Below are 55,901 nucleotides of genomic sequence, written 5' to 3'. Positions count from 1 at the left end.
CCGGACTCACCGTCCCGGACCTGGTCGGCGCAGACTTCGAGGAGGCCAGGGAGGAGCTGCGGGACCTGGGCCTGGGCTGGCAGCTCGTCTTCGGCAGCGGCGACAGTTCCAGCGTACGAAGCACCGACCCGGCTCCGGGGACACCGGTGCGGCGTGGTGTCACGGTCAAGATCAATGTGGCCGGGGCCGCCCCACCGAACGAGGTGCCCGACCTGACCGGTGAGACGTGCAACGAGGCGAGGGACGAACTCGTCGACGACGGGTTCTCTCCCCGCTATCCCAACGGACGCTCCGGCACGGTCACGTCGCAGCAACCGCCGGGCGGCACGGTCGGCAGGTGGAACGACGTGGTCCAGATCTGGTGCGGCACGCCGCCGAGTGCGGATGCGAGCACTCCGGCGCCGTGACGCGCACCCGACACGCTGGTGCCGACCGATGACCGGCGAAACCGCTAGGTTGACCGTCGAGGGGCCTGGTGCCCGCCCGGTCGGCGGAAAGGACGTGCCGTGAGCGACGACCGCCAGGAGCCGACCGACGGGCAACCGGACGACCGGACCCGTCCGATCCCGCCGTCCGGAGACAACCCGGACGAGACCGCGCCGCTGGACCGGGCCGCCGGCGAGCCGGCGGACGCGACCGCGCCGCGTGCGCCGGACGAGACGGCGCAGATGGGGCGCGCTCCCGACGAGACCGCACCGATGGATCGCGCGACCGCAGAGCCGGCGGGACCGCCGGACGAGACCGCGCCGATGGGGCGTACGCCGGACGCGACCGCGCCGCTGGACCGGGCCGTCGCCGAGCCGGCGGACGCGACCGCGCCGCTGCCGCCGAGCCAGCGTTCCGGGTCGGTGGCCTGGTCGGGGCGCGCGGAGGTGCCGTCGGTTCGGCCGGGTGTGGACCGCGAGCTGGCCGGCGGCGACTGGTACACCGACGAGCAGCCGGGCCGACCGTGGTGGCTGCCGATCCTCTGGGGCGTCCTGCTGCTGCTCCTGCTCGGCCTGATCGGGGGTGGGTTCTGGCTGGCCGGCCAGGGGCTGAACGACGACGGCCCGGCACCGGAGTCGCCCTCACCGACCACCCAGGCCCCGCCGACCACGGCGTCACCGTCGCCGACCACCGAGTCCCCGTCACCGGCACCGACGACGAGCGCCGCGCCGGCCGAGGTACCGGTACCGCCGCTGGTGGGTCTGCCGGAAGCCGCGGCACGGGCCGCGCTGGACGGGCTCGACCTCGACTATCGGGTGGAGTACCGCCCGTCGGACCAGCCGGAGGGGACCGTCATCGCCACCGACCCGCAGGCCGGTGAGTCGGTGGAGGTGGGCGATGAGGTTCGGCTGGTGGTCGCCGCGGCCAGTCCGAGTCCCGAACCGAGCACGGGCGAGCCGACCACCACCGAGCAAACCGTCACGGCGAGCCCCACGGAGTGACCGCCAGAGTCACCACATCCGGCGTCTGGTGCCGACCAGTCCGAGACCGGCGAGGGAGATCGCCAGTCCGAACACCCCGGACCAGAACAGCGAGCGGCTGAGTTCCTCCCGGGTGTGACCACCCGTGGCCCTGGCTGGCGCTTTCTGGTCAGCCGGGTACGAGGGCTGACCGGAGACGCCGTCGGACTCCGCCGGGTCGTCGGCCGTCTGGTCGAAGAAGCCGTCGCGGGCGAAGGCGTCCCAGACGTCGTCGGTGGTGACGTCCGGCTCGACCGGCTCGCTCTCCACGACAGTGATCTCCGGGGCCGGTACGGGCTCGGCCAGCCGGGTGGACGACAGTGCCGGATCCCGGCCCAGCACCACCAGGGTGGTGACGGCACCGAGAAGCGCCAGGAGTCCGAAGGTGTGGGCGATGCGGGACCGGCGTGGCTCCCGCGCGGACAAGTTGACCATGGCCATCCCAGGTTCGGGGTCCGGGAGGCGCGGGGTGGAAACATGCCGGGGTGGGCATACCGATTCTATGTCGGCGGCATGCCCCCCGAATCCTTTTCACCTGACGTCGGTGATGCTCAGTGCACCCGAACCGGCGTCCGTACGGCCGGCCGGCGGGCCGAGCGTACGGTGTGTGGACGCGGCTGCGGGGCCGCCTGGACCTGCCGCAGCCCGGCCCGCTGGACGAAGATCGACCGACGGTTGACCGCGTCCCCCGCCGCGTTCAACTCGTAGCCTTCGAGCCAGAGCCAACCGTCGTAGGTGGGCCGGTCGAGCACCCGGATCACCCGGAACAGGATGGGCCTGAGGAACTGGACACTCGCCGCGCGTGTCACGTGCAGTACGTCACCGGAGCGGGGAAGCACATGGGCTCCTGAAATGGTCGGCCGGCGGGGAAGGGGCCGGCTGGAGGATGGGGGTTTGCTGGCTCCAGCGACGAGGTCGTGTCTCGGGGACCGGAGCCGGTGTCGTGGTCGGTCAGCGTGGAGCGGCTGGTGGCGAAGCTCCTCCCCGGCGACCCACCTCTCCACGAGGTTGATCACTCGTGGAGACGGATCGGAGACGGTAAGTAACCCGGGTCATACGGACAGAGTGCATGAGGAGTGTGCTTCATGCAAGTTGCACGTCGACTTTTGCCGATACGTGAGCGGCTCGCGCGAAACGGCGCTTGAACGGGCTGCCACCCGGGCGGCACACTGAGAGCCGGTTTCGCCCGCCGCGGCCGGCCGAGGACCGGGACACTCCACGCCGCGAACGCTCGCCGGAAGAATCGCGCCGTGGGCGGGCGGTCAGGCGGCGCGTCGAAGCGGAGAGGTGGCACGGTGAGCGAGCGGCGCAGCCCGACCATCCGGCGGCGCCGGCTTGGCGCAGAACTGCGCCGGCAGCGCGAGGCCGCCGGAATCACCATAGAGGCCGTGGCGGAGCAGTTGGAATGCTCGGCTTCCAAGATTTCGCGTATCGAGACAGGTCACACCACCGCGACTCCCCGGGACGTGCGGGACATGCTCCGGATCTACGGAGTGGTCGGTGCCGAGAGCGACGAGCTGGTGCAGATCGCCCGTGAGGCGCGGCAGAAGGGCTGGTGGCATCCCTACAGCACGGTGCTGGTCGGGGCGTACGTGGGCCTGGAGGCGGCGGCCAGTTCGATTCGCGCGTACGAGCAACAGGTGGTGCCGGGTCTGCTGGAGACCGAGGACTACGCCAGCGCGATGATCCGTGCCGCCCGCCCCGACTTCAGTCCGGAACAGGTACAGCAACGGGTGCGTGTCCGACTCGGCCGTCAGTCGTTGTTGACCCAGGATGATCCGGTCGATCTGTGGGTGGTGCTCGATGAAGCGGTGTTGAGCCGTCCGGTGGGCGGGGACAAGGTCATGCGTGACCAGCTCAACCGGTTGGTGGAGGTGGCACAGCTGCCGAACGTGACGCTTCAGGTCCTGCCGTTCGAGGTCGGGGCGCACGCCGGCATGGACGGCACCTTCACGATCCTCAGCTTCCCCGAACCCGGTGATCCGGATGTCGTGTACGCGGAGAACGCCACGGGTGGGCTCTTCCTGGAGAAGAGCGACGAACTACAGAAGTACAGCTTCATCTTCGATCACATTCGAGCAGCGGCCAAGCGTCCGGAGGAGTCCGTCGAGTACATCGCGAGACTGGCAGAGGAGCCGTTGTGGAAGTGGCGACGCAAGGATTCTCCGTGAACCTGGCGCAGGCGACATGGTTCAAGAGCTCGAAGAGCGGGCCGAACTGTGACAACTGCGTCGAGGTGGCGTACGTGACCGGGGCGGTCGGCGTCCGGGACTCGAAGGACAAGGCCGGACCGGCCCTGGTCTTCGCACCGGGTGACTGGCACGCTTTCGTCGCCAGTACCAGGGACGGCGCGTTCCCCCGGGCCTGACGCCCGGGGGCGGTGACGACGAATCCCCGCTCGGCCCGTGGCCGAGCGGGGATTCGCTGTTGTGACCCGGCCCAGGGGCGGGCATCGGGCGTCGAACAGCGTCTGCGGTGCGGCCCGCAGACGCGTGCTCCGCCGGCTGCCGTCGCCACATCCTGCCCGTGTCGTTGTACCTCTCGGTACGCGCTGGTCGACATCCCCCCGGCAGGGCGGGTAACCGAGCGAGGCAGGCGAGACGGATGACGAGTATCGGGTCGGAGAACCTCACCAACGGACCGGGAAAGCCGGAACGGTTCGGCGGCAAGTATCGCGGGGCCCGGCGGGACACCGTGCTGACCGAGGTGGTGTCGGCGGAAACCGAGCACGCCAGCCGGGAGACCCCGGCGGCGACGGAGTCGCCGTCGCCGCTCACCCTGCCGTCGCTGGATCCGAATCCGCTGACCGAGCCGTCCTTTCCGGCCGGTGGCTGGTCGACGGTCGACGACGCTTCCCTCGTGGACCATCCGCTGCTGCGTGGCCTGTTGATGGAGCTGCCACCGAAGGGCAGCGTGCCGCCACCCGGCTGGCTCGACCGCTGGTTCGAGGCGACCAGGGCGATCCTGGAACTGCTATACGTGCAGGGCACCGGCGGTCGGGTGCGGTGACGACACCCGCTCGGGCATGGCCCGCTCGGCGAACCGGTTGTGCCGCAACGCGTGGCGTACGCCGATCGAAGCGACGGCCAGTGCCGCGATGGTGATCGCCGGCCCGGTTGCCGAGGGCCCGAGATACTGGCCGGCGCCGCTCGCCACGATTACGGCCGGCAGCAGCGCCAAACCTGTCACCTGCAACGGCAGCCCGATCAACGGGTGGGCAGCGGCGGCCCGTAGTCCGTGCGGGGCCGGTGTGCCGGCGGCGACGGCCAGCGCGCCGGCCCCGGCCCACAACCGGCGCAACCGGCGCACCGTGCAGCCGGCCACCAGCAGGGCGGGTACGGCGGCGAGCGTCAGCCCGTCGGCGGCCCGGTCCGCCAGGGTCGGTCCGACGGTGACCAGCCCGGCGATCGGCAGAGCCATCGTCAGACCGAGCGCGGTCAACGTCAGCGCGAGCAGCCGGCCCGAGTGCTGGCGCAGCTCGCGAGCGTGCTTCAGGCGGGGCAACCCGTCCGCGAGGTAGCCGACGGTCCACCAGACGGCCGCAACCGGAAGCAGGAGGGCGAGATGGCTCTGCATGTCCATCAGCCTTGCCCGAATTCGGGCTCGTCGAATCCGGGCCCACCCCCCGTTCGTCCCGTACTCGTCCCCGTAGGGGAACCATCTCTTCAGTGTTATGGGGGATCCGACATGTTTAACTGTCCGCACACATCCGACTACCCTCACCGTGATCGGCATTCATCGATCAATCTGCCACGAGCAGATGGACGCTCGATGCCGGTCGGAGGGAGGTAGGAAGATGGTTCTTCCACAGAGATCGCTGCTTGTCGGGCTGGCCACGCTGGCCATGATGGCGGCGGCCACGCCGGCCATGGCGGCCGAGTCGGTCGGCACCGTCCGAAGCGCCGGCGGCGCAACCGCCGTCAAGGACAGCTACATCGTCGTGTTCAAGGACAGCGAAGTCAGTCGTACGGCCGTCGGCTCCTCCGTGGACCGGCTGCTACGCCGGCACGGCGGTGCCACGGCCCGGACCTACAGCGCGGCCGTCCGGGGCGCCGAGGTGCGGGTCAGCGCGCGGGCCGCGGCGCGGATCGCGGCAGACCCCGCTGTCGCGTACGTCGAACAGAACCACGTCGTGTCTCTCGCGGGTACCCAGACGAACCCCCCGTCCTGGGGCCTGGACCGGATCGACCAGCGGAACCTGCCGCTCAACAGCTCGTACACCTATCCCAACACCGCCACGAACGTGACCTCGTACGTCATCGACACCGGCATCCGGACCACCCACTCCGACTTCGGCGGCCGGGCGACCTGGGGCACCAACACGGTCGACTCCAACAACACCGACTGCAACGGCCACGGCACGCACGTGGCGGGTACGGTCGGTGGCTCGGCGTACGGCGTGGCCAAGGCGACCCGCCTGGTGGCGGTCAAGGTGCTCAACTGCTCCGGCAGCGGCACTAACGCCGGTGTCATCGCCGGTATCGACTGGGTCACCGCCAACGCGGTGAAGCCGGCCGTGGCCAACATGAGCCTCGGCGGCGGGGCGAACACCTCGGTCGACAACGCGGTCATCAACTCCATCAACTCCGGTGTCACGTACGCGGTGGCCGCCGGCAACGGCAACGCTTTCGGCCAGCGGCAGAACGCCTGCAACTACTCGCCGGCCCGGGCCGCAGCGGCGATCACCGTCGGTGCCACCCAGAGCAACGACGCCGCCGCCAGCTTCTCCAACTACGGCACCTGCGTGGACATCCTCGCCCCGGGGGTGAGCATCACCTCCGCCTGGCACACCAGCAACACCGCGACGAACACCATCAGCGGCACCTCGATGGCCTCGCCCCACGTGGCCGGCGCGGCGGCGCTGGTCCTCTCGGCCAACCCGTCCTGGACGCCCCAGCAGGTCCGGGACTACCTGGTCAACAACGCCACCCCGAACGTGGTCTCGAACGTGGGCAGCGGCACCCCCAACCGGTTGCTCTACGTGGTCAACGGTGACACCCCGCCGCCGGCCAACGACTTCTCGGTCTCGGTGGCGCCGACCTCCGGTTCGGTCACGGCGGGTAGCTCGGCGAGCGCCACCGTGTCCACGGCGACCACAAACGGCTCCGCCCAGTCGGTCAGCCTCTCGGCCAGCGGCCTGCCGTCCGGGGCGACCGCCTCGTTCAGCCCGGCCACCGTCACCTCCGGCGGATCGTCCACGCTGACCATCAGCACCTCGGCCAGCACGCCGGCCGGCACGTACCCCGTGACCGTCACCGGCACCGCGGCCTCCGGCACCAGGAGCGCGACGTACTCGCTGACGGTCACCGGTGGCAGCGGCGGCGGCTGCTCCGGGACCAACGGCAGCGACGTGTCGATCCCGGACTCGGGCTCGGCGGTGACCAGCTCGATCACCATCTCCGGCTGCAACCGGAACGCCTCGTCGAGCTCGACCGTCGCGGTGAACATCGTGCACACCTACCGCGGCGACCTGGTCATCGACCTGCTCGCCCCGGACGGTTCGTCCTACCGGCTGAAGAACAGCAGCATCTTCGACGGCACGGACAACGTGAACACCACCTACACGGTGAACCTGTCCAGCGAGGCGGCGAACGGCACCTGGCGTCTCCAGGTCCGCGACGTCTACGGCGGTGACACCGGCTACATCAACACCTGGACGCTGACTCTCTGACGTCCGGTACGGCAACGGGCCCCGGCGTAGCGCCGGGGCCCGTTGCCGTACCGGTTCAGACCGCGAACGTGGTCGGCCGTTCGGTGGCCGGAGCGGGCGGCCGGGCCTTCCACAGCCCGGTCTTCTGCGCGAACAGGCGACCCAGGTACGCGGGGTTCAGGATCACGTAGCGCCGCCACAGGCGCTTGGGTTCCAGGCCGAGGCGCCAGAACCACTCCAACCCGGCACGCTGCATCCACGGCGGCGGCTGGCGCAACAACCCGGCGTGGTAGTCGAAGGCCGCGCCGACCGCCATCAGCGGCATGTCCAGCAGCGGGCGCATCGCGTACGCGAAAGTCTCCTGCCGGGGGCAGCCGAGCCCGACCAGGACCAGCCGGGCACCGCTGGCCTTGATCCGGTCGGCGATCTCGACGTCCTCGCCCGGCTGTACGCCGCGGAACTTGGACGCCTCAACTCCGGCGATCTTGAGTGCCGGGAACATCCGCTCCAGCGCCGGGATCAGCCGGGTGAGGGTCTCCTCGGTCGAGCCGTACAGGTAGACCGGCAGCCCTTCGTCGGCGAAGCGGGACAGCACGTGCAGAGTCAGCGTCGGCCCGTAGACCCGATCGGTGAGCTGGGCGCCGTGCAGCAGGTTCAGCGCCCAGCGAACCGGCTGACCGTCCGGGGTCACCACGTCGAAGGAGTTGAGCCGGGCGTTGTGCGCCCGGTCCAGCACTCCGGTCATCACGCCGTGCACGGCCAGCGCGGTAAGCGCCAGCGGCCGGCGTTCCTGCGCGGCGGCCACCACCTGCTCGGTGGCCTCGGCGTAGTCGGTCGCATCGACCAGGACACCGAGCACGTTCTTCTTGGTCATGCTCCCGGCACCCACTTGTCCACGTTGGCCTCGTAGATCTCTCGCATGATCATTGGTACGTCGTACACCTGCTTCCAGTCCGGGTAGTCGGCCTGGAAAGCCTCGTTGGAGCCGATCCACCACTTGTGGTCGCCGATCCGGTTGGCCTCGACGTACTCGGTGATCATCTCTTGGCCGGTGATCTGCTCGGCCAGCAGGAACGCCTCCCGGTTGGAGGTGTTCGAGTGCCGGCCGCCGCCGAGGTTGTAGACGGCGGCCGAGCGGGGATTGCGGAAGAAGGCTTCGAACGCGGAGACCACGTCCGAACTGTGGATGGCGTCGCGGACCTGCTTGCCCTGGTAGCCGAAGATCTTGTAGGTGCGGCGCTCCATGTTCGCCCGCATCACGTAGCCGAGGAAGCCGTGCAACTCGGTCGCCGAGTGCGCCGGACCGGTGAGCGTCCCGCCCCGGAAGCAGGCCGTCTTCATGCCGAAGTAGCGCCCGTACTCCTGCACCATGACGTCCGCCGCCACCTTGGAGGCACCGAAGATCGAGTGCAGGCACGCGTCGATCGACATGTCCTCCCGGATGCCCTGCTCGTACGGGTGACCCGGCTCGATCTCCCAGCGGGTCTCCAGCTCCATGAGGGGCAGGCTGTTCGGCCGGTCGCCGTAGACCTTGTTGGTGGAGCAGTGGATGACCGGGGCGTCGATGCAGTGTTCCCGGACGTTCTGCAGGACGTTGAGCGTGCCGGCGGCGTTGACGTCGAAGTCGGTGAACGGGTCACGCACCGCCCAGTCGTGGGAGGGCTGCGCGGCGGTGTGGATCACCACGGCCACGTCCCGGCCGTACCGGCCGAACAGCGCGCCGAGCGCCGCCCGGTCCCGGATGTCGATGCTGTGGTGGGAGTACGCCTCACCAAGCTCGTCGGTCAGCCGGCGGACATTCCAGGCGGTGGACGCCTCCTCGCCGAAGAATTCCTGCCGCATGTCGTTGTCGATGCCGACGACGTCGAGACCGAGGCCGGCGAAATGCCGGACCGCCTCGGAGCCGATCAGCCCGCCCGACCCGGTCACGAATGCGACAGTCACACGCCACTCCTGGTGCGTCGGAGCCAGAAACCATCGGAGCATAGCGTGACGTCCGGCACGCCCGGATACGGAGCGAGGGCCCCGCACTCGCGGAGCCCTCAGCTGTGGTGGGGAAGGGGGGAGTTGAACCCCCACGTCCTTTCGGACACACGGACCTGAACCGTGCGCGTCTGCCATTCCGCCACTTCCCCGTGGCCTGACCTCAGTCAACGTCGCCTGAGCCGGACACCGCCGATGGCCGGCGGGCCTCGGCCATGCTACGTGACCTTGGTCTGCTGCCGCGAATGGCTTTCGCTGCTCGCAGCGGTTACCGTTCGTGGCGGACGAAAGAGTAGCACGACAATCAGAAGCCGTCCGAACGGGCCGCGGCCTGCCGGCCGAGCGGCGTGTGAGCTGCGTGCGCTCTGGACGGATACCATCATGTCCTCGGGACCCGAGGAGGAGCCGGTGAGCGTGCTGCAACGCTTCGAGAAGCGTCTGGAAGGCCTGGTCGAAGGGGCTTTCGCCAAGGTCTTCAAAGGGGTGGTCCACCCCGTGGAGATCCTCAACGCCATGCAGCGGGAGGCCGAGGCACACAAGGCCATCCTGGCTGGTGGGCGCACGTTGGTGCCCAACCGCTACGTGATCGATCTCTCCCCGTACGACCACAGTCGGCTGGCGCCGTACGCCGCCGCGCTGGCCCAGGAGCTGGCCCAGTCGCAGGCGGAGTTCATCGGCGAGCAGGCCTGGACGGTCTACGGGGACGTGATCGTCGAGATCGAGCGCGGTGAAGGACTGGACACCGGTATGTTCCGGGTCACCGCGGAGGTCTACACCGGTGGCGAGGTCGCCCCGGTTTCGGCGCCCGGCTATGACGCCGGTCCGCCCGGATACGACGCCGGCCCGCCCGGCTACCCGTCCTACGACCAGGGTGGTGGCTACGGCCCGCCGCCGGGTCACGGTGGTGGGCGCAACATCCGGCTGGTCTCCGGCGACGGCCGCACCTACCCGCTACAGATGGGCTCGACCGTGATCGGTCGTGGCGACCAGGCCAACCTGCGCCTGCCGGACGTCGGCATCTCCCGGCGACACGCCCGGCTGGACTTCGACGGTGGGCAGGTCGTGCTGACCGATCTCGGCTCGACCAACGGCACCATGGTCAACGGCCAGCGGGTCTCCGCCGTGGCGTTGAACCCCGGTGACATGATCCAGCTCGGTACGACCACTCTGACCTTCCGCGTGGACGGCTGATCCGCCTTGCCGGAACTCGTTATCACCGTTGCCCGGTTCGGATTCCTCGTCCTGCTGTGGATCTTCGTGTTCACGGTTGTCGGCGTCATCCGCCGGGACCTCTTCGCGGGGGCCCGCTCGGGTCGACTGGTAGCCGCGCCCCGGACGGTGGGCGCGTCGACGGGGCAGGCGTCGGCGAAGCCGGCGAAGGTGAAGCGGGGGCGGGCGGCGCACCAGTTGGTGGTGACCGCAGGTCAGCTGGCCGGAACGCGGATCACGTTGGGTGAGGCGCAGATAACTATCGGTCGTGCCGAGGACTCCACCCTCGTCATCACCGACGACTACGCGTCCGCGCGACACGCCCGGCTCGTGCCGCGCGACGGGCAATGGTTCGTCGAGGACCTGGGTTCGACTAACGGGACGTACCTGGATCGCGCTAAGGTCACCGGACCGACCCCCGTCCCCCTCGGCGTGCCGATCCGGATCGGCCGCACCTCTCTCGAATTACGGCCATGACTCTGACCCTGCGCTATGCGGCCCACAGCGACCGCGGTCTGATCCGAGACGGTAATCAAGACTCCGTCTACGCCGGGCCGCGGCTACTCGCCGTTGCCGACGGCATGGGCGGTATGGCCGCCGGTGACGTCGCCAGCAACATCGTCATCGGTGCCATGGCGCCACTGGACGAGGACGTCCCCGGCGACGCCCTGGTCGACGCGCTCCGCTCCGCGGTGGGCACCGCCAACCAGCAACTCCGCGAGACGGTGGAGGCCAATCCCCAGTTGGAGGGGATGGGCACCACGCTCACCGCGACCCTGTTCTCCGGCAGCAAGCTGGGCATGGTCCACATCGGCGACTCGCGCGCCTACCTGCTGCGCGGCGGAGAGTTCGCGCAGATCACCAAGGACGACACCTACGTACAGATGCTCGTCGACGAAGGCCGGATCAGCCCGGAGGAGGCGAGCAGCCACCCCCAGCGCTCGTTGCTCACCCGGGCGCTGGACGGCCGCGACATCGATCCGGAGTACTCGGTCCGGCAGGTGTTGCCCGGCGACCGGTACCTGATCTGTTCCGACGGGCTCTCCGGTGTGGTCAGCGCGGAGACCATCGCCGAGACCATGCGGGAGTACGCCGACCCGCAGCAGTGCGTCGAACGGCTCGTCCAACTCGCCCTGCGCGGTGGCGGTCCGGACAACATCACCGTGATCATCGCCGACGCCACCGATCGGGACATCGTCGAGGCGGCGCCGATCGTCGGCGGTGCGGCGGCCCGGGACCGGGGGATGGCCACCTCGGCGGACGTCTCCACTCCGGCCGCTCGTGCCTCGGCGCTCTCCGCGCCCCGGCCGGCGACGCCTGACGAGTCGGCCAACAACGACGACGAACCCGAGGCCCGCCGACGTCCGCTGCGTGCGCTCGCGATGACGACCGCACTGCTGGTGATCGTCGGCGGTGGGGTGTTCGCCGGTTGGAGCTACACCCAGCGCCAGTACTACGTGGGCGCAACCGAGAACGGCCAGGTGGCCGTGTTCCGTGGCATCCAGGGCCAGATCGCCGGCATGGATCTCTCCAGCGTGCACTCCGAGAGCAGCGCCCAGTTGGACGACCTCACCCTGGCCGCGCAGGAGCAGGTCAAGCAGGGCATTCCGGCCAAGAGTGAGCCGGACGCGGAACGACGGCTGGCCGAGCTGACGATGGACAGCCCGACAAACGTGAACCTGAAGCCGATCTGTCCGCCGACACCGAGCCCCACGCCCTCGCTTGCGGGTTCGCCGTCCCCGACGCCGAGCGCGCCGGCGGGATCGCCGAGTGTCGCGGCCGGCTCACCGAGTCAGGTCGGCAGCATCTCGGCGTCACCCCCGGCCGGAGCCACGGTCACGCCGACCGGTGCCTCCGCCGCCGCACCCGACAGCACCCCCGACGCGCCCCCCGTCGACACCTTCACGCCCACGGTCGATCCGGCGGCCTGCCGGTCGCCCGAGTAGGCGCCGGCTCCCACCCGAGGACGATCGTGACCGCAGCGGCCACCCCGGCATCCTCGCCCGCGACCACGGGCGAGCGACCCGGCGTACGCATGGCGCGGTCCCGCCGCAACGCCGAGCTGTCGCTGCTCCTGCTGGCGATGGCGCTGGTCGCCGCGTACGGCGCGATGGTCGAGGCGAACGTGCTCGACACGGTCACGCCAGGCTTCTGGGTGCCGGCCGCCACGCTCACCGCGGTGTTCCTCGGCATGCATCTGGTGATCCGGTTCCTGGCGCCCTTCGCCGATCCGGCGCTGCTACCGGCGGTGGCCCTGCTCAACGGGTTGGGAGTCGGCTTCCTCCGCCGGCTCGACCTGGCCAATGCGGCCCCTGAGGAACGAGCCGACCTGGCCATCTTCGCCGGCATCGGCGGCCGGCAGCTCGCCTGGACGCTGATCTCGGTGATGCTCGCCGCCGGGCTGCTGGCGTTGATGCGCGACCACCGGTCGATCTCCAGGTACGCGTACACCCTGGGTCTGGCGGGCATCGTGCTGGTCATGCTGCCGGCGGTGCTGCCGGCCAGCATCTCCGAGATCAACGGTGCGAAGCTCTGGGTACGCATCGGCAGCTTCTCGATCCAGCCCGGCGAGTTCGCCAAGCTGGCCCTGCTGGTCTTCTTCGCCTACTACCTGGTGCGCAAGCGCGAGGTGCTGTCGCTGGCGAGTCACCGGTTTCTCGGCATCGACTTCCCGCGGGGGCGCGACCTCGGCCCGGTGCTCGTCGTCTGGGTGATCAGCCTGCTGGTCCTCGTCTTCGAGAAGGACCTGGGCACCTCGCTGCTCTACTTCGGCATGTTCGTGGCCACTGTCTACATCGCCACCGAGCGGGTCAGCTGGCTGCTCATCGGCCTGGTCCTCTTCTTCGGCGGCGCCTACCTCGCGTACGTGCTCGGCGAGGCGGTGGGCGGTCCGTTCGCGAACTTCTACCTGCGGGCACAGATCTGGCTCGACCCCTTCGCCCAGCCGTACGACGACGGCTACCAGCTGGTGCAGGGGCTGCTAGCGCTCGGCTCCGGCGGGCTGTTCGGTGCCGGTCCGGGCGGCGGTCAGCCGCTGCTGCTACCGGAGGTACGCAACGACTTCATCTTCGCCGGCATCGGTGAGGAGATCGGTCTCTTCGGCCTCTCCGCGCTACTGGTGATCTACCTGCTCATCGTCGAGCGCGGCCTGCGGGCCGCCCTGGCGGTCCGGGACTCGTTCGGCAAGCTGCTCGCCGGTGGCCTGGCCTTCACCCTCGCGCTCCAGGTCTTCGTGATCGTCGGCGGGATCAGCAAGCTCATCCCGCTGACCGGTCAGACCACGCCGTTCCTCTCCGCCGGTGGCTCCTCGCTGATGGCGAACTGGCTGCTCATCGCGGTGCTGCTGCGCGTCTCCGACGCCGGCCGCCGGCCGGTCGACGGTGCCGGTGGCAAGGTGACCCGCCCGTCCGGCCCGCCCGAGCAGCTGCACGGTGCCCCCACGGAGGTGATCAAGCCGTGAACGCACCCCTGCGTCGGGTCGGCGTCGTCGTCATCGTCCTGTTCGGCCTGCTCTTCGCCAACCTGAACTGGATCCAGGCGTACAAGGCCGACGAGTACCGCACCAGCGACTACAACGGTCGGGTCCAGGTCGCCAAGTACGACCGGAAGCGGGGCAACATCGAGGCCGGTGGCACCGCCCTGGCGGTCAGCAAGGAGACCGACGGCGAGCTGAAGTACCTGCGCACCTACCCGGGTGGGGAAAAGTACGCCCACGTGCTGGGGTACGAGCCGGTCAACGGCTCCGCGACCGGTCTGGAGCGCGCCGAGAACGACTTCCTCGCCGGCACTAGCGACCAGCTCATCGTCAACCGGCTGCGGGACATGGTGACCGGTGACACCACCGCCGGCGGCAACGTGCTGCTGACCCTGTCGAAGCGGGCCCAGGACACCGCGTACGACGAGCTGCGGGGCAACAACGTCGGCGCGAACAAGGGCGCGGCGATCGCCATCGACCCGGCCACCGGGGCGGTGCAGGCGTTGGTCTCCATCCCCAGCTTCGATCCGAACCCGCTGGCCAGCCACGACACCGACGACGCGACGGCCGCGTACAACCGGCTCGAACAGGAGGCGGGACGTCCGCTGCGGAACCGGGCGATCGGCGAGGTGCTGCCGCCGGGCTCCACCTTCAAGATCGTGGTCGCCGCGGCCGCGCTGGAGAACGGGATCACCAAGGAGACGAACATTCCGGCCGGGTCGAGCTACACCCCGCCCACCTCCAGCGAGCCGATCGGCAACGCCGCGCCGTCGATCTGCCCCGAGTCGCAGGTGACCCTGATGAGCGCGGTCACCGAATCCTGCAACACCGGGTTCGCCAAGCTCGGCGGCCAGCTCGGTCCCGACGTGCTCAAGGAGAAGGCCCGGCAGTTCGGCTTCGAGCAGGAGGACCTGACCGTCGGCCGGCTCGGCGAGGGCGGCCTGAGCGTGGCGGCCAGCCGGACGGGCAGCATGGAGAACCCGGACGGTAGTCCCGACCCGGCGGCGCTGGCGCAGTCCTCCATCGGGCAGCGTGACGTGCGGATGACCCCGTTGCAGGGCGCCATGATCGCCGCAGCGGTGGCCAACGGCGGCAGCCAGATGCGGCCGTACGTGGTGCGTCAGCTGCTGGCACCGGACCGCACCACCGTCTACGACACCGCCAACCCGCGCGAGCTGCGCCGGCCGGTGAGTGGTCAGGTCGCCGCCGACCTGCGAGACATGATGGTCAGCGTGGTGGAGAACGGCACCGGCCGGAACTCCCGGATCAACGGCTACACCGTCGGCGGCAAGACCGGCACCGCACAGTCCGCGCCGGACCGCCCCGACCACGGTTGGTTCATCGGCTTCGTCCTCGACTCCGAGGGCAAGCCGATCTCCGCCGTCTGCGTCGTCCTGGAGGAGGCCGGCAGCGGCGGCAGCGCCGAGGCCGCCCGGATCGCCGGTCAGATCATGCGGGCCGCCATCGCCGAGCCCGGGGGGCGCTGACATGCTCAGTCCGGGTGTGCAGCTCGGTAACCGCTACCGCCTCGACGAGCGGATCGCCAGCGGCGGCATGGGTGACGTCTGGCGCGGCACCGACCAGGTGCTCGGTCGTACGGTGGCGGTCAAGAGCCTGCTTCCGGCGTTGCTGGACGAGCCCGGATTCGCCGAGCGGTTCCGCGGTGAGGCCCGCACCATGGCCACGATCAACCACCCGGGTGTGGTCGACGTCTACGACTTCGGCAACGACCAGCACATCGCCTTCCTGGTGATGGAGTACGTGGAGGGTGACCCCCTCTCGGCCACGCTGAGCCGGGTCGGCCGGCTCACCCCGGCGCGGACCATGGCGCTCGTCGCCCAGGCGGCGGACGCGCTGCACGCCGCGCACGTGAAGGGCATCGTGCACCGGGACGTGAAGCCCGGCAACCTGCTGGTCCGCCCCAACGGCACGCTTGTGCTCACCGACTTCGGCATCGCCCGGTCGGACCTGGTCGGGCAGCTCACCGCGGCCGGTTCGGTGCTCGGCACCGCCTCGTACATCTCGCCGGAGCAGGCCACCGGCCAGGTCGCCACCCCCGCCTCCGACGTCTATGCGCTCGGCGTGGTCGCCTACCAGTGCCTCGCCGGACGGCGGCCGTTCGAGGGTGACAACCCGCTCGACATCGCGATGCGACACGTCCGGGAGACACCCCGGCCGCTGCCCTCCGACATCCCGCCCCAGGTCCGCGCGCTTGTCGAGCGGGCGTTGGCGAAGGACCCGAAGGAGCGTTGGCCGAGCGCCGCCGCGCTGGCCGGAGCGGCACGGCAGTTGAAGACCGCGCTGTCCCGGCAGGCCCGAGCCGGTGGGCAGGCCGCACCGATCTCCGCCGCGCCGGCCTCGCCGGCGCCGGGCCGGGCGCAGGTTCCGCAGCCGCCGCGTCCGGTCGCGGCCCCACACTCCCCGGCCCCGGCGCACCCGCAGGCCGTCGGGCACCGACCGCCGCCGGCTCATCCGCAGGCCCGTCCGCCGGCGGCCCCGCACCGTCCCACTACGGTGGCACCGGCCGCCGCCGGCTATCCGCGTGGCGCGGCCACGGTCCCGCCCGGGTACGCTCCGCAGCCCGGACCGTCACGCCCGGTGCCTCGACGGTCACGATCCGGCATGGTCTTCCTGGCCATCATGTTGGGCGCACTGGTCCTCATCTGCTCCGGCGTGATTTCCTACCAACTGCGGGACAACATCGGCGCGGGCACGCCGGATGGGGTTTCCGTGCCAACGGTGACGTCCGACGCGCTGCGGCCTGACGGGCGAGACGATCTGGTCGATACGGCGTACCGTCGACTGGATCAGCCCCGGATGGGCGGCGACGTGACGACGACGAGCGAAGGACGACAGACGCGATGACAGCGCAGGCCCGCCTGCTCGGTGGCAGGTACCAGGTCGGCGAGCTGCTCGGGTACGGCGGCATGGCCGAGGTGCATCGCGGTCGTGACCTGCGGCTCGGTCGGGACGTCGCGATCAAGATGCTCCGCGCCGACCTGGCCCGCGACGCCACCTTCCAGATGCGTTTCCGGCGGGAGGCGCAGAACGCCGCCTCGCTCAACCACCCGGCCATCGTCGCGGTCTACGACACCGGCGAGGAGCAGGCGCCGACCGGCGAGACGCTGCCGTTCATCGTGATGGAGTTCGTGAACGGGCGCACGCTGAAGGAGGTGCTCGGCGCCGAGGGCCGGTTGCAGCCTCGGCGGGCGATGGAGATTTCCGCCGACATCTGCGCCGCGCTGGACTTCAGTCACCGGCACGGCATCATCCACCGCGACATCAAGCCGGGCAACGTGATGCTCACCCAGACCGGCCAGGTCAAGGTGATGGACTTCGGCATCGCCCGGGCGCTGGCCAGCGGCGCCACCACGATGACGCAGACCAGCGCGGTCATCGGCACCGCGCAGTACCTCTCCCCGGAACAGGCGCGCGGCGAGGCGGTCGACGCTCGTTCCGACGTGTACGCCGCCGGCTGCGTGCTCTTCGAGCTGCTCTGCGGACATCCGCCGTTCGTCGGCGACAGCCCGGTCAGTGTGGCGTACCAGCACGTGCGGGAGGCTCCGCCGACCCCGAGCGACCTCAACCCGGACGTCAACCCGGCGGTCGACGCGATCGTGCTCAAGGCACTGTCGAAGAACCCGTTGAACCGCTACCAGAGCGCCGGAGAGATGCGGGCGGATCTGCTCCGCGCGGCAGCCGGTCGGCCGGTGCTGGCGACCCCGGTGATGCGCGAGGACGAGACCGTGGCCATGGCCGCGGCCGGCCACCCCGGCTACCCGACGGGGGGCGCGACGCAGACCCGGCAGATTCCCGCCCGGGTGGGTGATCCGCGCCAGCGCAAGGCGTCGTCCTGGCTGATCGCCACGTTCGCCGCGCTCGGCGTGCTCGCGGTGATCGCCCTGGTCGCCGCCCTGCTGCTGAACCAGCGCGACGAGCCCCAGGACGTCGCGGTGCCGACGGTCACCGGGCTGACCCAGGCCGAGGCGTTCGCCCAGATCGAGCGGGACGGCTTCGTGCCGGCGCGCGGCGAGCCGGAGTTCACCTCGGACTGCAAGGAGGGGACGGTCACCAACCAGTCCCCGCCCCCCGGCGAGCGGGCGGAACCGAACAGCACGGTGACCGTAAACATCTGCGGCGGCAAGCCCGAGGTGACCATCCCGAACGGCCTCGTCGGCAGTACGCAGGAGGCCGCCCAGACGCAGCTCGAGAACCTCAACCTCAAGGTGAAGGTCGAGGAGGATGACAACGCGGCGTCCAAGGGGCAGGTGTTGAAGGTCAACCCGCCCTCGGGCGAGAAGGTCGCGGAGGGCACCGAGGTCATCCTCACCGTGTCGAAGGGCAACGTGGCGACGGTGCCGTCGGTGGTCGGCCTGTCCCAGGCGGAGGCGGAGCGGACCCTGGAACGCGCCGGCTTCGACGTCGAGACCGAGCTGGGTCCGGAGCGCCCCGCGGATGAGGCCGGGCGGGTGGTCGACCAGAGCCCGAACGGCAACGCCGAGCGCACCAAGGGCAGCACGGTGAAGATCATCGTGTCGGTGCCGGAGCCGGAGGAGGACCCGGACCCGCCGAGCCAGACCCCGCCGACGACCGGTGCTCCCACCACGCCCCCGCCGGACGATGACGACGAGGGTGGCGGCGGCGGGCTCCTGCCCTCCTTCAGCCCGTTCCGCCTGTCCGAAGAGTGACGGGGTAGAGCCTCGGGAAGCTCGGCTCCATCCGAATATTTAAGTATGTTGACGAATGCTCTCTGTCGTGATGATATTGGCCCGTCACAAGTCGTGGCGACCGCATCACAGCACGGGGGTTCCATTCATGCGTAAACCTGTCCGCGCATCCCTACTGCTCGCCGCCCTGATCCCGCTCCTCTTTGTCGCACCTGGGCAGTCGTTGGCGGCCGGGCCGTCGGACGCGGCGGCCTCTCCTGCCGTCGTGTCAGCCGAACCCGCCAAGCCGACCCGGGAGGAAGCCATCGCCAAGGAGCGGGACGGCCGGGCGGAGGTCAGCCTGCCCAGCCGTACCGTCCGGCACGCCGACGGAAGCGTCGAGACCATCGCGGACCCGGCCGCCGTCCGGGCGCTCCGCTCCACGCTCGCCGTCGGCGACGCCTGCGGCTCGGCCTGCGACGGCAAGGATCCCGCGTCGTTCCTGGCACCGATGCCGGGAGGCCCGTCAAACTACGCCTACTGCAGCACCGACGCCGTCACCATCTACAGCAAGTACAACGGTTACGACTCGCGAGTCGAGCTGCGATACAGCCCGACCTGTCGAACGGCGTGGAGCCGCGGCTGCTGCTACACCTCAATCGCTGGCTTCGGGTACTACGCCAACGGGAATCTCCGCCTCTCGGTCTACAACTACGACGGCCGGTTCAACGGCACCAACGTCTGGACCGCCATGCTCGACGACGCGGGCTACACCTACAAGGCCTGCTATGACACGCAGATCGGTGGCCCGTCGATCTGGTCCTGCACCAGTCGTTACTAGTGCGGTGTCCAGGAAGGTTGGCGGCCCGGTGAACGTTTCTGGCCACCGCACAAGCTACAGCTAGGCCCACGGCACCAGCAGCCAGGCGATTTGCCGGTCGCATCCGGGACCGCCGCGATCCCCGCGGCGGTCCCGGATGTCGTCGCCCGGATGGGAAGGTGGTCGACCTGACCCTCAGGTGGTGGCGAAGGCGGCGCGGCGGCGGGCGTCGACCTCGGCGGCCAGTTCCGGGGCGCGCTCCAGGGCGTCAGGGTGGCCGCAGGCGGCGAGCCAGTTGGCCAGCATCAGGTGGCCGCCCTCGGTGAGCACCGACTCGGGGTGGAACTGGACGCCCTCGATCGGCAGCGTGCGGTGCCGCATCGCCATCACGATCCCGGAGGCCGTCCAGCCGGTCACCTCCAGCTCCGCTGGCAGGGTCTCCCGCAGCACGGCGAGGGAGTGGTAACGGGTCGCCGTGAAGGGGTCGGGCAGACCGGCGAGGACACCGGTGCCGTCGTGCCGGACCTCCGAGGTCTTGCCGTGCAGCAGCTCCGGGGCGCGGGCGACAGTCGCCCCGAACGCCTCGCCGATGGCCTGATGACCCAGGCACACTCCGAAGATCGGCAGCTTGCCGGCGTACTTGCGGATCACGTCGAGGCAGATGCCGGCCCGGTCGGGCGTACCCGGACCCGGGGAGAGCAGGACGCCGGCCGCGCCGACCCGGCCGACCTCGGCCACCTCGATCTCGTCGTTACGTCGTACCTCGCACTCCACACCGAGCTGGCCGAGGTACTGCACGAGGTTGAAGACGAACGAGTCGTAGTTGTCGATCACCAGGACACGCATCGGGCTCACTCGTCCTCGTCCGGCGGTGGGCTGTTGTTCCGGTCGGTGTCGTACGGCAGATCGTGCTCGTCGCCCGGTGGCGCGTCGTCGACCGCGCCGTCGCCCCCGGGCCCGACGTCGCCCTCCGGCGCACTCGGTACGCCGGAGTCGTCCTGGGTGACCTGCACGTCGTCGAAGGGCAGCAGCGGCTCCGCCCAGGGAAACACCACGTACCACAGCAGCGCCACCATCGTGGTGGCGAGCAGCAGGCTGCCGGCGAGCTTGCCGGGCAGCCCGAAGGGCAGTTTGCGCCAGATCCAGGCGTACATGGTCAGGTCCCCAGCTCCGCCGGGCGTCCCTCGGCCTTGGGCTGGGTACGCGTCAATTCGGCGTGAATGATCAGCCGCTCGTAGTTGTCGAACTTCGGGTTGCAGGTGGTCAGGGTCAGCATTCGCTTGGTCGGCTTCTCACCCGGCCGACCCGGCACCGGCGCCACCACCTCGACCTGCGTCGGCTTGACGATCAGGCTCTCGGTCACCTGGTAGACATACCACTCGTTGCGGCCTTCGACCAGGATCGGGTCGCCCTCGCGCAACTCGTCAAGCCGCCAGAAGGTGGCCCGGTTCCGGTGCCCGGCCACCGAGAAGTTGCCCACCTGGCCCGGCATGGCGCTGTCCGGGTAGTGGCCCGGCGCATACCGGATGTCCTGCTGGCCGACGCCCTCGACCACAATCCATTCCTTGTCGAACTTCGGAATGTAGAGGCCGGCGATCGGCGTGCCCTGTACCGCCGGCTTCGGCTTGGCGGACGGGCTGGCCGACGCCGACACCGTCGGGTCCGTCACCGGTTCGGGTGCCCACGCCTGGGCCAGTTGCTCGCTCAGCTCGCCCTGGTGGGCGTCGACGATCGCCGACTTGCCCCAGATCTCGTAGCCGGCGAAGAGCAGCACCACCAGGCCGAAGGTGATCAGCAGCTCGCCGCTGAACCGCAGACCGGTACGCACCCTCGACCACAGCGACGGGCGGGTCAGCTCCGAGTAGACGCTCTTGTAGCCCTCGCCCGTCTGGTGGGGGCGAAGTTGCACCACCCGGTCACCGCGCCGCGGCTTCGGTGCCTCGGCGGGCTGGTCGGCACCGTCGGACGGTTCCTCGCTCTTGGGCGGCCGGGGTACGGCACCCATCAGGGCGGTCGAGTCCAGTGCGGGTGCGGCGTTCGGCCGCGCCCCGGTGACCGCCGGGATGAGGGCGGTCGCCGCCGGGTCGGCCGATCGGCTCGGCGCGGAAGCTTGCCCCGGTGCCGTCGGCTGGCCAGGTGCGGACGCTTGCCCCGGTGCCGTCGGCTGGCCGGGTGCCGCCGGGCGGGTCTGCTGACCCGAGGCGGAGGTGACCGGACGGTCCGTGGCCGCCGGGCTGCCCGGGACGGTCGCAGCGGCGGGCTGGCCGTTCGTCGCCTGGGTTCCCCTGGTCGGCACCGTCCCCGGGCCGCCGTTCGCCGAGCCGGCGCTGTCGCGGACCTTGGGCATCAACGCGGTCGGCCCCTCACCGGACCAGTCACTCTGGCCGGGTGCATGGTCCGACTGCCGTGGCGGCTCGACACCGGGCGAGCGTCGCCCCTCAGCCGACCGGGACGGTGTGGCCGGCGGCTGACCAGGCACCGGGTACGCCGGCCCGATGCCAGCGGGCCGGTCCTGGCCCGTCGGCTCAGGGCGTGACACTTGCGGTGCCGAGCTGTTCTGGCCAGCCTGCGCCGGCTGCGTCGCCGGGATGTACGGGCCCGGCTGTCCGGGATCAGGCGGCCGCGCCGGGCCGCTGTTGCTCGCCGGTCCGGCGGCGTACGGCGGGTGCAGTGCCGGCGCTGCACCGGCAGGCTGCCCGGCACCGGGACGCGGCGCGTGCGGTGCCGGGGGCGTGGCCGGCCGCACAGTGGCAGGTTGCGTGGTCCCGGCGGACTGTCTCGGCTGCTCGCCGTTGGGCCAGGTCGGGCCGCCGTTGGGCTGCGCCGTTCCGGTGCCGGGCCCGTTCGGACCGGGCTCCTGGGCTCGGGCACCGGGCCAGGGCGGCGGGGTGCCGGCGGTCTGACCGACGCCCGGCCGGGCCGCGGTGTCGGCCGGGCCCGTCCACCCCGGCCGGCCGGCGGTGCCGGTAACACTCGGGTGACCGGTTCCGGCGTGACCGGCGTCCGTGCCGGCCGGGCGGGTGCTGCTTCGCTGCTCCGGGTCGCCCGCGCTCCGGGACGGCTGGAAGGCTCCGCGCCACGGCGTGGGCCCCACCGGAATGTCCGGCTGACCCGACGGCAGGGGTACGCCCTGCCACTGGTCGTTGGTTGCCGCGTCCGGCTGCCGGCCGGCGGCCTCAGGAGCTGGACCCGGCGCTGCGTCCCACTGGTTCGCCGTACGGTCGGGATCCACCGCACGCTGCCCGCTCGGTGCCGGGTCCCACTGGTTGGCGCTACGCCCGGTGGCCGCCGCAGCGTCCCACTGGTTCGCCCGGCGGTCGGTGGCCGGGGCGGTGTCCCAACGTCCGGGTGCGGTCGGCTGCTCCTGGCGGGGGCCGGCACCCCGACGGTCGGCCGTCGGCGCGGTGGTCCGCTCCGGCCCGGCAGGTGTGCTCCAGCCGGTCGGTACGCCGGGCGTGGTAGCGGTCCGGGCAGGTGGGTCCGTCGGCGCTGGTGCGTCCCACCGGCCGCCGACGGGCGAGGTGGTCTCGGCGGCACCGTCGAAGCGGCCGGAGTTGGTCGGCCGCTGGCCGTCCGGCGGTCGACCCTCGGCCGAAGCCTGATCGGTCGGACGCGGAGCCGCGGTCGGCCGCGGATCGTGCGGTGCCTGGGACGGCCCGGATCGGGTGGGTAGCACCGGGTCGGGCCAGGACCCCGTCGTGCGGGCGTCGGTGGACCCACCCCGCTCGACCTTGGGGATGAAGGCGGTGGGCTCGTCGGTCTGGTCGCGGTGCCGACCGTCGGACTGCGGGCTCACCGCGCGCTCACTGCGGCACCGCCGGCACCGTCGCTGATCGCAGGGTGGTGGAGTCCTCGAAGGCGGGCACCGTGACGGTGCCTGGGGTCTCTGAGTAACCGAGTTGGTAGTTGTCGACCGCGTCCCTGAACCACCGGACTCCCTCGGAAGCGGCGAGGGCCTGCCGGAGTACGGCGGGGTCGCCAATTGCTACGATCTTGAAAGGTGGGGAGTACACCCGGCCGTGCAACAGCAGGGTGTTACCCACGCAGCGTACCGCGCTGGTCGCCAGCACGCGCACGTTCATGATTGACATCGCCTCGGCACCGCCGGCCCAGAGCGCGTTGACCACCGCCTGCACATCGCCCTGATGGACGACCAGGTCGTCGTTGGAGGCCCCTTCGGGCAGGTTGCTGAGCTGCGGTGCGTCGTTGAGCTCGACGGTCAGGCCGGTACCGGTGAGGGCGGTGAAGCCGGCGGCGGCCCGACTGGCGTTGGCCCGCTGCTGCTGTTCCCTGATCGGGCCGTCGGAGTTGGCCAGGACGGCCGTCCGGTTCTCCAACTCCCCGCGCAGCGTGGCGGCCCGCTCCTCGTTCGCCGCCACCTGTGCCCGGCGGTCCTCGATCAGCTCGGTCAGTTGGGGTCGGCGGTCCTCGCGCAGAGCGGTGCCGCCCGCCGTCGTGGCCGTCGTGGTGAAGAGCAGGCCGGCCGCCAGGGCGATCAGCGGTACGCCTACCGACCAGAATGGCCGGCGTTGACGTGGCCGTCGTGGCAGCAACACGGCGACGAGTCGTCGCAGCGCCTTCTGCCACGACGCTGCGCCGGATGTGTACTCCACGGGTCAGTCTCCCTCGTCATCGCGCTCCGACGCCACCCGGTGTGGGCGGGGCGCCGGCCGTGCTGCCCGGTTTTCCGGTGCTGCCCGGTACCGGTCTCACCTCATTCGTGGATCGGACGGGTCTTCCGGACTACGCTAGCTGTCGAACATTATTGGCCATGGACCGTCGCCCTCGCGCCCGGTTGTCAGGCCGGACGAGGTCGTAACCCCTCTGGAGAGCGCCGTGCCCAAGTCTCAGGTCCGCAAGAAGAAGGTGTACACCCCGCCTACGGACGTCCGCCCGACGGCGACGACCGCGGCCACCAACAAGCCCAGCCCGGTGTGGCTGCCGGTCCTGGCGGTGTCGCTGATCGTCTTCGGCATCGGCTGGCTGGTGGTCTACTACCTCTCCGAGCAGGAGTACCCGGTCATGGAGCTGGGGTACTGGAACCTGGCGGTCGGGTTCGGCGCGATGGTCGCCTCCCTGATCGTGCTTTCCCGCTGGCGCTGACCCGCAGCTCAACGCCCTGACTGTCCGGCGCCACCGGCGGCCCGCCCGAGCGGCGGTGCCGTCGGCCTCCTAAGGTGTGCGCAGGGCAGCGTGGCCCCGGTGCGAGATGACTCACGTTACTGCTGGGTAACCTTGCGCGTAGGCTGCACTGCATGACCGAGCGGAGCGAGGTCATCGACCGATCAGGTTGAGGTGCGGCGGCGTGGGTCGACGATCGCACCGACGCCCCGGTCGCCGAGCCGCTCGACAGGCAGCAGACCGGGAGGCCAACTCGAATGGGCAGCGTCCAGATCGTCACCACGATCCTCGCGGCCGCCATCACCGCTGTCGCGGTGTGGCTTGCGGTACGCGCGGTCTCGAAGATGGTGGCCGTCATCCGGCTGGGTCAGCCCGATCCGACCCGCTCCGGCGACAAGGTCAGCCGCACCAGGACCATGCTGGCGGAGACCGCCGGGCACACCCGGATGCTCCGCTGGAGCGTGGTGGGCGCGGCGCACTGGTTCGTGATGGTCGGCTTCATCGTGCTGTCGCTGCTGGTGCTCGAGGCGTACTTCGAGGTGGTCTCGCCGACCGGTGGGCTGCCGCTGATCGGTGGCTGGACCCTCTACGGGCTGGTCACCGAGTGGATCGGAATTCTGGGCGTTGTCGGCATCGGCGTCCTGATCGGGATCCGGCTGGCGAACCGGCCGAATCGGGCGGGACGTCGGTCGCGGTTCACCGGCTCCACCATGTGGCAGGGCTACTTCGTCGAGGCGGTCGTCCTCGCCGTACTGGTCATGGGCTTTCTGATCCGCGGCTTCAAGGTGGCCACCGACCACTTCGAGTACCCCACCTGGGCCACCCCGCTCAGTCACGCGGTCGGTGCCCTGCTGCCAGCCTGGGACTCCGGCGTCAGCGTCGCCGCGCTCGTCAAGATCTCGATCTCGATGGCCTGGGTCATCGTGATCTCGTTGAACGTGACCATGGGGGTCGCCTGGCACCGTTTCCTGGCCTTCCCCAACATCTTCTTCAAGCGCAAGCCGGGTTCGGTCGGCTCCGGCCTCGGCGCGCTGCGGCCGATGATGAGCGACGGCAAGCCGCTCGACTTCGAGGAGGCCGACCCGGAGTCCGACCAGTTCGGCGTCGCCCAGGTCGAGCAGTTCACCTGGAAGGGTCTGCTGGACTTCAGCACCTGCACCGAGTGTGGCCGCTGCCAGTCGCAGTGCCCGGCGTGGAACACCGGCAAGCCGCTGTCGCCGAAGCTGCTGGTGCTCAGCCTGCGGGATCACGCGTACGCCAAGGCGCCCTACCTGCTGGCCGGCGGCGGCAAGGACCTCACCGGTGAGGAGAAGGCCACCGCCGCGCAGCTCGCCCACGTCGACGTGCTGGCCCTCGCCGAGGCGGAGAAGCCGCTGATCGGCGACGCCGAGGCCGGCGGCGTGATCGACCCCGACGTGCTCTGGTCCTGCACCACCTGCGGCGCCTGCGTCGAGCAGTGCCCGGTGGACATCGAGCATGTCGACCACATCGTCGACATGCGTCGCTACCAGGTCCTCATCGAGTCCAGCTTCCCCTCCGAGGCCGGCGTGATGCTGCGCAACCTGGAGAACAAGGGCAACCCGTGGGGTGCGCCGCAGAACACCCGTGAGGACTGGACCAAGGGGCTCGACTTCGAGGTGCCCCGGGTCGGCGAGGTCGAGGACTTCGAGTACCTCTTCTGGGTGGGCTGCGCCGGTGCGTTCGAGGACCGGGCGAAGAAGACCACCCGGGCCGTCGCGACCCTGCTGAACGAGGCAGGGGTCTCCTTCGCCATCCTCGGCGAGGGGGAGACCTGCACCGGCGACCCGGCCCGACGGATCGGCAACGAGTTCGTCTTCCAGATGCTCGCGCAACAGAATGTCGAGACCCTGAACGAAGCGTTCGAGGGTCGGGAGAAGGCCAAGCGCAAGATCGTCGCAACCTGCCCGCACTGTTTCAACACGCTGGGCAATGAGTACGGCCAACTGGGCGGTGAGTTCGAGGTGGTGCACCACACCCAGTTGCTGGCCCACCTGGTCGCCACCGGCAGGCTCACCCCGGTGCAGCCGGTCGACGGCGGCGTGACCTACCACGACCCGTGTTACCTGGGGCGGCACAACCGGGTCTTCACGCCGCCGCGCGAGGTGCTCGGCAGCGCCATCGAGGGTGAGCTGACCGAAATGCCGCGTAACAGCGAGCGCTCCTTCTGCTGCGGTGCCGGTGGCGCCCGCATGTGGATGGAGGAGCGCATCGGCAAGCGGATCAACGTGGACCGGGTCGAGGAGGCCATGTCCACCGGAGCGAGGACGGTCGCCGTCGGCTGTCCGTTCTGCTCGACAATGCTCAGCGACGGGGTCAACGGCAAGGGTGCCGGCGAGCAGGTCGAGGTGATCGACGTGGCAAGCGTCCTGCTCCGGTCGGTCAAGCCCGAGCGGGTCGGCGGCACCGGGGACAGCACGCCGGTGGCCGGCTGACCGCCCTCAATGCAGCGGGCGGGCGGCACCTCAACCAGTGCCGCCCGCCCGGTTTTCAATTGACGTGCGTAACTGTAACGAATTGGTCGACACCCTTTGTGTGCGTACCGTCGCGCAAAGGTGAATGAGCCGTTGGTCGCCTTGATTCCCCACCTACCGTTCCCTAATGTTGGGCACCGACCGCCATGGGTCGTCTGTCCCCGCCCCTTACCGCTCGCGGGACGCCCGGTGGTCGGCTGCAAAGGAGACGCTGCCGGTGGCAACCATGCCCCTCCATCGTCGTGCGCCAGGGCGATCCCGTCCGGGTGGCCTGCGTAGGGCCGCCCGTGGGCTGGTCGTCCTCGTCGCCGCCGCCGCGGTCGGTGCCGGCCTGCTCGCCGCCCCCGCGTACGCCGAACCCTCGGTCGACGAGATCGAGGCCCAGATCGACAAGCAGTGGGAGAAGCTGGAACCCACAATCGAGCAGTACAACAAGGTGCGCTCCCAGCTGCGGGTCAACAAGCAGAAGTCGAAGAGCCTGGAGAAGAAGATCCAGCCGCTGGCTCTGGAGACCGAGCTGGCGATGAACCGGGTCGCCGATCTCGCCTCCCGGTACTACATCACCGGCCCGTCCAAGGAGATCGGTGTTGTGCTGCTCAACTCCAAGCCGAACGAGCTCGGCGAGCAGATGGCCTTCCTTGACCGGCTCGCGTCGCAGGAGCGCCGCGAGCTCGAAGGTGTCATGAAGATCCGCAAGAAGTACGACGACCAGAAGGCCAAGCTCGACGCCCTGATCGCCGACCAGGAGACGAAGGCGAAGCAGCTGGCGGCGAAGAAGAAGCAGATCGACGCCGAGATCAAGCGGCTCGAACGGTCGCTGCCGGTGACCACGGTGAAGACCACCAACTGCCCGACCATCAACGGTGTGGTCAGCGATGCCGCTCGCACCGCCATCCGTACGGCATGCGCCCAGGTCGGCAAGCCGTACGTGTGGGGCGCCACCGGCCCGAACTCGTTCGACTGCTCGGGTCTGACCCAGTACGCCTACCGGGCTGCCGGCATCTCGCTCACCCACTTCACCGGCGCACAGTGGAACGAGGGCAAGGCCATCTCGCGGTCCGACGCCCGTCCGGGTGACCTGGTCTTCTTCTTCAGCGACCTGCACCACGTGGGGCTCTACCTGGGCAACAACCAGATGGTGCATGCGGCCCGAGCCGGTAAGCCGGTAAACGTCTCGCCGATCACCACCATGCCGCTCGCCGGTTTCCGCCGACCCGGCTGAGCCGCCACCAGCGTCCGCTGAGCGGTCGCACAGGATCTCCCGAGGGTCCCCGGTCAAGTCGACGGGGGCCCTCGCCATTGTCGGATGTCAGCACCCACAGTGACGGTGTGGTTGTGTTGCGTATCGACGCTGATCGTCCCTACGCTGGGCAATCGTCGACCGCTGGCAGATCCGTCCATCCGGGGCGGTAACGGTCCGACACCGCCGAATCGCTCGTGAGCGAGCCGGGGAACCAGGTACCCGGGGTGAATCCGTGCGGGGCACGGTAGGGCGCCCCTTCCCGCCCGAACCCGTCAGCTAGGCCCTGTGTCGAAGTCCTCGGTCGAGCCGAGGCGGAGTCCAGACTCCGACACAGGGCCTGACCCGGTAGGCGGTATGGGAAGAAGGAGTGCTGAGCCCGGTGGCAGACCATGCCCCGCGGCCGCCGTCACCGCGTCCGGGATTGCCCGGCCGGCCGACGGCAGCGCCGCGTTTCCGCTGGTACCGCTGCATCCCCGCCGCCCTGGCCGCGACCGCCGTGATGTTGACCGGCGGTGCGGCGGCGGCCTGGGCCGACCCCACGGTCGCCGACATCGAGCGCCGGATCGACGAGGACTGGAACCGGCTCGAACCCGTCATCGAACAGCACAACGCCACCCGGCAGGACCTGGCCGGCAAGCGGCGGGAGGCGGACGCGCTGGCCGCTCGGATCGCGCCGCTGCAACGCCAGGTGGACCAGGCGATGGACCGGGTCGGCAAGCTCGCTGCCGGCGCTTACAAGGGCGAGCAGGTGCGGGCCGTCAACGCGCTGCTCGGCAGCCGGTCGCCGGGCGAGGTCGTCGAGCAACTCGGCCTGCTCGACCGGTATGCGCGCGTGCAGCAGCAGGACGTCCGGCACGCGAGTGAACTGCGCGACGAACTCGCCGCGGCCAAGGCCGGGCTGGACCACACCATCGATCAGCTCACCCGCACCGAGGCCGATCTCGCCGACAAGCGGCGACGGATCGACGCCGAGATCGACCGGTTGCAGCGGCTCCGGCTACGGGCGTACGGCAAGGGTGGCGGTGGCCCGCTGCGGCCGGCGCCCTGTCCGGCCAGCTACCCCGGCGGACCGGCCGGTGAGGCGGTCACCTTCGCCTGCGCCCAGATCGGCAAGCCGTACTCCTGGGGCGCCGAGGGGCCGAACGCGTACGACTGCTCCGGGCTGACGCTGGCCGCATGGTCGCGGGCCGGTGTCGCACTGCCGCACAACGCGGCCAGGCAGCGCCGGGTCACCGCGTCGGTCAGTCGCGGCGCGCTGCGCCCCGGCGACCTCGTCTTCTACTACCGGGACCTGCACCACGTCGGCATGTACGTCGGTGGTGGCTGGGTGGTGCACGCCTCCCGGGCGGGTCAGCCGGTCAAGATGAAGCGACTGGACAGCGGCCCGGTGCACAGCTTCGGCCGGCCGGGCTGAGGCTTCGGAGCGTACGACGTCGGGCCCTTACGGTTCCGGCGGCGCGGCACGGGCAGTGAATCATCGCCCGCAGCGACCCTGCGGTGTCAGCGGGTGGGCCAGGTGCGCCAGCTCTGCCAGGCGCGACTCGGCGTCGGGCCGCGCTGGCCCTGGTAACGGGAACCGTAGACGGCCGAGCCGTACGGGTGCTCGGCCGGCGAGGAGAGCCGGAAGATACAGAGCTGCCCGATCTTCATGCCCGGCCAGAGGGTGATCGGCAGGTTGGCCACGTTGGACAGCTCCAGGGTGACGTGACCGGAGAAGCCGGGATCGATGAAGCCGGCGGTCGAGTGGGTGAGCAGGCCGAGACGTCCCAGGCTGGACTTGCCTTCGAGGCGGCCGGCGAGCTGGTCGCCCAGCGAGATGACCTCAAGCGTCGAGGCGAGCACGAACTCGCCCGGGTGCAGCACGAACGCTTGGCCGTCGGGCACCTCGACGGCGGAGGTGAGGTCGTCCTGTCGGGTCGCCGGGTCGATGTGGGTGTAGAGGTGGTTGTTGAAGACCCGGAACAGTTTGTCCAGTCGTACGTCGATGCTGGAGGGCTGCACCAGCGTGGGCTCGAACGGTTCGAGCGCCAGGGTGCCCGCCTTGATCTCGGACACCAGGTCACGGTCGGAGAGCAGCATCGCCACACCATAGCTGCCGGTATGTGACACGCGTGTCGGACTACCCGCTTCGAACGTGTGTTCGATAGGATGTCGGCATGGCTTCCTGGACCGAATTCGCCGCTGACGAGCCTCGACTCGCCGACGGGATCCGCCTTCTCATGCAGCAGTACGGCCCCGGCTTCGGCTACCTGGCCACGGTTCGTGCCGACGGCGGGCCCCGGGTGCACCCGGTTTCTCCGGTGATCACCGACGACGGTCTCTACTGCTTCGTGATCGATTCACCGAAGCGGCGCGACCTGGAACGCGACGGTCGTTACGCGCTGCACTCGTTTCCGCCGGAGGAGAGCGACGACGAGGCGTACGTCGCCGGACGCGCCCGGCCAGTCACCGACGACGCCACGGTCGCCCGGTTGGCGCTCGCCGCGCGGGCCGCCCCGCACGCCGACTGGCGCCTCTTCGAGTTCACGGTCGACGTGGCAATGCTGGCCCGGCGCGAGCAGTCGGTGGGCGGGCCGAGCGAGTTGGCGTCCAGTCCGGCGGTCCAGGTCTGGCTCGACCCGGCCGGTGTCGCGCCTCAGGCCGTACGCCCGGTGCCGGCCCACTCCGGGAGGCATCACCGCCGCGCCGCCTGACCCACATGCGCAGGTGCCGGCCCCGTCCGACGGAGCCGGCACCTGCGGTACGCGGTGCTGCGCTGGTGCTATGCCGCGCGGTAGGAGTTCCAGGCGTTGATCATGCGGGTGGCCTGGCCGGGGGTGAACTGGTACATGCAGCCGTCGTACGAGTAGTCCATGAAGTTGGTGATCGGGTCGAGGCCCTGGCTGGAGCAGGTGTCCCGGCCGGTCGGGCAGCCGCTTGCCGGCGAGGCTTCGGCCGGGGTGTCCCCGACCTGGTCACCGCTGCCCGAGCAGCCACCCTGGAACGTGTGGTAGAGGTTCAGCCAGTGGCCGACCTCGTGGGTGCCGGTGTCACCCTGGTTGTAGTTGGTGGCGGTGCCACCGGGCAGGGATTCGCTGAGCACGACCACGCCGTCCATCACGTTCAGGTTGCGCTGCGGGAAGGTCGCCCAGCCGAGCAGGTTGTTGCTGAGCGCGCCGAGGTAGATGTTGAGCGTCGACTTGCTGCCCTGGCGCAGCTGGGTCTTCATCTGCCGCTCGGCCGACGAGCCCTGTCGGATCGGGTACCACGACGAGTTGGTCACCCGGTTGATGCTCTGCAACTGGAACGCGAAGGCGGTCGCGGCACCACCGGTCGCGCCGCTGAACGACTGGTTGAGCACGTTGATCTGGGACTGGATCATCGAGTCGGGGATGTTCCCGCCGGCCCGGGTCGTGTCCCGGCGGATCACGTGCACCACCACCGGAATGGTTACCGAGGCCGCAGCGGCCTGGGCGTTCAGCGTACGTTGGCCGACTCGCTTGGCTCGCTCCTGCAGGATGTCGGCGAACTCGGCCTCGCGCTGATGCACCTGGGCGAGGGTCAGCTGGTTCGGATCGTGCCCGGCGGCACCGCCAGCCTTGGCCCGGGCCAGGGTGCCCGTCGGATCCTCACACACCTCGTCGGCGGTGACGGCGGCCGCAGCCGGGCTCGCGGTCGTGGTCGCGGCCGGCAGTAGGCCGACCGTGGCCACGCCGAGCGCCAGCGCGAGTGACGTCGATGCGATGCCGGCCATGCGCCGGTTCAGCAGGACGGGACGCAGTCCCATATGCCCACCTCTTTCTGGCGACGCGACCGGGGGTTGTGTCGCGTCGTGTGGAAAACGTGGGGCAGACGTTACAACCGATAGACAGATTTGAACATGGCCATATGTTGCGGCGATGAAACTTTTCTCCCGCCCCGCCCCGCCCCCGGGCCTACCCGCCCGCCCCGCGCCGGCCCCGCACGTCGACAGCCGCCAAGATCCCGTGCACCTTCGGGGATGTTGCCGCCTCCAACCCGTCTTCATGCAGCAGGTTCGGGGAAGTTGCGCGGACGGGACGTTCGGCGGGCGACTCGTCGTCCGGTGGGGCCTGGGTGCGTCGGTCGGGGTGGCTCGGGTAGAGTGGTGCCGCTTGCGGGTGTAGTTCAATGGCAGAACATCAGCTTCCCAAGCTGACAGTGCGGGTTCGATTCCCGTCACCCGCTCCGTGCGAACGGCCCTGGTCAGGACGCCAGTCCCAACCAGGGCCTTCGACCCTTCCTGGGCCACGAGCGGCCGACGGGCCACGGCGGGCATCGGCGGACAGCAGTCTTGACCTGTACAAGGCAGGGGCATCGGGTCTCCGCCTCCCGACACACCGGTCCGCATCGACGCTATCGCGTTGATCGTCGCGAGGCTGGGCAGCCACAATCCCACCATGTCCGCCTCCGCACGTGGTCTGCTTCTGAAGCACTTCCGATGGATCGAGGGCCACGCTGACGTGTGGGCGATATTCCGCGACGCCAAGGCACTCCGCCAGGTCGTCGCAGGTCTGGTCGAGCCGTTCAGGAACTCGGATGTCACAGCCATCTGCGGGATCGAGTCCCGGGGGTTCCTTCTCGGGGGCGCTGCGGCCTTGGAGTTGGGCGTCGGGTTCATCCCAGTGCGCAAGCGTGACGGGCTGTTTCCCGGCGACAAGATCACAGCGGCAGCCGAACCGGACTACCGCCAACGGTCGCACACCCTGCGCTTGCAGCGATCCTCACTCGGATCACACGACCGGGTTCTGCTCGTGGACGACTGGATTGAGACAGGCAGCCAGGCGCTCACCACCAGACAGATGGTCGAGCGGTGCGGCAGCAGCTGGGTAGGGTGCAGCGTTCTGGTCGATCAGCTCCGTGATGATCGGCGGGCGGCACTCGGCACTGTGATGAGCCTGGTGCGGGCCGATGAGTTGCCGGTGTGGACCGGCTAGAGGGCCCGACCGCTCGCGCGTGGGGCAAACTGTCCACTTTGATCGGTGGGACCACGCGCCCGGCTCGTCGTTCCTAGGCTCTCCCCGGCGAGGCGAGAAAGCGCCTAACTCGGGGAGACGAGGCATCCATGACCATGCGCACCAGTCGGGCCATCGCGGCGACGCTCCTTGCGGGCGTCGTCACCGCGACCGGCCTGCTCACGGGGGCGGCCGCAGCCCAGGCCGAGCCGGTGACGGCCGGCACCTTCACGATGACCGGGGATCCCGGCGACTGGGTCACCGGCGGCGCCACCTACAGCTACGACGCCGGGGCGGGAGACCAGCTGTCGATTCGCGCCGACGATCAGCTTCGCGGGGTCTACCTGTCGATCAACGGCAGTAACGGTGACTGGTGGTCGATGGAGCTCAAGGCGCCGGCCGGCCAGCAGCTGGCCGTCGGCGACTACCCGGAAGCCACCCGCGCGCCGTTCAGCGGTGCGGGCGCCGGCATCGACATCAGTGGCAACGGCCGGGGCTGCAACACGATTACCGGCTCGTTCGTGGTCGCCGACGTGGCGTTCGGCCCGCACGGGTACGTGGAGCGCCTCGACGCCACCTTCGAGCAGCATTGCGAGGGCGGCGAGCCGGCTCTGCGCGGCCGGGTCGTGATCGGCAATCCGCCGCCGCCGGCCCCGCTGGAGTTCACCGTCACGCCGGCGGCGGACGGCGTCTTCAGCAAGCTGAACGGCAAGGCCACGGTGCACGGCACCGTGGCCTGCAACGCGGACGCGACGGTGCAGCTCAGTGGCCTGGTCACCCAGGTCAAGAAGAAGGTCATCATCCGTGGTCCGTTCACTGGCCGGGTCGACTGCGTCGAGGGTGAGACGGCGCAGTGGTCCGCGACGGCGGACCCGACGGGCACCACCCCGTTCCAGAAGGGGAAGGTCGAGGTGACCGGCAGCGCCTGGGCGAACGACCCGAACTACGAGGGCGAGATCGTCCAGGTCGAACTCGCACCGACCACGGTGACGCTGACCCGGGCGCCGGCCGCCGTCGAAGCTCTCATGTGAGAGCTGGTCGAGGCAGCACGGGGGCCCGGTCCGAGGGAAGACCCTGGGGCCGGGCCCCTTGCCGTGCCCCGCGGTGTGACCTGCCTCCGCGTACCATCGTGATCATGAGGGTTGGCATCGTGATCCTGCCCGACCAGCGCTGGTCGGTGGCGCGGCACCGCTGGCGGCGCGCCGACGAGTGGGGCTTCGACCACGCCTGGACGTACGATCATCTGGGCTGGCGCGACCTGGTGGACGGGCCCTGGTTCGACTCGATGACCACCTTGACCGCCGCCGCGACGGTGACCACCCGGATCCGTCTCGGCACGCTCGTCGCCTCTCCGAACTTCCGGCATCCGGCGGCCTTCGCCCGGCAGGTGACCGCGTTGGACGACGTCTCCGACGGCCGGGCGCTGCTCGGCCTCGGCGCGGGTGGCATCGGGTTCGACGCGGCCGTTCTCGGCGGTGAGACGCTGCCCCCACGGCAGCGGGTGGATCGGTTCGCCGAGTTCGCCGAGTTGCTCGACGCCATCCTGCGACAGGACGGCACCACCTGGCGGGGCGAATGGTTCGCGGCGGTCGACGCCCGGAGCAATCCGGGCTGCGTTCAGGAGCCCCGGGTGCCGTTCGTGGTGGCCGCCAACGGCCCCCGGTCGATGCGCGTCGCGGCCCGCTTCGGGCAGGGCTGGGTGACCACCGGGCCCGCCGCCGACGAGCTGGACGACTGGTGGACCGGGGTGGCCGAGCTGACCACCCGCCTCGACGCGACCCTGGCAGCGCAGGGGCGTGACCCGGCCAGCCTGGACCGTTACCTTTCGCTGGACTCGGCACCGGTCTTCTCGTTGCGTAGCGCGCAGTTCTTCGCCGATCAGGTGGAGCGGGCGGCGAAGCTCGGCTTCACCGATGTGATCACGCACTGGCCGCGGGAGAGCAGCTGGTACGCCGGTGACGAGGCGGTCCTGGTGGACGTCGCCACCCGCCTCCTGCCCGAGCTGCGTCGCTGAAACTGCACGCTGCCGCCAGGTCGGCGCAGGGTGGCGCGGGCTGCGAGCCGGACGACGGCTCAGGTGCCGAGGTCGCCGGTGGCGATGCCGCCAGCTCCGGCGGACACCAGGCGGAAGCGTACGCAGGCGATCTCGCTGTCGTCGGTGACCGGGGTGCCGACGCGGGCCCAGTACGCGGCGTGTCCGGCCCGCCATTCCTCGATCGAGCGGTCGCCCTCCCCCTCGGCGCGGGCGAAGTCCCACGGCACCTCGGCGAACCGGGTCACCTCGATGCCGGTCACCTGGACGACGGCCACCAACGCGTCGGCGTCGTCGACGAGGGCCAGCCGCTCTCCGACGTGCTCAAGTTCCTCGCCCTCATCGGCGTACTCGTTGAGCAGGCCGGCGGTGGCGGTCTTCACGCCGGCCAGCACGAGGGTGTTGAGGCGCGCCCGTAGCTCACCGGGGGTGCCGAGAGCCAGCGCGCGGAGTCCGCCGATCCGTGGCCACATCGGGTCGAGGCTACCGCCCGATCGCCGGCATCCGGTGGAGCCTGAGTGAGTCGTCCCGGAAGGGTGCGAATGGGAGTACGGTCGATGGCCGACGACAAGGAGATGTCCATGGCGGACCGACGTGCGGTGCTCATCCCGGGACGCGGGTACGACACCCGGTACCCCCTCTTTCTCTACCTGGGCGAGGCGCTGCGCCGGGTCGGTTTCGGGCTGCACGGGATCTCCTGGCAGGTGCCGGAGCACTTCGACATCGACACCATCGGCAGATGGGTGTGTGACCAGGTCTCCCCGGCCCTGAACGAGCGAACGGACCTGCTGGTCGGCAAGTCGCTCGGCACCCTCGCCGCGCCGCTCGCGGCCGGCCGGGGGCTGCCCGCGGTCTGGCTCACCCCGTTGCTGCACCGCGGCGACGTGGTCGACGCGCTGCGCCGGGCCACCGCCCCGTTCATCCTGGTCGGCGGCACCGCCGACTCGTCCTGGGACGGCGGAGCCGCCCGGCGGCTCACTCCGCACGTGTTGGAGATCCCCGGGGCCGACCATGCGCTGATGGTGCCCGGCCCGCTGGCCCGCTCCGCCGAGGCGCTCGGCCAGGTCTGCACCGTCGTCGAAGACTTCGTCCGCTGACCCCGTTCATGACGTTGTTGTCGCGCCACGCCGGAGCGAGGGGCAGCAACATCATGATCAACGCGATGAAACGGGTTTCAGGCGGGGAGGTCGGGGGTGGTGAGGAGTGCGGTGATTCGTAGGGTGGCCGCCAGGGTTGGTGGACAGGTGGCGACCACGGCGGCGGTGCCGACCGGGTCAGCGCCCCGGGCCGTACAGATCTCGTAGATGGCGCGTACCTGGGCGGCGGTGTCCACCCAGTCGTCAACCACCAGCACCCGGTCGCCCGGACCCAGGTGCCGGTCACGCACCGCGAGGTCCACCCGTCGACCGCGAAAGTCGGGGGGACTCTGCGCCCAGGTCAGCGAGCCGGCAGGCAACCGTCCGTCCCCCGGCTTGTGCGCCGCCACGAATCCCACGCCGAGGGCGGTGGCCGCCAGCGGCCCGAGCAGGAACCCGGTGACCGCCGGGGACACGACCACCGTGGGTCGAGCCGCCCGGAACGGCGCGACAAGCGCCGGCCCCAGCTCGGCAAGCGTCGCCGGATCCCGCCACCACCCGGAGGTGTCGCTGACCAGGTGGCTCGCGCCCGGACCGGGGTCGACCCACCCGAACAGCTCGACGAGGCGTCTGCTCAGCTCAACGGGCATGTCACCATCCTGCGTCACCCGACAGTCGAACACCGGCCCTCCCGGCCCACCACGACTCGGATGATCGGCTGCACGTATCACCGCAATTGCAGTCATAACGCCATGATCACGTTGACTTCGGAAGTGCTTCTCTCGTTATGGTCCGACCCGGTTTGACCCGCTGAGAAAGGACCGGGCCGGTGGCTGGTAAGCACTCCCGTACCCGCAGGTTCACCTCGCCGGCCGGTCTCACGGCCAGCGCCGTGGTGGCGGTCGCGCTCGCCGTCGGAGGCACTGTCGGCGCCGTACGACTGACCGCCGACGCGGAGCCGGCTCGACCGGCCGCGATCGACCTGTCGCCCACCCTGGAAACGAGCGTCCCCACGACCGGCTCGCCGACCGCGTCGCCGACCGCCAGCGCCAGTGCCTCGCCGAGCCCGACGGTGAGCCCGACGCCGAGTCGTACCGTCCAGGCGCCGTCGCGGAGCAAGCAGCGTACGGCCAGCCCGAAGCCGAAGCCGACGGCCAAGAAGACGACGGCCCGCCCGGTGGTCGACACCGGCTCCTGCGGCGCGTCCTTCTACTGGCAGGGTCAGATGACCGCCAACGGCGAGACGTTCGACCCGGAGGGAATGACGGCCGCCCACAAGACCCTGCCCTTCGACACGAAGGTGCGGGTGACCAACCCGGCCAACGGCAAGTCGGTCACCGTCCGGATCAACGACCGTGGTCCGTTCATCGAGGGGCGTTGCCTGGACCTGGCCCGGGCCGCGTTCGCCGAGATCGCGTCACTCGATCTCGGTCACATCGAGGTCCGCTACGAGGTGCTCGGCTGACCCGGTGGAGCGTCGCGATCGGTTCCGGCCCCGGCTCCTCGCGGCCAGATCCGTCTCGTCCGAGGGGCCAGGCTCATTCTTTCGCTCACCTACATCGGGCATGCTGTCGGATGTACGCACGCAACTCCTCCAGCCGGGCCGCGGCCCGCTGAGCCCCGGATCCCGCGCCGGCCTCGGCGCGGCCCTCGTCCTGCTCGCAATCGTGTCCGCGGTCGAGTTGGCGGACGGCCGTACGGCGAACTACATCGCGCTGATGGTTGCCGCGCCGTTCCTGGCCGCCGCGCTCGCCTCCTGGCGGATCGTGCTCGGCGTCGGTGCCGCCGCCTCCGTGCTGGGGGCGACCTTCGCCCTGGCCGAGCGGACGGTGTCGGTCGCCACGGCCGTCGCCGTGGCCGGCATCGCGTTGGGTACGGGTATCGCGGGGGCGGTGGCGGCGGTACGGCAGCGGCAGGCGGAGCAGATCGCCGAGCTGTCGAAGCTGGCCATGGTGGCTCAACAGGCGGTGCTGCGCCCGCTCGGTCCTCGGGTGGGTGCTCTTTCCGTGGCCGGCAGGTACATCTCGTCGACCGCCACGGCCGAAATTGGCGGGGACCTCTACGAGGCGATCGAAACTCCGTACGGCGTTCGCATGATCATCGGGGACGTACGCGGCAAGGGACTGGAGGCGGTCCGGCTGGCGAGCATCGTCCTCGGCTCGTACCGGCACGTGGCGTACGAGCGGGCCGATCTGCGGGCCGTGGTGACGGATCTGGACCGGGCGGTGGCGCGCAACGTTGGTGACGAGGACTTCGTCACGGCCGCGTTGGTCGAGGAGCGCGGTGGCACGCTCACCATCGTCAATTGTGGACATCCCGCGCCGCTGCTGCTGCGGCGTGGCGCGGTGATCTCTCTTGAGCCCCCGGCACCGGCGCCCCCGCTGGGATTCATGCCTGTGGTCCGGCCACGGGTGGAACGGCTGGAGCCGGGTGACCGGTTGCTGCTGTTCACCGATGGGCTCGGCGAGGCGCGGCGGGACGGCGAGTTCTTTCCCACCGCGGATCGGGCCTGGCGGCTGCTCGGGCACGGGACGGTCGGTGACGGCCTCGCCTCCCTGGAGACCGCTCTGGTCGAATGGGTGCACGGCCGGCTCGACGACGACATCGCGCTGGTCCTGATGGAGTACACGGGCTCGCCGGGCAAGGCGACGGCGGCGGTGCCGAGCTGGGAGGTCGGTGCGGCCGAAGGGTGATCCCCGCCGAGATCCCCGCCGGTGACCTGAACGGCAGGTGTGTAATGCCTGTCACTATCAGGATCGGCTTGTCGCTGCCTACCCGCGAGTAATAGAGTCAGGGTTACTGATCGGTAACACCTGTCCGGAAGCGGGGCCAGCAACATGACCCACTACAAGAGCAACGTACGGGACCTCGAATTCAACCTGTTCGAGGTGTTCGGGGCGGACCGGGCGTTCGGCCAGGAGCCGTACTCCGACCTCGACGTCGACACCGCGCGGAGCTTCCTTGCCGAGGTCGACCGGCTGGCTCGGCAGGACCTGGCCGCCAGTTACCAGGACAGCGACCGCAACCCGCCGGTCTTCGACCCGGCCACGCACACCGCGCCGCTGCCGGAGTCGTTCAAGAAGTCGTACCGGGCCTTCATGGAGTCCGAGTTCTGGCGCCTGGACCTGCCCTCGGAGCTGGACGGCACCAACGCCCCCCGGGCGCTGTGGTGGGCGCTCGCCGAGCTGGTGCTCGGCTCGAACGCGCCGGTCTGGATGTACGCCTCCGGTCCGTCCTTCGCGCACGTGCTGCACGTGGAGGGCACCGAGCAGCAGAAGAACTGGGCCAAGCTCTTCATCGACCGGCAGTGGGGCTCCACGATGGTGCTCACCGAGCCGGACGCCGGCTCGGACGTGGGCGCTGGCCGGGCGCGGGCGATCCCGCAGCCGGACGGCTCGTGGCACATCGAGGGCGTCAAGCGCTTCATCACCTCCGGTGAGCACGACCTGAGCGACAACATCGTCCACTACGTACTCGCCCGCCCGGTCGGGGTGGAGGGCGTGGGTGGCCCCGGCACCAAGGGCCTGTCGCTGTTCGTCGTCCCGAATTACCACTTCGACGAGAACACCGGCGAGCTGGGCGAGCGCAATGGCGTCTTCGCCACAAACGTCGAGCACAAGATGGGCCTGAAGGTCTCCAACACCTGCGAGATCACCTTCGGCGAGCACGGCGTACCGGCCAAGGGCTGGTTGCTGGGCGAGAAGCACGACGGCATCCGGCAGATGTTCATGATCATCGAGTACGCCCGGATGATGGTCGGTACGAAGGCCATCGCCACCCTGTCCACCGGTTACCTCAACGCGTTGGAGTACGCCAAGAACCGGGTGCAGGGCGCCGACCTGACCCAGATGGCGGACAAGACGGCTCCCCGGGTGGCCATCACCGCGCACCCCGACGTGCGTCGCTCGTTGCTGTTGCAGAAGTCGTACGCCGAGGGTCTGCGGGCCCTGGTCCTCTACACCGCCACCTGGCAGGACAAGGTCGCCATGGCGGAGGCGGCCGGCGACGAGAAGGCCATCAAGCTGGCCAAGCGGGTGAACGACCTGCTCCTCCCGCTGGTCAAGGGCGTCGGCTCGGAGCGGGCGTACGAATTGCTCGGGCACGAGTCGCTGCAGACCTTCGGCGGCTCCGGATTCCTCCAGGACTACCCGCTGGAGCAGTACGTCCGGGACGCCAAGATCGACACCCTGTACGAGGGCACCACGGCCATCCAGAGCCTCGACCTGATCTTCCGGAAGATCGTCCGGGACAACGGCAAGGCACTGCTGGCCGTGGCCGGCGAGATCCAGGAGTTCATCGCCACCGAGGCGGGCAACGGCCAGCTCAAGGAGGAGCGCCAGGCGCTCGGCAAGGCGCTCGCCGAGATCCAGAACATGCTCGGCGTGATGACCGGCTGGCTGGGTGAGGCGCAGGGTGGGGACACCCGGGCGCTGTACAAGGTCGGGCTGAGCAGCCGGCGGTTCCTGCTGGCCCTCGGTGACCTGGTCGTCGGCTGGCTGCTGCAGAAGCAGGCCGACGTGGCGCTGAAGGCGCTCGCCGGTGAGGTGACGGCGGCGGACAAGGCGTTCTACACCGGAAAGGTGGCTGCCGCCCGGTTCTTCGCCCGCGAGGTGCTGCCCCGCATCGGCGCCGACCGCCGCATCATCGAGGGCGCCGACCTCGACGTCATGGACCTCCCCGAAGAAGCCTTCTAACCCACCCACTCACCCGGTCTCGTTGATCATGAGGTTGGCGGCGGTTCAGGAGCAACATCGCCGCTCACCTCATGATCAACCCCTTGTTCGTGGGGGTGCGGGGGTGGGTAACTGGGGGGTGGGTGGGTATGCGGTGCGGGCCAGTCCGAGTACGCCCAGAGCAACCGCACGGGGGAGTGCCGCGCACATGGGCATTGGTAGTGGGATCTTCCTGATCGCGATCGGCGCGATCCTGACCTTCGCCATCCGGGCCAACGTCTGGTGGGTCGACCTGCGGGCGGTCGGTTGGGTCTTCATCCTGGCCGGGCTGGCCGTGCTGCTCACCACGCTCTGGTTCTGGCAGGACCGCCGCAAGCGGGCCCGGACCTTGATCGTGGAGGAGAACCGGCTCTCGCATCCGACCGCGATGATGCCGCCACCGCCCGATCCACCGCCACCGACCGCGCCACCGAGCTGAGCGACGACCTCCACGGCACACCGCATTAGCGTGCGGTGTGCCGGGTCTCGATCCCGGCCCCGCCGCGGCTCAGCTCCGCCCAGGGCAGGGCCGTCCGGTGCACCACGAGACCGCCGGTACGCAGCCCTTCCGGATCGGCCCGCACCGGATCGAGCAGTTCGGACAGTAGGGATATGCCGGGATTGTGGGCAATCAACAGGACCGTGGCCGCGGTTGGTGACACCTGCCGGATCAGGTGCAGCAGGTCTTCCGGATGTGCCTCGTAGGCGTCCGGTTCATAGCGAACGACCGGAGCCGGACCTGCGGGACCGCTCTCCGGCGGTGAGCCGGTGATCCCCAACTGGACGGCGTGCCACGTCTGTCTGGTTCGTACGGCCGCCGAGCAGAGCACCACGTCCGGCAGCAGCCCGTGTCGAGCCAGCCACGCCCCGGCCGCCGCGGCGTCCGCCCGGCCGCGAGCGGCCAGCGGACGTTCGACGTCGGGACCGTCCGTGGTGGGCTGTTCTGCCTTGGCGTGCCGCAGCAGCACAAGTGTCCGCTCGTCGTGCGGGCTGTCCGTCATGTCTCCAGCTTGCCGGATTGGCGATCTCCGTGCCGGGGTAAGTCGGTCGATGCCGCAACCTCATCCGTGGCCGCGGCGGAGTGGAATGCCAGCTTCGATAGCCAAGGAGACGACCAGATGGGCATCGGTGGCAGTATTTTCCTGATCGCGCTGGGCGCGATCTTCGCGTTCGCCGTGGAGGCGGACCTGGGCTGGCTCAACCTGAGCGTTGTCGGCTGGGTGCTGATGTTCGCGGGCGTCGCCGGGCTGATCGTGACCCTCTACTACTGGAACTCGCGTCGGCGTACGGTCGTCGCGCCGGTACGCGAGGAACGGGTGGTGGCCGAGCGCGCCGTGCCGGTCCGGGACGACCGGGTGGTCCAGGAGTACCGCGAGGTGCGCCGGCCCGGTCCCACGATCTGACCTCAGGGCCCAGCCCGACGGACCCAGCGGGGGTGGTGAGCGACGAGGCTCACCACCCCCGCTGTCGTTGTGCGCCGGCTCAGGCGAACAGTGCGAAGTAGATGGCGATGTGGTGGCAGATCGCGGCGACCAACGTGCAGGCGTGGAAGAACTCGTGGTGGCCGAAGACGGTGGGCCACGGGTTGGGGCGGCGCAACGCATAGAAGACCGCGCCCACGGTGTAGATCCCGCCGCCCACGGCGAGCAGCACCAGGGCCGTGACTCCACCCTGGTGGAGGATGTCGGGCAGCATCGCCACGGACACCCAGCCGAGGGCGAGGTAGAGCGGCGCGGAGATCCACCGGTTGGCGTGCGGCCAGATCAGCTTGAGCGCCACACCGCCCAGGGCACCGCCCCAGACGATCGACAGCATCATGACGGCGGCCCGGGTCTCCAGCAGCAGCAGGCAGAACGGGGTGTACGTGCCGGCGATGAACAGGAAGATCATCGAGTGGTCCATCCGGCGCATGACTGCGTAGCCGCGGGTCGACCACACCCGACGGTGGTACAACGCGCTGGTGCCGAAGAGGCCGCAGACGGTGAAGCTGTAGACGGCGGAGCTGACCAGGGGGGTCCAGCCCGGGCGGGTGGCGGCGATCGAACAGAGCACGATGCCGCAGACCAGGGCGACGAAGAACGCGTACGTGTGCAGCCAGCCGCGCATCCGGGGTTTCCCGATGTCGACCGGCTTGAGCCGGGGGCGTGCTGAGGTGGTCACGCCCTTAGGTTACGGCAGCGTAGGTTACTTTCGGGTAGTGCAACTGGTCACGCTGTCCGACCAGTGGCCGACCCGAAAGCATCGACTCTTCCGGGAGGATGGCGGAATGCGGATCAGACCGGTCGGCACGCACGCCCTCCTGCTCGACCTCGCGCCACCGGAGGACATCGATCCCGCCGCGCCGCCGAGTCGGGACACCGAGGTGGCCGCCGCCGTCGAGGCGTGGCGGGCGGAGCTGTGGCACCGCCGTGAGCTGGGCGAACTGGTCGCCGTCGAGATCGTGCCGGCCGCCACCACCGTGTTGCTCGACGGCGTACCCGATCCACCGGTCACCGCCGCCCTGATCGCCACCTGGACCGCCTCCGCGCCGCCCGACGGAACGATGACGGCGGTGCCCACCGCCGCATCCGCCCCTCTCGTCGAGGTACCCGTCAGCTACGACGGAGCAGACCTCCCCCAGGTGGCCGATCACTGGCGCACGGACGTACCGGGCGTGGTGCGTCGCCTGCGGGACACCGAGTTCCAGGTCGCATTCTGCGGCTTCGCGCCCGGCTTCGGGTACCTCACCGGGCTACCCGCCGAGCTGGCGGTGCCCCGGCTGCCGACGCCCCGGCAACGGGTGCCGGCCGGTTCGGTCGCCCTGGCCGGCCGGTACGCGGGCATCTACCCCACCGCGTCCCCGGGCGGTTGGCTGCTGGTCGGGCGGACCGAGGTGACCCTCTTCGACGTGACGGCGGACCCGCCGGCCCTGCTCAGCCCCGGCACCCAGGTCCGGCTGGTGGAGCGGTGAGCGGCACCCTCGAAGTGCTCCGGGCCGGGGCGTTGACCACCGTGCAGGACCTCGGTCGGCCCGGCTGGGCGCACCTCGGCGTACCCCGTTCCGGTGCCCTCGACCCGGCGGCGCTGCGCCTTGCCAACCGCCTGGTCGGCAATCCGGAGCACGCGGCCGGGCTGGAGATCACCCTGACCGGCTGCGAGCTGCGACCCACCCGGGCCACCACCGTCGCCGTCGTCGGTGCCGAGGCGGACGTTCGGGTCGGCCAGCGCCCCGGTGACACCGGCCGCCCGCTGGCCGTACCGGGGGGTGCCCCGCTGCGCATCGGCCCCGCCCGACAGGGCCTGCGCTGCTGGCTCGCGGTGGCCGGTGGCATCGCCGTCACACCGGTGCTGGGCAGCCGCTCGACCGACACCCTCGCCGGGCTCGGACCGGCCCCGCTGCGCGACGGCGACCTGCTGCCGCTGGGCACCCCCGCCAACCCGCCCGCCCCGGTCGACGTCACCATGCCGGTGGCGTCCCCGACGGAGTTGCGGCTGACCGTGCGGCTCGGTCCTCGGCACGCCTGGTTCACCCCGGCGGCACTGGACCGGCTGCTCGGGACGGCGTACCAGGTGAGTCCCCTGAGCAACCGGGTCGGCGCGCGCCTCAGCGGCGCGCCGCTGCCCCGCGCGGTGGCCGGGGAACTGCCCAGCGAAGGACTCGTCCTCGGCGCGGTACAGGTGCCGGCGGACGGTCAACCACTGGTCTTCCTCGCCGACCACCCCACCACCGGCGGATACCCGGTCATCGCGGTGGTGGACGACGTGACCCCGCTCGCGCAGGCCCGCCCAGGCACTACGGTGAGATTTCATGGACCTCAACGCTGACCTCGGCGAGGGCTTCGGCATCTGGCGTCTCGGCGACGACCAGGCCCTGCTGAACCTGGTCACCTCCGCCAACGTCGCCTGCGGCTTCCACGCCGGGGACCCGGCCACCATGCGCCGGGTCTGCGCCGCCGCCGCAGAACGGGGAGTCGCCGTCGGAGCCCAGGTCGGGTACCGGGACCTCGCCGGCTTCGGCCGACGGTACATCGAGTACGAGTTCGCGGAGCTGCGCGACGAGGTGCTCTACCAACTCGGCGCGCTCAACGCGTTCTGCCGGGCGTACCGCACCCGGGTCCGCTACCTCAAGCCGCACGGCGCGCTCTACCACGCGGCGGCCAGCGAGGAACTGCCGGCGGCGGCCCTGCTGGCCGCCCTCGAAGACTTCGACCCGGAGCTGCCTGTCCTCTGCCCGCCCGGATCGGTGCTCGCCCAACTCGCCCAGGGTGCCGGTGTCCGGGTGGTGGCAGAGGGCTTCGCCGACCGGAACTACCTGCCCAACGGTCGTCTGGTCCCGCGCACGTCGCCGGACGCGTTGGTCACCGACCCGCAGGAGGTCGCCCGCCGGGCGGTACGGATGGCCACCGAGCGGGTCGTGGTCACCGTCGACGGCGGTACGGTCCCGTGCGTGGTGGAGTCGGTCTGCCTGCACGGCGACAGCCCCGGCGCGGTGGCCGCCGCGGAACTCGTCCGTGCCGCCCTCGTCGACGCCGGGGTCACCCCCGCCTCGTTCGCCTGAGGTGCGAGGCAGGGCACCTTGGCCGGGCGTCAGCCGGCGTCCATGCCGCGCAGGACCAACGGCAGCCGGCCGGCGCCGCCGTCGACCACCCGCACCGGTACGCCCCAGTCCTGCCGGGTCAGGTGGCAGGCCGCGTGCTCCACGTCGGCGTCACAGGTGGCCGCCTGGGCGGTCACCTGAAGCACCCCGTCGGGCACCGTACCGTCGATCACCAGACGCCGGGACAGGTCGGTGCCGGTGCCCGCCCCCTCGACCAGCAACTCCGGCGGCGACGCGGAGACGACGAGCCGGGTGGACGGTCCGAAGGTGTCGTCCAGCTTCTGCCCGGGGGCCGGGGTGAAGACGACATCCAGCACGACCTCGCCCGAGGCCAGTTCCGTCGGCTGGCGCTCGGTGCGGTGCCGTGGACCGTCGACGGTTTCCGCGCCGGCCGCCGAGAGCGCACCGGGCGCCAGCCGGGTGATCCGGTGCGCCGCCGACTCCACCACCAGCACCGCGCCGTCGGCGGTGAGCACCAGGTCGCTGGGCTCGGCCAGGCCGCTGGCGACGGTGGCGACCCGATCGCTGGCCGGGTCGTACCGGCGTACCGCGCCGTTGTAGGTGTCGGCGATCAGGACCGAGCCGTCGGGCAGGGCACAGACGCCGAGCGGGTGCTGAAGCAGGGCCTCCGCTGCCGGCCCGTCCACGTGCCCGAAGTCGAACAGGCCCTGACCCACGGCGGTGCCCAGCACGCCGTTCTGCACGTAGCGGACGGCGCTCGTCTCGCTGTCGGCCACCCAGAGCCGGTCGCCGTCGGTGGAGACGGCAAGCCCGGACGGCTGGGCCAGCCATGCTTCGGCCAGCGGCCCGTCGCGCAGCGCCTCCACCGTGGTGCCGGCGTACATGCCGGCGGTGCGCTTGATCGGGTCGAACCACCAGAGCTGGTGGATGCCGGCCATGGCGACGACGATCTTGTCGTCGTACCAGGCGAGATCCCAAGGTGAGGAGAGGTCGACCGATCGGGCGTCGTGCGCGTGGTCGTCGACCGTCGACCGCCACTGCCGCCCGGTGCCGGCCACGGTGAGCACCTCGCCGGTGGCCAGTCGTACGCCCCGCAGCAGGTGGTTGACGGTGTCGGCGACCACCAGGTCGTAGCCGGCGACCTCGGCGACGTGTGGCGGCAGCAGACACAGCCCCTGCGGCTCGGAGAAGGTCGCGGCACCTGCGGAACCGTCGGTCCGGCCCCGCTCGCCGGTGCCGACGGTACGGACGACGGTCTCAGCGTCGGCGGCCAGCTCGACCAGGCGGTGCCGCGCCGAGTCGGAGACCAGCAGGCCACCCTCGGGTAGGGCCACCGCCTTGCCCGGGAAGCGGAGGGTGGTCTCCGGCTCGGCGACTGGGACGTACGGACCGTCGCCCCGGTGCAGCGTGCCCTTGACCTCGTGGGTGGCGATCAGGTCGTCGATCAGCCGGGCCAGCCCGTCCGCGTGGCCCTCACCCGCCATGGTGGCCACCACGTATCCCTCCGGGTCGATCACCGCGAGGGTCGGCCAGGCACGGGCCGCGTACTGCTGCCACATGTCCAGCTCAGGATCGTCGAGGACGGGGTGGTGCACGCCGTACCGCTCGACGGCGGCGGCCAGCGCGTCGGCGTCCTTCTCGTGCTCGAACTTCGGCGAGTGCACCCCGATCACCACGAGAACGTCGGCGTACTTCTGCTCAAGGGGGCGCAACTCGTCCAGCACGTGCAGGCAGTTGATGCAACAGAAGGTCCAGAAATCCAAGACGGTTATACGACCTCGAAGGTCGGCGAGCGTCAGCTGCCGCCCGCCGGTGTTCAACCAGGCCCGACCTCGAAGCTCGGGCGCCCGCACGCGTGCACTCATGCCCCCATCGTGCCCTACCGGCGGAGGCCAGCCGGCTCGAAGGGGAGGCCCAGCGTCCGGTCGCGGGTTGCGGCATCCCCGGCGATCACCAACCCCGGGAAGGCGCGACATGCCGCTGCCCGTTGAGCACCACCGAGCCGGGCCCGGCCGAGGTCCGCCGGGCAGTAAAGAGGCGGGGTCACGGTTGCCCGTGACCCCGCCGTCGAGTGTGCGACGGATCAGCCGCCGGTTGCCTCCTTCAGGCAGAGCACCGGGTTGGCGGTGGCGCCGCGGAGGTCCACGTAGGGCATGGCCGGGTCGGGGCACTTGTCCTTCGACTCGACCTTCGACACCACGCTGAAGGCTTCCGGATCGGTGCAGTCGACCGCCACGGCGGTGTCGCCGGAACGCTTGACGCACGAGCCGACCGGCGGGTCGAAGGCATTCGAGTCGTCCGAACCACCGACCATGCCGAGGAGCATCAGCAGGCCGAGTGGAATGGCCAGGATGAGCACGGCGGCGACCAGCACCGCGGCGAGTACCCGCCCGTTGCGTACCTTCGGTGCCGGGGTTTCCGGCGCTGGCTCAGCGACCGGCTTGAACGCGTCGAAGCGACCCTGCTCCGCCTCGCCCGGACCCGGGCTCCACGGTGGTGCGGACTGCGGCGGCGGGGGGAACGCCGAGTTGTGCTCGCCGCCCGGCTCGGACCGGACGGGAGAGCCGTAGGCGCCGCCCGGGCGCTCGGACGGCCCACCGAACGGGTCGTTGCCCGGCCCACCGAACGGATCGTTGCCCGGCCCGCCGAACGGGTCACGCGGTGCGCCGCCGAACGGGTCGGCCGGGCGCTCCGGCTCGGCGTGCGGCCGTACGCCGTTGACCGGCCGGTTCGCCGGAGGCGCGTCGATGAAGGACGGTATCCCCGGCGGGAAGGCGGGCGGAGCAGCTGGCGAAGCCGGGGCGGCCGGTCCGGCGAAGGCGTTCGGCCCGCCCATCGGCGGCTCCCGGTCGGCGAAGCGGGGCTCCGGGGTCTGCTCGAACCGATCCGGGCCCTGATCGCTGCGCGCCCCAGCCTGGTCGACGTCGAACCGCCCCGGGCTCTGGTCGAAGCGGGGCACCAGGGGTTGCTCGCCGTGCTCCTGGGCCGGTTCCTCGGTGTGCTCGGGACGGGCCGGCCGGCCGTACACCCGTGGTTGTGGCGCGGGCGAACCGGTCGGGCGAACCGCGTGGTCGGCCGGGGGCATGACCCGGCTGGACAGTGGCACGGAGGCGCTCGCCGCGACACCGCCGCCGGCTGGCGGCGCGGCGCGGCCCTCGGCCTCCGGAGAGGTACGCGGCGCCGGGATGACCGGCGACTGCGGCTCGTCGTGCCGGGGCTCGGGGTGGCCCCAGGCCGGGCCGCCGGCCGGCTGGTCGGCGACCGGGCGGCCAGGCGGTCCGGCCGGGTCGTCGGTGAACGGCGTGGGCTGAGCGAAGTCCGCAGGCGGTGTGGCGGCCAGGCTGGCCCCCGGCACCCGCTGCTCCTGCGGAGGCAACGGCACCATGTTGGCGGGGGAGATACCCGGGCCGGGCGCGGGCTGGTAGACCGCGTCCTCGGACCGGCCTGCGTCGGGTTCGGAGGTGGTTCGGGGTGCGGCAGGCTCCGCCGCCTGGCCCCATGCCTCACCGGGTGCCCACGGCTCGACGTCCGGCACGGCGGACCGATCGGCGGCGGTGCGGGACGGCAGCGGCTCGGCGGACGGGCTCCAGGACGGTGGCGGGCCGGCAGCCGGATTGCCTCCGGCCCAGCCGGTCGACTCCTCCCGTGCGGGCGTGGCCCAGTCGGGCTGCGCCGGCCGGTCACCGCCCGGGTGCCAGCCCTCGGCCGGCTGCTCGGCCCAACCGCCCCCGGCCGGCTCCCCTCGCTGGCCGGTCGCCCAACCGGACTGCTCCGGCTGCTCGGGCGGCCATGCCTCGGCGCGTGACGACCCGTCGGTGGGCCGCTGCTGCTGGCCCGCGTCCGGGGCCGGTACCTGGGCGCTGGCCCGGGCTGCCGGCTCGCGGGCGGGGGGCGGCTGGTCGGCCTGCGCCCAGGTCGGCTGGGGCTGACCTGCGGTCGAGGCCCAGCCGGGAGGCTCGTCGTCGGCACTCGGCGCGGCGGCCCAGTCAGGCTGCTGGCCACCGGCCCACCCGGTGGCCGCTGCCGGGTGGGACTGGCCCGGGGCGGGCTGCCCGCCGGCCCAGCCCGGCTGACTCGTGGCCGGTTGGTTGGCAGCCCAGTCGGGCTGACTCGTGGCCGATTGGTTCGGCGTCCATTCGGCGGGGTGCGCGGTGTCCCCAGTGGCGGGATCCGTGGCCCAGGCGGGTCCGGCCTGGGCGCCGTTTGCCCAGGCCGGCCGATCCGATGTGGGCGGTGTGGCCGGTGCCCAGCCGGGGGCGGGCTGCTGCGGCTGGTCTCCCTGGGACGCCCAGTCCGGCTGGTTGCTGGCGGGCTGGTCCCAACTGCCGGGTGTGGCTTCCGCCTGCCGGGTCCCCTGGGCGCTGCCCCACGCGTTGCCCTGCTGGTTGACCCAGGCTGGTGCGGACGTGTCCGGGCGGGCGGGTGGTGGCGGCGCCCAACCGAGGTCGGGGGCGGATGCGCCGTACCCGTTGTCCTGCTGAGCCGGTCGGTCGCCGTACGGCGCCGATCCGCCGCCGCCCGGCGGCACCTCGTCCGGCTCCTGGCCGGGGCGGTGCGGGCCCTCGGACGTCATGCGTGCGCCTCCTCCATCACATGTCGGCCGCCGTCGCCGATGGTCTCGGCAGGGCAGCCGGCGGTGCCGGCGTACCGGCTGTGCCGGCTCCCCGCACCGTATCCCGGTCGCCGCCGGTGGGCTTCCGGGGAGCTTCGGCCATCACTGTCCGTCGCCGGGCGGTGTCGAGGTGCTTCTATCGCCTCGACCTGTCCCCGAGTGCGGACGACGACCGAGCCCCACCGTACCGGGCGCTGCGTCGGGGCGGTATCCCGGTGTCAGCGGCGGTCGCAACGCCGACGACCCGCCCGGTTCGCCCGGGCGGGTCGTCGATCTGGAGGAGGCGGATAACGTCGTGGGGCGTCAGTGCATGTGACGCTGGGCGATGGCGAGGATCTCGTCGCGAACCGCGGGCGAACTGGCGGAGCGCAGGGCCCGCTCGATGGCGCGGGCGCGGCGGCTGGCGTCGCGGCGGTTGCGGATTCGCTCGATCATGCTCATGGTGTCTCTCCTCCTGGGCTATTCGGTTGTCGTCCCGTCGTCCCCTCCATTGAAGCGCACCGCGCCCAGGTTTGCCAGCGATTATTAGGTGAGCTGAGCCACCAGCCTAAGAATCTTAGGTAAGCAATGCCTGATGGCAACTCTTTCTTCGCCAAACGACTACGGCCGGTGTGCCGGGCGTCAACCCGTGGCACACCGGCCGTCGCCGTCGTCGCGCGTCAGGTCCAGGCGAGCAGGGCCGCCTCCGGATCGGCGAGGAAGTCGCCCACGTCGCGGAGGAACTTCGAACCCAGCTCACCATCGATGATCCGGTGGTCGAAGGAGAGGCCGAGCGTGGTGACCAGGCGCGGCTTGACCTTGCCCTTGTGGACCCAGGGCTGTTCGCGTACCGCACCGAAGGCCAGGATCGCCGACTCGCCCGGAGGCAGGATCGGCGTACCGGTGTCCACCCCGAACACCCCGACGTTGGTGATCGTCAGAGTGCCCCCGGACATGTCGGCCGGCGAGGTCTTACCGGCCTTGGCGGTCTGCACCAGGTCGGTCATCGCGTCGGCGAGTTCGCGCAGGGTCAACCGGCCGGCGTCCTTGATGTTCGGCACGATCAGACCGCGCTCGGTGGCCGCCGCGATGCCGAGGTTGACGTACTCCTTGACGACGATCTCGTCGCCGGCCCAACTGGAGTTGACCAGCGGATGCCGCCGGACCGCCAGCAGCACCGCCTTCGCGACCAGCAGCAGCGGCGAGACCCGCACGTCACGCCACTCCCGTCGCCCGCGCAGCCGGTCCAGCGCCTTCATGGCTCGGGTCACGTCCACGGTCAGGAACTCGGTGACGTGCGGAGCGGTGAAGGCCGAGCGGGACATGTTCTCGGCGGTGAGCTTGCGTACGCCCTTGACCGGAATGCGCTGCTCGCGGTCCGCGCCGAAGCTCGCGGCCGAGCTGGCCGAGGTGGTGACCGCCACCGGTTCGGCCGCCGCCGGGGCCGCCGCCCGCTGTACGTCCTCCCGCGTGATCGAGCCCGACGGACCGGACCCGGTCAGCGTGCCCAGGTCGACCCCCAGGTCCTTGGCGAGCTTGCGGACCGGCGGCTTGGCCAGCACCGGTCCGCTGCTCCGACCATTACCGTTGACCGTTGGCACGGACGTGGGCTGGACCGGTGCCGGAACTACCCGCGCCGGGCCGACCTGGACCGGTGCGGCCGGCACCGGCGCCGCCGGTGCGGCCGCGGCCGGAGTCGTGTCCTTGCGGGGGCGGCGCTTCGCCGCCGTGGTGCGCGGACCGTAGCCGACGAGAACGGCGGTACGGCCCCCGGGGGCGGGACCGCCGATCAGGCCCGGCTCGACCGCACCCTCGGTCGGCGCGACCTCGACGGCGGCCAACGACGCCGCCGACGGGGCGGGCAGGTCGGTGGTGGGCGCACCAGTGGTGGACTGCTCCACCGGACCGGCGCCCGGGTCGGTGTCGATCGCGATGATCGGGGTGCCGACCTCGACCGTGGAGCCCTCCGGGTGGAAGATCGCCTGGACCTGGCCGGCCCACTTCGCCGGAATCTCCACGGCCGCCTTGGCCGTCTCCACCTCGACGATCGGCTGGTTCAGCTCGATCGTGTCGCCCACCTTGACCAGCCAGGCGAGGATCTCACCCTCGGTCAGGCCCTCGCCCAGGTCGGGCAGGTTGAATTCCTTGATCCGCGACATGCCGCTCACCAGCCGAAGGTGCGGTCGACGGCGTCGAGCACCCGGTCGAGGTCGGGAAGGTACTCCTCCTCCACCCGGGCTGCCGGGTAGGGGGTGTCGAAGCCGGCCACCCGCAGCACCGGCGACTCCAGCGAGTAGAAGCACTCCTCGGTGATCCGGGCCGCGATCTCCGCACCCATGCCCAGGTTGGACGGTGCCTCGTGCACCACCACCGCGCGGCCGGTACGCCGCACCGACTCGTACACCACGCCGAGGTCCAGCGGGGAGAGCGTGCGCAGGTCGATGACCTCCAGGTTCCGCCCGTCCTCCGCGGCGGCGGTCGCCGCGTCGAGGCAGGTACGCACCATCGGACCGTACGCGAGCAGGGTGGCGTCTGTGCCGGCCCGGGCGACCCGGGAGGCGTGCAGCGGGTACGCCTCGGACAGCGGAGCGTCCAGCTCGACCTGCCCCTTCTCCCAGTAACGCCGCTTCGGCTCCAGGAACACGATCGGGTCGTCCGAGGCGATGGCCTGCTGGATCATCACGTAGGCGTCCTGCGGACTGGCGCAGGAGACCACTTTCAACCCGGCGGTGTGCGCGAAGTACGCCTCAGGCGACTCGGAGTGGTGCTCCACCGCGCCGATGCCGCCGCCGAACGGGATCCGGATCACCATCGGGATGTTGAGCTTGCCCCGCGAGCGGTAGTGCATCTTCGCGACCTGCGACACGATCTGGTCGTATGCGGGGTAGACGAATCCGTCGAACTGGATCTCGCAGACCGGGCGGTAGCCCCGGATGGCCAGGCCGACCGCAGTGCCGATGATGCCCGACTCGGCGAGCGGAGTGTCGATCACCCGCTGGTCGCCGAAGTCCTTCTGCAACCCGTCGGTGATGCGGAAGACGCCGCCGAGCTTGCCGACGTCCTCGCCCATGATGACGACCTTCGGGTCGTTCTCCAGTGCCTTGCGCAGGCCGGCGTTGAGGGCCTTGCCGAGGGTGAGCGTCTCCGTGGCCATCAGTGCGCGCTCCCCTCGAACGACTCCAGGTACCGGCTGAACTGTGCGCGCTGCTCGTCGAGCAGCGGCGACCCGTTGGGGTAGACGTGGTCGAACATGGTGTCCGGTTCCGGGTTCGGCATGGCGAGCACCCGCTCACGCAGGTCCACCGCCTCCCGGCGGGCCTGCTCGTCGACCTCCGTGAAGAACCCGGCGTCGGCGATCTTCTCCCGCTCCAGGAACGCCTTCATCCGGGCGATCGGGTCCTTGGCCTGCCACGCCTCGACCTCGCTGGCGATCCGGTAGCGGGTCGGGTCGTCGGAGGTGGTGTGTGCGCCCATCCGATAGGTGTACGCCTCGATCAGGCTCGGGCCCTGCCCGTGCCGGGCGTTGTCCAGCGCGTGCCGCGTCACCGCGTACGTGGCCAGCACGTCGTTGCCGTCGACCCGGACGCCGGGGAACCCGAAACCGGCGGCCCGCCGGTAGAGGGGGATGCGGGTCTGCCGCTCCAGCGGCTCGGAGATGGCGTACTGGTTGTTCTGGCAGAAGAACACCAGGGGGGAGTTGAACACGCCGGCCCAGACGAACGCCTCGTTGACGTCACCCTGGCTGGTGGCGCCGTCGCCGAAGTAGGCGATCACCGCCTCGCCGTCGTCGGTGCCGGTCTTGCCGTCCATCGCGACGCCCATGGCGTAACCGGTGGCGTGCAGGGTCTGCGCCCCGATCACGATCGTGTACATGTTGAACTTGAACTCGTTCGGGTCCCAGCCACCCTGGTCGACCCCGCGGAACAGGCCCAGCGGCATGATCGGGTCGATGCCACGGCAGTAGAGCACGCCGTGCTCGCGGTAGGTGGGGAACGCCATGTCCTGCGTACGCAGCGCCCGGCCGGAACCGACCTGCGCCGCCTCCTGGCCGAGCAGGCTCGCCCAGATGCCCAGCTCGCCCTGCCGTTGCAGGGCCGTCGCCTCGGCGTCCAGCTTCCGGACGAGCACCAGGTCGCGGTAGAGGCCGCGGTACTCCTCGTCGGTGAAGTCGACGCGGTACTCGGTGCCGTCCGGGCCGGTCACGCTCTCGATCCGCTCGCCGGAGGGCGTGAGCAGCTGCACCAGCTCCGGATCGCCGGTGGTGGCCTTCCTGGATCGGGGTGCGGCTCGCCGGCCGCGGGCCGGGGCCCCGGGGTCGCCCTTTGCCATCCGTCTCTCCCTGTCGTGTCTGCGTCGGCACCGGGGGGTCACCCGGCCGCGCGACTCGTGCGCCCGTCCCGGCTGGTGCCGGGATGGTTCCTGGCGGCCGCGCCTGACCCCGGTAGGGGCTGCCGCGCGGCATGAGCCGGATTCTGGCCGAACCCGGTTCGGGAGCGCCGGTGCCCAGTCGCGCCTACCGCGTGGGTGCGCGGAGGTCGCGGCTGCGCTGCCGCCGTGCCTCCAGTTTCGCATCAGAGGTGAGGCGTCCCACACCCCGCCCGCCCCGCATCCGGTGGCCGGCCCGCTTCGTTACCTGAAGCGCCGGAGTGTCCGGCCGATCGACGCGCGACCGTTCCGGTGATGGTTCGTCACCATTCGGCCAGATAAGCATGTCGACACGCGGTAGGGGGTTGGCTGACGCAGAGTCACTGCCCCAGGCTGATCGCGCGGGCCGGATCCAACTTCTGCGGCTCGCCAGGGTACCCATCGGGCGGCCCTGACCAGGGGCGACGACGAGGAGCGCGTGGTGTCCGAACCAGGTGAAGGTCCCGGGACGCCGATCCTCGGCCGGCACCGGGCGTCCGGCTACCGCCCCGTCGTGGGTGCGCACCGCGCCGTGCGTACCGCAGGCCCCAGCCGGGGCTATCTGCTGACGGTGGCACTGCTCGCCGGCACGGCCTCGATGCCGGTCCTCGCCGCGATCAGCACCGGCTCCGCGACGGTCGGCAGCACGGCACTGCCGGACGGCAGTACGCCGTTCATCCCGACGCCCTCCATCGGTCCGGTGGTGGTCCCGCCGCCGCCCACCGGTTCGCCGACGGCCACCGCGACCGCGGTGCCCTCGGTCGAGCCGGCGGCACCGCCGGTCAACCCAGTGGTGCCGACGCCACGACTGACGATCGTGGGCACCCCGGTCGAGCACCCGCCGTCCCGTCGCCCCGAGGCGCCGGCCACCGCTCCGGCTCCCCGGCCGCCCACCAGCACCCCGGCCCCTCGCCCGGCGCCCACCCCGACCCGGTCACCGTCGCCGAACCCGACGAGCGGTTCGCCCACGCCGACCGCCGATCCGGACCCGCCGACCGCCTCGGCTGCCCCGAGCGATCCGGTCGAACCGACCGCGTCCAACGACCCGCCTACCGCGGACCCGGTCCCGTCGACCGATCCCTCCGCGTCCGCCGGTCCGACCGCGTCGAGTGATCCATCGGCGTCCGCCGACCCGGGCCCGTCGGACGGTCCTACCGCGTCTGCCGAACCGACCACGTCGAGTGACCCGTCGCCGACGACCGACCCGAGTACGTCCAGCGGCCCTTCCGCGTCCGCCGATCCGACCGCGCCGGGCGGTCCGCCGGCCACCCCGGGCGGCGGTGGGTCCGCGCCGGAGCCCCCGCCGACCACCATCGTGATGGAGCCGCTGTTCTCCGGCACATCCGAGCGCACCGGCAGCGCCCGCGCCCGGGCGCGTTCCGCCTGCGAGGGCACTGCCGGCCCGCCGCCGGCTCCACGGGCGGTGCCAGCCTGACCGGCGGTGCCAGCCTGACCGGCGGTGCCAGCCTGACCGGCGGTGCCAGCCTGACCGGCGGTGCCAGCCTGACCGGCG

53 protein-coding genes, 2 tRNA genes and 1 riboswitch (1 of these 56 running past the window's edge) are annotated in these 55,901 nt (G+C 70.9%); of the genes, 32 read left to right on the top strand and 23 right to left on the bottom strand.

The genetic code is table 11. The annotated features are described in order from the left end of the window. Positions 1 to 407 carry the 3' portion of a PASTA domain-containing protein gene (locus Vse01_RS14160; RefSeq protein ID WP_093409213.1) on the top strand. 283 nt of this gene lie to the left of the window's left edge, so the window shows 407 of its 690 coding nt (coding positions 284–690); its start codon lies beyond the left edge, outside the window; it ends in the stop codon at positions 405 to 407. Between the two features lie 99 nt (positions 408 to 506). Then, entirely contained in the window at positions 507 to 1,427 is a 921-nt protein-coding gene (locus Vse01_RS14155; RefSeq protein ID WP_232511400.1) for a PASTA domain-containing protein, read from the top strand. Between the two features lie 9 nt (positions 1,428 to 1,436). Here Vse01_RS14155 and Vse01_RS14150 read toward each other — a convergent pair whose 3' ends face one another. Continuing rightward, positions 1,437 to 1,886 carry a hypothetical protein gene (locus Vse01_RS14150; RefSeq protein WP_170863583.1) on the bottom strand — a complete coding sequence of 150 codons (450 nt, stop codon included), beginning with the start codon at positions 1,884 to 1,886 and terminating at the stop codon, positions 1,437 to 1,439. A 110-nt stretch (positions 1,887 to 1,996) separates the two neighbouring features. Continuing rightward, on the bottom strand, positions 1,997 to 2,284 hold the full coding sequence (locus Vse01_RS14145) for a hypothetical protein (RefSeq protein ID WP_093409209.1): 288 nt from the start codon (positions 2,282 to 2,284) through the stop codon (positions 1,997 to 1,999). A 456-nt stretch (positions 2,285 to 2,740) separates the two neighbouring features. On the opposite strand from Vse01_RS14145, the gene Vse01_RS14140 reads away from it, so the two are divergent. From Vse01_RS14140 to Vse01_RS14130, 3 genes are all read left to right on the top strand, one after another. Continuing rightward, positions 2,741 to 3,616, top strand: coding sequence for a helix-turn-helix domain-containing protein (locus Vse01_RS14140; RefSeq protein ID WP_093409207.1), 876 nt, complete (start codon positions 2,741 to 2,743; stop codon positions 3,614 to 3,616). Then, the gene (locus Vse01_RS14135; RefSeq protein ID WP_093409203.1) at positions 3,592 to 3,813 is read left to right on the top strand and encodes a DUF397 domain-containing protein; all 222 of its coding nucleotides are present in this window, start codon (positions 3,592 to 3,594) and stop codon (positions 3,811 to 3,813) included. The genes Vse01_RS14140 and Vse01_RS14135 overlap by 25 nt, the downstream gene beginning before the upstream one ends. Positions 3,814 to 4,049: 236 nt before the next feature. Then, positions 4,050 to 4,454, top strand: coding sequence for a hypothetical protein (locus Vse01_RS14130; protein ID WP_093409200.1), 405 nt, complete (start codon positions 4,050 to 4,052; stop codon positions 4,452 to 4,454). Here the strand turns inward: Vse01_RS14130 and Vse01_RS14125 are convergent. After that, on the bottom strand, positions 4,419 to 5,021 hold the full coding sequence (locus Vse01_RS14125; RefSeq protein ID WP_093409440.1) for a hypothetical protein: 603 nt from the start codon (positions 5,019 to 5,021) through the stop codon (positions 4,419 to 4,421). The two genes, Vse01_RS14130 and Vse01_RS14125, sit on opposite strands and share 36 nt — an antisense overlap. A gap of 220 nt (positions 5,022 to 5,241) precedes the next feature. Between Vse01_RS14125 and Vse01_RS14120 the strand changes: the two genes are divergently transcribed. Continuing rightward, on the top strand, positions 5,242 to 7,116 hold the full coding sequence (locus tag Vse01_RS14120) for a S8 family peptidase (RefSeq protein ID WP_093409198.1): 1,875 nt from the start codon (positions 5,242 to 5,244) through the stop codon (positions 7,114 to 7,116). Between the two features lie 55 nt (positions 7,117 to 7,171). Here the strand turns inward: Vse01_RS14120 and Vse01_RS14115 are convergent, their stop codons facing one another. The 3 genes from Vse01_RS14115 to Vse01_RS14105 all read right to left on the bottom strand — a co-directional run bounded on the left by Vse01_RS14115 (position 7,172) and on the right by Vse01_RS14105 (position 9,230). Beyond that, on the bottom strand, positions 7,172 to 7,969 hold the full coding sequence (locus Vse01_RS14115; RefSeq protein WP_093409438.1) for a WecB/TagA/CpsF family glycosyltransferase: 798 nt from the start codon (positions 7,967 to 7,969) through the stop codon (positions 7,172 to 7,174). Further along, positions 7,966 to 9,081, bottom strand: a complete 1,116-nt coding sequence (locus Vse01_RS14110; RefSeq protein ID WP_170863582.1) for an NAD-dependent epimerase/dehydratase family protein — start codon at positions 9,079 to 9,081, stop codon at positions 7,966 to 7,968. The genes Vse01_RS14115 and Vse01_RS14110 overlap by 4 nt, the downstream gene beginning before the upstream one ends. A 63-nt stretch (positions 9,082 to 9,144) precedes the next feature. Further along, positions 9,145 to 9,230 (bottom strand) — tRNA-Leu (locus Vse01_RS14105). Positions 9,231 to 9,459: 229 nt separating this feature from the next. Between Vse01_RS14105 and Vse01_RS14100 the strand changes: the two genes are divergently transcribed. The 8 genes from Vse01_RS14100 (at position 9,460) to Vse01_RS14065 (ending at position 19,249) form a co-directional block, all read left to right on the top strand. Next, positions 9,460 to 10,269: an FHA domain-containing protein gene (locus Vse01_RS14100; RefSeq protein WP_093409193.1), complete on the top strand. Its 810-nt coding sequence runs from the start codon at positions 9,460 to 9,462 to the stop codon at positions 10,267 to 10,269. Between the two features lie 6 nt (positions 10,270 to 10,275). After that, the gene (locus tag Vse01_RS14095) at positions 10,276 to 10,764 is read left to right on the top strand and encodes an FHA domain-containing protein FhaB/FipA (RefSeq protein ID WP_093409190.1); all 489 of its coding nucleotides are present in this window, start codon (positions 10,276 to 10,278) and stop codon (positions 10,762 to 10,764) included. After that, positions 10,761 to 12,233 carry a PP2C family serine/threonine-protein phosphatase gene (locus Vse01_RS14090; protein WP_093409188.1) on the top strand — a complete coding sequence of 491 codons (1,473 nt, stop codon included), beginning with the start codon at positions 10,761 to 10,763 and terminating at the stop codon, positions 12,231 to 12,233. The genes Vse01_RS14095 and Vse01_RS14090 overlap by 4 nt, the downstream gene beginning before the upstream one ends. A 26-nt stretch (positions 12,234 to 12,259) precedes the next feature. Further along, positions 12,260 to 13,747: an FtsW/RodA/SpoVE family cell cycle protein gene (locus Vse01_RS14085; RefSeq protein WP_093409185.1), complete on the top strand. Its 1,488-nt coding sequence runs from the start codon at positions 12,260 to 12,262 to the stop codon at positions 13,745 to 13,747. Further along, a complete protein-coding gene (locus tag Vse01_RS14080; protein ID WP_093409183.1) occupies positions 13,744 to 15,249 on the top strand; it encodes a peptidoglycan D,D-transpeptidase FtsI family protein in 1,506 nt (501 codons plus the stop codon). The genes Vse01_RS14085 and Vse01_RS14080 overlap by 4 nt, the downstream gene beginning before the upstream one ends. A 1-nt stretch (position 15,250) precedes the next feature. Further along, complete coding sequence (locus Vse01_RS14075; RefSeq protein WP_093409180.1) at positions 15,251 to 16,627, top strand: serine/threonine-protein kinase; 1,377 nt, start codon at positions 15,251 to 15,253, stop codon at positions 16,625 to 16,627. Next, positions 16,624 to 18,450, top strand: a complete 1,827-nt coding sequence (gene pknB, locus Vse01_RS14070; protein WP_093409177.1) for a Stk1 family PASTA domain-containing Ser/Thr kinase — start codon at positions 16,624 to 16,626, stop codon at positions 18,448 to 18,450. The genes Vse01_RS14075 and pknB overlap by 4 nt, the downstream gene beginning before the upstream one ends. Positions 18,451 to 18,577: 127 nt before the next feature. After that, positions 18,578 to 19,249: a DUF2690 domain-containing protein gene (locus Vse01_RS14065; protein ID WP_170863581.1), complete on the top strand. Its 672-nt coding sequence runs from the start codon at positions 18,578 to 18,580 to the stop codon at positions 19,247 to 19,249. Positions 19,250 to 19,423: 174 nt separating this feature from the next. Here the strand turns inward: Vse01_RS14065 and Vse01_RS14060 are convergent, their stop codons facing one another. The 4 genes from Vse01_RS14060 to Vse01_RS14045 are packed head-to-tail and all read right to left on the bottom strand — an operon-like array spanning position 19,424 to position 23,841. Further along, entirely contained in the window at positions 19,424 to 20,074 is a 651-nt protein-coding gene (locus tag Vse01_RS14060; protein WP_093409436.1) for an aminodeoxychorismate/anthranilate synthase component II, read from the bottom strand. Positions 20,075 to 20,079: 5 nt separating this feature from the next. Further along, entirely contained in the window at positions 20,080 to 20,382 is a 303-nt protein-coding gene (locus Vse01_RS14055) for a hypothetical protein (protein WP_093409173.1), read from the bottom strand. A 2-nt stretch (positions 20,383 to 20,384) separates the two neighbouring features. Continuing rightward, on the bottom strand, positions 20,385 to 23,024 hold the full coding sequence (locus Vse01_RS29350; protein ID WP_232511399.1) for a class E sortase: 2,640 nt from the start codon (positions 23,022 to 23,024) through the stop codon (positions 20,385 to 20,387). 7 nt (positions 23,025 to 23,031) lie between these two features. Continuing rightward, complete coding sequence (locus Vse01_RS14045) at positions 23,032 to 23,841, bottom strand: DUF881 domain-containing protein (protein WP_093409171.1); 810 nt, start codon at positions 23,839 to 23,841, stop codon at positions 23,032 to 23,034. A 223-nt stretch (positions 23,842 to 24,064) separates the two neighbouring features. On the opposite strand from Vse01_RS14045, the gene Vse01_RS14040 reads away from it, so the two are divergent. From Vse01_RS14040 to Vse01_RS14025, 4 genes are all read left to right on the top strand, one after another. After that, on the top strand, positions 24,065 to 24,331 hold the full coding sequence (locus Vse01_RS14040; RefSeq protein ID WP_093409169.1) for a cell division protein CrgA: 267 nt from the start codon (positions 24,065 to 24,067) through the stop codon (positions 24,329 to 24,331). A 275-nt stretch (positions 24,332 to 24,606) separates the two neighbouring features. Continuing rightward, entirely contained in the window at positions 24,607 to 26,802 is a 2,196-nt protein-coding gene (locus Vse01_RS14035) for a (Fe-S)-binding protein (protein WP_093409167.1), read from the top strand. Between the two features lie 250 nt (positions 26,803 to 27,052). After that, positions 27,053 to 28,063 (top strand): C40 family peptidase, encoded by a 1,011-nt coding sequence (locus Vse01_RS14030; RefSeq protein ID WP_170863586.1) that lies wholly within the window; start codon positions 27,053 to 27,055, stop codon positions 28,061 to 28,063. Between the two features lie 192 nt (positions 28,064 to 28,255). Continuing rightward, positions 28,256 to 28,389, top strand: a riboswitch (cyclic di-AMP (ydaO/yuaA leader). Positions 28,390 to 28,463: 74 nt separating this feature from the next. Further along, entirely contained in the window at positions 28,464 to 29,498 is a 1,035-nt protein-coding gene (locus tag Vse01_RS14025) for an NlpC/P60 family protein (protein WP_093409431.1), read from the top strand. An 86-nt stretch (positions 29,499 to 29,584) separates the two neighbouring features. Here the strand turns inward: Vse01_RS14025 and dcd are convergent, their stop codons facing one another. Next, positions 29,585 to 30,163, bottom strand: coding sequence for a dCTP deaminase (gene dcd, locus Vse01_RS14020; RefSeq protein ID WP_093409429.1), 579 nt, complete (start codon positions 30,161 to 30,163; stop codon positions 29,585 to 29,587). Positions 30,164 to 30,240: 77 nt separating this feature from the next. Here dcd and Vse01_RS14015 point away from each other — a divergent pair, with 77 nt between their 5' ends. After that, a complete protein-coding gene (locus Vse01_RS14015) occupies positions 30,241 to 30,777 on the top strand; it encodes a pyridoxamine 5'-phosphate oxidase family protein (protein WP_093409162.1) in 537 nt (178 codons plus the stop codon). Between the two features lie 68 nt (positions 30,778 to 30,845). Here the strand turns inward: Vse01_RS14015 and Vse01_RS14010 are convergent, their stop codons facing one another. Beyond that, positions 30,846 to 31,850, bottom strand: a complete 1,005-nt coding sequence (locus Vse01_RS14010) for a zinc metalloprotease (protein ID WP_170863580.1) — start codon at positions 31,848 to 31,850, stop codon at positions 30,846 to 30,848. Positions 31,851 to 32,198: 348 nt separating this feature from the next. On the opposite strand from Vse01_RS14010, the gene Vse01_RS14005 reads away from it, so the two are divergent. From Vse01_RS14005 to Vse01_RS13990, 4 genes are all read left to right on the top strand, one after another. Beyond that, positions 32,199 to 32,269: transfer RNA gene (locus Vse01_RS14005), tRNA-Gly, on the top strand. Between the two features lie 212 nt (positions 32,270 to 32,481). After that, positions 32,482 to 33,018, top strand: coding sequence for a phosphoribosyltransferase family protein (locus Vse01_RS14000; RefSeq protein WP_093409157.1), 537 nt, complete (start codon positions 32,482 to 32,484; stop codon positions 33,016 to 33,018). A gap of 128 nt (positions 33,019 to 33,146) precedes the next feature. Next, positions 33,147 to 34,067 (top strand): SH3 domain-containing protein, encoded by a 921-nt coding sequence (locus Vse01_RS13995; RefSeq protein ID WP_198413248.1) that lies wholly within the window; start codon positions 33,147 to 33,149, stop codon positions 34,065 to 34,067. Positions 34,068 to 34,171: 104 nt separating this feature from the next. Continuing rightward, positions 34,172 to 35,050, top strand: a complete 879-nt coding sequence (locus Vse01_RS13990) for an LLM class flavin-dependent oxidoreductase (RefSeq protein ID WP_093409427.1) — start codon at positions 34,172 to 34,174, stop codon at positions 35,048 to 35,050. Positions 35,051 to 35,109: 59 nt separating this feature from the next. Here Vse01_RS13990 and Vse01_RS13985 read toward each other — a convergent pair whose 3' ends face one another. After that, complete coding sequence (locus Vse01_RS13985; RefSeq protein WP_093409154.1) at positions 35,110 to 35,541, bottom strand: ASCH domain-containing protein; 432 nt, start codon at positions 35,539 to 35,541, stop codon at positions 35,110 to 35,112. 108 nt (positions 35,542 to 35,649) lie between these two features. Between Vse01_RS13985 and Vse01_RS13980 the strand changes: the two genes are divergently transcribed. Beyond that, positions 35,650 to 36,165: an alpha/beta fold hydrolase gene (locus tag Vse01_RS13980; protein WP_093409425.1), complete on the top strand. Its 516-nt coding sequence runs from the start codon at positions 35,650 to 35,652 to the stop codon at positions 36,163 to 36,165. A 77-nt stretch (positions 36,166 to 36,242) separates the two neighbouring features. Here the strand turns inward: Vse01_RS13980 and Vse01_RS13975 are convergent, their stop codons facing one another. After that, on the bottom strand, positions 36,243 to 36,794 hold the full coding sequence (locus Vse01_RS13975; RefSeq protein WP_093409423.1) for a phosphoribosyltransferase family protein: 552 nt from the start codon (positions 36,792 to 36,794) through the stop codon (positions 36,243 to 36,245). Positions 36,795 to 36,973: 179 nt separating this feature from the next. Here Vse01_RS13975 and Vse01_RS13970 point away from each other — a divergent pair, with 179 nt between their 5' ends. The 4 genes from Vse01_RS13970 to Vse01_RS13955 all read left to right on the top strand — a co-directional run bounded on the left by Vse01_RS13970 (position 36,974) and on the right by Vse01_RS13955 (position 41,295). Next, entirely contained in the window at positions 36,974 to 37,609 is a 636-nt protein-coding gene (locus Vse01_RS13970; RefSeq protein WP_093409151.1) for a septal ring lytic transglycosylase RlpA family protein, read from the top strand. A gap of 100 nt (positions 37,610 to 37,709) precedes the next feature. Beyond that, on the top strand, positions 37,710 to 38,837 hold the full coding sequence (locus Vse01_RS13965; protein WP_093409148.1) for a PP2C family protein-serine/threonine phosphatase: 1,128 nt from the start codon (positions 37,710 to 37,712) through the stop codon (positions 38,835 to 38,837). A gap of 144 nt (positions 38,838 to 38,981) precedes the next feature. Further along, complete coding sequence (locus Vse01_RS13960) at positions 38,982 to 40,838, top strand: acyl-CoA dehydrogenase (RefSeq protein WP_093409145.1); 1,857 nt, start codon at positions 38,982 to 38,984, stop codon at positions 40,836 to 40,838. A 187-nt stretch (positions 40,839 to 41,025) separates the two neighbouring features. Then, positions 41,026 to 41,295, top strand: coding sequence for a DUF6458 family protein (locus tag Vse01_RS13955; protein ID WP_043961115.1), 270 nt, complete (start codon positions 41,026 to 41,028; stop codon positions 41,293 to 41,295). A 25-nt stretch (positions 41,296 to 41,320) separates the two neighbouring features. Here Vse01_RS13955 and Vse01_RS13950 read toward each other — a convergent pair whose 3' ends face one another. Further along, positions 41,321 to 41,857 (bottom strand): SixA phosphatase family protein, encoded by a 537-nt coding sequence (locus Vse01_RS13950; protein ID WP_093409143.1) that lies wholly within the window; start codon positions 41,855 to 41,857, stop codon positions 41,321 to 41,323. Between the two features lie 117 nt (positions 41,858 to 41,974). Between Vse01_RS13950 and Vse01_RS13945 the strand changes: the two genes are divergently transcribed. Continuing rightward, the gene (locus Vse01_RS13945; RefSeq protein ID WP_093409140.1) at positions 41,975 to 42,259 is read left to right on the top strand and encodes a DUF6458 family protein; all 285 of its coding nucleotides are present in this window, start codon (positions 41,975 to 41,977) and stop codon (positions 42,257 to 42,259) included. A 79-nt stretch (positions 42,260 to 42,338) separates the two neighbouring features. On the opposite strand, the gene trhA is transcribed toward Vse01_RS13945, so the two are convergent. Beyond that, positions 42,339 to 43,016, bottom strand: coding sequence for a PAQR family membrane homeostasis protein TrhA (trhA, locus tag Vse01_RS13940; RefSeq protein ID WP_093409137.1), 678 nt, complete (start codon positions 43,014 to 43,016; stop codon positions 42,339 to 42,341). A 106-nt stretch (positions 43,017 to 43,122) separates the two neighbouring features. Between trhA and Vse01_RS13935 the strand changes: the two genes are divergently transcribed. From Vse01_RS13935 to Vse01_RS13925, 3 genes are read left to right on the top strand one after another with little or no spacing between them, the layout of a single operon-like run. Further along, positions 43,123 to 43,806 (top strand): 5-oxoprolinase subunit B family protein, encoded by a 684-nt coding sequence (locus tag Vse01_RS13935; protein WP_093409135.1) that lies wholly within the window; start codon positions 43,123 to 43,125, stop codon positions 43,804 to 43,806. Continuing rightward, positions 43,803 to 44,660: a 5-oxoprolinase subunit C family protein gene (locus Vse01_RS13930; protein WP_093409133.1), complete on the top strand. Its 858-nt coding sequence runs from the start codon at positions 43,803 to 43,805 to the stop codon at positions 44,658 to 44,660. The genes Vse01_RS13935 and Vse01_RS13930 overlap by 4 nt, the downstream gene beginning before the upstream one ends. Next, positions 44,644 to 45,393: a LamB/YcsF family protein gene (locus Vse01_RS13925; protein WP_093409131.1), complete on the top strand. Its 750-nt coding sequence runs from the start codon at positions 44,644 to 44,646 to the stop codon at positions 45,391 to 45,393. The genes Vse01_RS13930 and Vse01_RS13925 overlap by 17 nt, the downstream gene beginning before the upstream one ends. A 29-nt stretch (positions 45,394 to 45,422) precedes the next feature. Here the strand turns inward: Vse01_RS13925 and Vse01_RS13920 are convergent, their stop codons facing one another. The 7 genes from Vse01_RS13920 to Vse01_RS29345 form a co-directional block, all read right to left on the bottom strand. After that, the gene (locus Vse01_RS13920) at positions 45,423 to 47,258 is read right to left on the bottom strand and encodes an NHL domain-containing thioredoxin family protein (protein WP_093409128.1); all 1,836 of its coding nucleotides are present in this window, start codon (positions 47,256 to 47,258) and stop codon (positions 45,423 to 45,425) included. Positions 47,259 to 47,476: 218 nt separating this feature from the next. Further along, positions 47,477 to 49,966: an LppU/SCO3897 family protein gene (locus tag Vse01_RS13915; RefSeq protein ID WP_093409123.1), complete on the bottom strand. Its 2,490-nt coding sequence runs from the start codon at positions 49,964 to 49,966 to the stop codon at positions 47,477 to 47,479. 342 nt (positions 49,967 to 50,308) lie between these two features. Then, entirely contained in the window at positions 50,309 to 50,446 is a 138-nt protein-coding gene (locus Vse01_RS13910) for a hypothetical protein (protein WP_165437957.1), read from the bottom strand. Positions 50,447 to 50,664: 218 nt separating this feature from the next. Then, a complete protein-coding gene (locus Vse01_RS13905) occupies positions 50,665 to 52,143 on the bottom strand; it encodes a dihydrolipoamide acetyltransferase family protein (protein ID WP_093409120.1) in 1,479 nt (492 codons plus the stop codon). 5 nt (positions 52,144 to 52,148) lie between these two features. Next, positions 52,149 to 53,138, bottom strand: coding sequence for an alpha-ketoacid dehydrogenase subunit beta (locus tag Vse01_RS13900; RefSeq protein WP_093409117.1), 990 nt, complete (start codon positions 53,136 to 53,138; stop codon positions 52,149 to 52,151). Further along, positions 53,138 to 54,313, bottom strand: a complete 1,176-nt coding sequence (pdhA, locus tag Vse01_RS13895) for a pyruvate dehydrogenase (acetyl-transferring) E1 component subunit alpha (protein ID WP_093409114.1) — start codon at positions 54,311 to 54,313, stop codon at positions 53,138 to 53,140. Before pdhA ends, Vse01_RS13900 begins: the two co-directional genes overlap by 1 nt. Before the next feature lie 633 nt (positions 54,314 to 54,946). Next, on the bottom strand, positions 54,947 to 55,901 hold a 955-nt coding region (locus Vse01_RS29345), incomplete at its 5' end, for a hypothetical protein (RefSeq protein WP_239104281.1).

The sequence above is a fragment of the Micromonospora sediminimaris genome (genome assembly GCF_016863575.1).
Taxonomy (GTDB): domain Bacteria; phylum Actinomycetota; class Actinomycetes; order Mycobacteriales; family Micromonosporaceae; genus Micromonospora; species Micromonospora sediminimaris.
The sequence above is the reverse complement of the archived record's forward strand: the minus strand, read 5'-3'. Positions and strand labels throughout refer to the sequence as shown.

Coding starts and splice junctions, on each gene's coding strand:
- Vse01_RS14150 (WP_170863583.1), bottom strand. CDS start 1,886: ATGGCCATGGTCAACTTGTCCGCGCGGGAGCCACGCCGGTCCCGCATC.
- Vse01_RS14130 (WP_093409200.1), top strand. CDS start 4,050: ATGACGAGTATCGGGTCGGAGAACCTCACCAACGGACCGGGAAAGCCG.
- Vse01_RS14125 (WP_093409440.1), bottom strand. CDS start 5,021: ATGCAGAGCCATCTCGCCCTCCTGCTTCCGGTTGCGGCCGTCTGGTGG.
- Vse01_RS14120 (WP_093409198.1), top strand. CDS start 5,242: ATGGTTCTTCCACAGAGATCGCTGCTTGTCGGGCTGGCCACGCTGGCC.
- Vse01_RS14115 (WP_093409438.1), bottom strand. CDS start 7,969: ATGACCAAGAAGAACGTGCTCGGTGTCCTGGTCGATGCGACCGACTAC.
- Vse01_RS14110 (WP_170863582.1), bottom strand. CDS start 9,081: ATGCTCCGATGGTTTCTGGCTCCGACGCACCAGGAGTGGCGTGTGACT.
- Vse01_RS14100 (WP_093409193.1), top strand. CDS start 9,460: ATGTCCTCGGGACCCGAGGAGGAGCCGGTGAGCGTGCTGCAACGCTTC.
- Vse01_RS14090 (WP_093409188.1), top strand. CDS start 10,761: ATGACTCTGACCCTGCGCTATGCGGCCCACAGCGACCGCGGTCTGATC.
- Vse01_RS14075 (WP_093409180.1), top strand. CDS start 15,251: ATGCTCAGTCCGGGTGTGCAGCTCGGTAACCGCTACCGCCTCGACGAG.
- pknB (WP_093409177.1), top strand. CDS start 16,624: ATGACAGCGCAGGCCCGCCTGCTCGGTGGCAGGTACCAGGTCGGCGAG.
- Vse01_RS14065 (WP_170863581.1), top strand. CDS start 18,578: ATGCGTAAACCTGTCCGCGCATCCCTACTGCTCGCCGCCCTGATCCCG.
- Vse01_RS14060 (WP_093409436.1), bottom strand. CDS start 20,074: ATGCGTGTCCTGGTGATCGACAACTACGACTCGTTCGTCTTCAACCTC.
- Vse01_RS14055 (WP_093409173.1), bottom strand. CDS start 20,382: ATGTACGCCTGGATCTGGCGCAAACTGCCCTTCGGGCTGCCCGGCAAG.
- Vse01_RS14035 (WP_093409167.1), top strand. CDS start 24,607: ATGGGCAGCGTCCAGATCGTCACCACGATCCTCGCGGCCGCCATCACC.
- dcd (WP_093409429.1), bottom strand. CDS start 30,163: ATGCTGCTCTCCGACCGTGACCTGGTGTCCGAGATCAAGGCGGGCACC.
- Vse01_RS14015 (WP_093409162.1), top strand. CDS start 30,241: ATGGCTTCCTGGACCGAATTCGCCGCTGACGAGCCTCGACTCGCCGAC.
- Vse01_RS14010 (WP_170863580.1), bottom strand. CDS start 31,850: ATGGGACTGCGTCCCGTCCTGCTGAACCGGCGCATGGCCGGCATCGCA.
- Vse01_RS14000 (WP_093409157.1), top strand. CDS start 32,482: ATGTCCGCCTCCGCACGTGGTCTGCTTCTGAAGCACTTCCGATGGATC.
- Vse01_RS13995 (WP_198413248.1), top strand. CDS start 33,147: ATGACCATGCGCACCAGTCGGGCCATCGCGGCGACGCTCCTTGCGGGC.
- Vse01_RS13990 (WP_093409427.1), top strand. CDS start 34,172: ATGAGGGTTGGCATCGTGATCCTGCCCGACCAGCGCTGGTCGGTGGCG.
- Vse01_RS13985 (WP_093409154.1), bottom strand. CDS start 35,541: ATGTGGCCACGGATCGGCGGACTCCGCGCGCTGGCTCTCGGCACCCCC.
- Vse01_RS13980 (WP_093409425.1), top strand. CDS start 35,650: ATGGCGGACCGACGTGCGGTGCTCATCCCGGGACGCGGGTACGACACC.
- Vse01_RS13975 (WP_093409423.1), bottom strand. CDS start 36,794: ATGCCCGTTGAGCTGAGCAGACGCCTCGTCGAGCTGTTCGGGTGGGTC.
- Vse01_RS13965 (WP_093409148.1), top strand. CDS start 37,710: ATGCTGTCGGATGTACGCACGCAACTCCTCCAGCCGGGCCGCGGCCCG.
- Vse01_RS13960 (WP_093409145.1), top strand. CDS start 38,982: ATGACCCACTACAAGAGCAACGTACGGGACCTCGAATTCAACCTGTTC.
- Vse01_RS13955 (WP_043961115.1), top strand. CDS start 41,026: ATGGGCATTGGTAGTGGGATCTTCCTGATCGCGATCGGCGCGATCCTG.
- Vse01_RS13950 (WP_093409143.1), bottom strand. CDS start 41,857: ATGACGGACAGCCCGCACGACGAGCGGACACTTGTGCTGCTGCGGCAC.
- Vse01_RS13945 (WP_093409140.1), top strand. CDS start 41,975: ATGGGCATCGGTGGCAGTATTTTCCTGATCGCGCTGGGCGCGATCTTC.
- Vse01_RS13935 (WP_093409135.1), top strand. CDS start 43,123: ATGCGGATCAGACCGGTCGGCACGCACGCCCTCCTGCTCGACCTCGCG.
- Vse01_RS13925 (WP_093409131.1), top strand. CDS start 44,644: ATGGACCTCAACGCTGACCTCGGCGAGGGCTTCGGCATCTGGCGTCTC.
- Vse01_RS13920 (WP_093409128.1), bottom strand. CDS start 47,258: ATGAGTGCACGCGTGCGGGCGCCCGAGCTTCGAGGTCGGGCCTGGTTG.
- Vse01_RS13915 (WP_093409123.1), bottom strand. CDS start 49,966: ATGACGTCCGAGGGCCCGCACCGCCCCGGCCAGGAGCCGGACGAGGTG.
- Vse01_RS13910 (WP_165437957.1), bottom strand. CDS start 50,446: ATGAGCATGATCGAGCGAATCCGCAACCGCCGCGACGCCAGCCGCCGC.
- Vse01_RS13905 (WP_093409120.1), bottom strand. CDS start 52,143: ATGTCGCGGATCAAGGAATTCAACCTGCCCGACCTGGGCGAGGGCCTG.
- Vse01_RS13900 (WP_093409117.1), bottom strand. CDS start 53,138: ATGGCCACGGAGACGCTCACCCTCGGCAAGGCCCTCAACGCCGGCCTG.
- pdhA (WP_093409114.1), bottom strand. CDS start 54,313: ATGGCAAAGGGCGACCCCGGGGCCCCGGCCCGCGGCCGGCGAGCCGCA.